Source organism: Campylobacter sp. IFREMER_LSEM_CL2256, from assembly GCF_025771645.1.
Lineage (GTDB): Bacteria > Campylobacterota > Campylobacteria > Campylobacterales > Campylobacteraceae > Campylobacter_D.
In genome coordinates this window covers 1-57671 of the sequence record NZ_JAKMQQ010000004.1, presented here as the reverse complement: position 1 = coordinate 57671, position 57671 = coordinate 1, and the positions used below count along the sequence as shown (strand labels likewise).

55 protein-coding genes and 3 pseudogenes (1 of these 58 running past the window's edge) are annotated in these 57671 nt (G+C 30.2%); 44 read left to right on the top strand and 14 right to left on the bottom strand.

Features of this window, described 5'->3' with window-relative positions; all coding sequences use genetic code 11:
* Nucleotides 1-199, top strand: partial view of a DMT family transporter gene (locus L8U00_RS02880; RefSeq protein ID WP_039619256.1) — the 3' portion only. Its footprint begins 116 nt before the window's first position; the window shows 199 of its 315 coding nt (coding positions 117-315); its start codon lies beyond the left edge, outside the window; its stop codon occupies nucleotides 197-199.
* A gap of 7 nt (nucleotides 200-206) precedes the next feature.
* Nucleotides 207-779 (top strand): dethiobiotin synthase, encoded by a 573-nt coding sequence (gene bioD, locus L8U00_RS02875; protein ID WP_263708454.1) that lies wholly within the window; start codon nucleotides 207-209, stop codon nucleotides 777-779.
* Here the strand turns inward: bioD and L8U00_RS02870 are convergent.
* Nucleotides 753-2021, bottom strand: a complete 1269-nt coding sequence (locus L8U00_RS02870) for an adenosylmethionine--8-amino-7-oxononanoate transaminase (protein WP_263682459.1) — start codon at nucleotides 2019-2021, stop codon at nucleotides 753-755. The two genes, bioD and L8U00_RS02870, sit on opposite strands and share 27 nt — an antisense overlap.
* A gap of 128 nt (nucleotides 2022-2149) precedes the next feature.
* On the opposite strand from L8U00_RS02870, the gene L8U00_RS02865 reads away from it, so the two are divergent.
* The 4 genes from L8U00_RS02865 to bioC are packed head-to-tail and all read left to right on the top strand — an operon-like array spanning nucleotide 2150 to nucleotide 5308.
* Nucleotides 2150-2878, top strand: a complete 729-nt coding sequence (locus L8U00_RS02865; protein ID WP_263679494.1) for a tetratricopeptide repeat protein — start codon at nucleotides 2150-2152, stop codon at nucleotides 2876-2878.
* Nucleotides 2878-4002 carry an aminotransferase class I/II-fold pyridoxal phosphate-dependent enzyme gene (locus L8U00_RS02860; protein WP_263682458.1) on the top strand — a complete coding sequence of 375 codons (1125 nt, stop codon included), beginning with the start codon at nucleotides 2878-2880 and terminating at the stop codon, nucleotides 4000-4002. Before L8U00_RS02865 ends, L8U00_RS02860 begins: the two co-directional genes overlap by 1 nt.
* Nucleotides 3999-4625 (top strand): pimeloyl-ACP methyl esterase BioG family protein, encoded by a 627-nt coding sequence (locus L8U00_RS02855; protein WP_263708453.1) that lies wholly within the window; start codon nucleotides 3999-4001, stop codon nucleotides 4623-4625. The genes L8U00_RS02860 and L8U00_RS02855 overlap by 4 nt, the downstream gene beginning before the upstream one ends.
* Entirely contained in the window at nucleotides 4610-5308 is a 699-nt protein-coding gene (bioC, locus tag L8U00_RS02850; RefSeq protein WP_263708452.1) for a malonyl-ACP O-methyltransferase BioC, read from the top strand. The genes L8U00_RS02855 and bioC overlap by 16 nt, the downstream gene beginning before the upstream one ends.
* Here bioC and blaOXA read toward each other — a convergent pair.
* The 4 genes from blaOXA to surE are packed head-to-tail and all read right to left on the bottom strand — an operon-like array spanning nucleotide 5282 to nucleotide 7898.
* A complete protein-coding gene (gene blaOXA, locus L8U00_RS02845) occupies nucleotides 5282-6049 on the bottom strand; it encodes an OXA-493 family class D beta-lactamase (RefSeq protein ID WP_263682455.1) in 768 nt (255 codons plus the stop codon). The two genes, bioC and blaOXA, sit on opposite strands and share 27 nt — an antisense overlap.
* Nucleotides 6046-6495, bottom strand: a complete 450-nt coding sequence (locus L8U00_RS02840) for a GNAT family N-acetyltransferase (RefSeq protein WP_263708451.1) — start codon at nucleotides 6493-6495, stop codon at nucleotides 6046-6048. Before L8U00_RS02840 ends, blaOXA begins: the two co-directional genes overlap by 4 nt.
* A complete protein-coding gene (locus L8U00_RS02835) occupies nucleotides 6479-7132 on the bottom strand; it encodes a ThiF family adenylyltransferase (RefSeq protein ID WP_263682453.1) in 654 nt (217 codons plus the stop codon). The genes L8U00_RS02840 and L8U00_RS02835 overlap by 17 nt, the downstream gene beginning before the upstream one ends.
* Complete coding sequence (surE, locus tag L8U00_RS02830) at nucleotides 7125-7898, bottom strand: 5'/3'-nucleotidase SurE (protein ID WP_263682452.1); 774 nt, start codon at nucleotides 7896-7898, stop codon at nucleotides 7125-7127. The genes L8U00_RS02835 and surE overlap by 8 nt, the downstream gene beginning before the upstream one ends.
* A 137-nt stretch (nucleotides 7899-8035) precedes the next feature.
* Between surE and L8U00_RS02825 the strand changes: the two are divergent.
* From L8U00_RS02825 to uvrA, 32 genes and pseudogenes are all read left to right on the top strand, one after another.
* Nucleotides 8036-8844, top strand: a pseudogene (locus L8U00_RS02825) (RICIN domain-containing protein).
* A 2-nt stretch (nucleotides 8845-8846) separates the two neighbouring features.
* Nucleotides 8847-9650: a cytolethal distending toxin subunit B family protein gene (locus L8U00_RS02820; protein WP_263663909.1), complete on the top strand. Its 804-nt coding sequence runs from the start codon at nucleotides 8847-8849 to the stop codon at nucleotides 9648-9650.
* Nucleotides 9651-9659: 9 nt separating this feature from the next.
* Nucleotides 9660-10232, top strand: coding sequence for a cytolethal distending toxin subunit A (locus L8U00_RS02815; RefSeq protein WP_263663910.1), 573 nt, complete (start codon nucleotides 9660-9662; stop codon nucleotides 10230-10232).
* Between the two features lie 110 nt (nucleotides 10233-10342).
* Nucleotides 10343-12804 (top strand): annotated as a pseudogene (locus L8U00_RS02810) (DNA methyltransferase).
* Entirely contained in the window at nucleotides 12804-13727 is a 924-nt protein-coding gene (locus L8U00_RS02805; protein WP_263708450.1) for a hypothetical protein, read from the top strand. The pseudogene L8U00_RS02810 and the gene L8U00_RS02805 overlap by 1 nt, the downstream one beginning before the upstream one ends.
* A 20-nt stretch (nucleotides 13728-13747) precedes the next feature.
* Nucleotides 13748-13882 carry a hypothetical protein gene (locus L8U00_RS02800; RefSeq protein WP_263708449.1) on the top strand — a complete coding sequence of 45 codons (135 nt, stop codon included), beginning with the start codon at nucleotides 13748-13750 and terminating at the stop codon, nucleotides 13880-13882.
* 113 nt (nucleotides 13883-13995) lie between these two features.
* On the top strand, nucleotides 13996-16833 hold the full coding sequence (locus tag L8U00_RS02795) for a DEAD/DEAH box helicase family protein (protein WP_263708448.1): 2838 nt from the start codon (nucleotides 13996-13998) through the stop codon (nucleotides 16831-16833).
* Nucleotides 16830-17927, top strand: coding sequence for a lipid-A-disaccharide synthase (gene lpxB / locus L8U00_RS02790; RefSeq protein WP_263708446.1), 1098 nt, complete (start codon nucleotides 16830-16832; stop codon nucleotides 17925-17927). The genes L8U00_RS02795 and lpxB overlap by 4 nt, the downstream gene beginning before the upstream one ends.
* Before the next feature lie 9 nt (nucleotides 17928-17936).
* The gene (greA, locus tag L8U00_RS02785; protein WP_039619215.1) at nucleotides 17937-18422 is read left to right on the top strand and encodes a transcription elongation factor GreA; all 486 of its coding nucleotides are present in this window, start codon (nucleotides 17937-17939) and stop codon (nucleotides 18420-18422) included.
* A 3-nt stretch (nucleotides 18423-18425) separates the two neighbouring features.
* Nucleotides 18426-19154, top strand: a complete 729-nt coding sequence (locus L8U00_RS02780) for a UDP-2,3-diacylglucosamine diphosphatase (RefSeq protein ID WP_263708445.1) — start codon at nucleotides 18426-18428, stop codon at nucleotides 19152-19154.
* A complete protein-coding gene (locus L8U00_RS02775; protein WP_263663913.1) occupies nucleotides 19154-20107 on the top strand; it encodes a chemotaxis protein in 954 nt (317 codons plus the stop codon). Before L8U00_RS02780 ends, L8U00_RS02775 begins: the two co-directional genes overlap by 1 nt.
* A gap of 2 nt (nucleotides 20108-20109) precedes the next feature.
* Nucleotides 20110-22416 (top strand): chemotaxis protein CheW, encoded by a 2307-nt coding sequence (locus tag L8U00_RS02770; RefSeq protein WP_263708444.1) that lies wholly within the window; start codon nucleotides 20110-20112, stop codon nucleotides 22414-22416.
* 4 nt (nucleotides 22417-22420) lie between these two features.
* Complete coding sequence (locus L8U00_RS02765; protein ID WP_039668837.1) at nucleotides 22421-22939, top strand: chemotaxis protein CheW; 519 nt, start codon at nucleotides 22421-22423, stop codon at nucleotides 22937-22939.
* Nucleotides 22939-23565 (top strand): phosphoserine phosphatase SerB, encoded by a 627-nt coding sequence (serB, locus tag L8U00_RS02760; protein ID WP_263706718.1) that lies wholly within the window; start codon nucleotides 22939-22941, stop codon nucleotides 23563-23565. Before L8U00_RS02765 ends, serB begins: the two co-directional genes overlap by 1 nt.
* The gene (locus L8U00_RS02755) at nucleotides 23562-24533 is read left to right on the top strand and encodes a transaldolase (protein WP_263708443.1); all 972 of its coding nucleotides are present in this window, start codon (nucleotides 23562-23564) and stop codon (nucleotides 24531-24533) included. The genes serB and L8U00_RS02755 overlap by 4 nt, the downstream gene beginning before the upstream one ends.
* A gap of 46 nt (nucleotides 24534-24579) precedes the next feature.
* On the top strand, nucleotides 24580-25116 hold the full coding sequence (locus L8U00_RS02750) for a 50S ribosomal protein L25/general stress protein Ctc (RefSeq protein WP_133319540.1): 537 nt from the start codon (nucleotides 24580-24582) through the stop codon (nucleotides 25114-25116).
* A gap of 1 nt (nucleotide 25117) precedes the next feature.
* Nucleotides 25118-25657 (top strand): aminoacyl-tRNA hydrolase, encoded by a 540-nt coding sequence (pth, locus tag L8U00_RS02745; RefSeq protein ID WP_263682443.1) that lies wholly within the window; start codon nucleotides 25118-25120, stop codon nucleotides 25655-25657.
* Nucleotides 25658-25660: 3 nt separating this feature from the next.
* Nucleotides 25661-26722, top strand: a complete 1062-nt coding sequence (locus L8U00_RS02740) for an LptF/LptG family permease (RefSeq protein ID WP_263708441.1) — start codon at nucleotides 25661-25663, stop codon at nucleotides 26720-26722.
* Nucleotides 26723-26739: 17 nt separating this feature from the next.
* Nucleotides 26740-27945 (top strand): diaminopimelate decarboxylase, encoded by a 1206-nt coding sequence (lysA, locus tag L8U00_RS02735; RefSeq protein WP_263708440.1) that lies wholly within the window; start codon nucleotides 26740-26742, stop codon nucleotides 27943-27945.
* Nucleotide 27946: 1 nt separating this feature from the next.
* The gene (locus L8U00_RS02730; protein ID WP_263708439.1) at nucleotides 27947-28708 is read left to right on the top strand and encodes an HAD-IIA family hydrolase; all 762 of its coding nucleotides are present in this window, start codon (nucleotides 27947-27949) and stop codon (nucleotides 28706-28708) included.
* Nucleotides 28705-29778 (top strand): prephenate dehydratase, encoded by a 1074-nt coding sequence (pheA, locus tag L8U00_RS02725; RefSeq protein ID WP_263708438.1) that lies wholly within the window; start codon nucleotides 28705-28707, stop codon nucleotides 29776-29778. Before L8U00_RS02730 ends, pheA begins: the two co-directional genes overlap by 4 nt.
* Nucleotides 29768-30859, top strand: a complete 1092-nt coding sequence (hisC, locus tag L8U00_RS02720) for a histidinol-phosphate transaminase (protein WP_263708437.1) — start codon at nucleotides 29768-29770, stop codon at nucleotides 30857-30859. Before pheA ends, hisC begins: the two co-directional genes overlap by 11 nt.
* 14 nt (nucleotides 30860-30873) lie before the next feature.
* Nucleotides 30874-32559 carry a flagellar basal-body MS-ring/collar protein FliF gene (gene fliF, locus L8U00_RS02715; protein WP_263708436.1) on the top strand — a complete coding sequence of 562 codons (1686 nt, stop codon included), beginning with the start codon at nucleotides 30874-30876 and terminating at the stop codon, nucleotides 32557-32559.
* Complete coding sequence (gene fliG, locus L8U00_RS02710; RefSeq protein ID WP_012662055.1) at nucleotides 32559-33587, top strand: flagellar motor switch protein FliG; 1029 nt, start codon at nucleotides 32559-32561, stop codon at nucleotides 33585-33587. The genes fliF and fliG overlap by 1 nt, the downstream gene beginning before the upstream one ends.
* Nucleotides 33588-33591: 4 nt before the next feature.
* Nucleotides 33592-34410: a flagellar assembly protein FliH gene (gene fliH, locus L8U00_RS02705; protein WP_263708435.1), complete on the top strand. Its 819-nt coding sequence runs from the start codon at nucleotides 33592-33594 to the stop codon at nucleotides 34408-34410.
* Entirely contained in the window at nucleotides 34407-36236 is a 1830-nt protein-coding gene (gene dxs / locus L8U00_RS02700) for a 1-deoxy-D-xylulose-5-phosphate synthase (RefSeq protein WP_263708434.1), read from the top strand. The genes fliH and dxs overlap by 4 nt, the downstream gene beginning before the upstream one ends.
* An 83-nt stretch (nucleotides 36237-36319) precedes the next feature.
* Nucleotides 36320-36730 carry a peroxide-responsive transcriptional repressor PerR gene (perR, locus tag L8U00_RS02695; RefSeq protein WP_263663926.1) on the top strand — a complete coding sequence of 137 codons (411 nt, stop codon included), beginning with the start codon at nucleotides 36320-36322 and terminating at the stop codon, nucleotides 36728-36730.
* Nucleotide 36731: 1 nt separating this feature from the next.
* Nucleotides 36732-37916: a hypothetical protein gene (locus L8U00_RS02690; protein ID WP_263708433.1), complete on the top strand. Its 1185-nt coding sequence runs from the start codon at nucleotides 36732-36734 to the stop codon at nucleotides 37914-37916.
* A gap of 7 nt (nucleotides 37917-37923) precedes the next feature.
* Entirely contained in the window at nucleotides 37924-38625 is a 702-nt protein-coding gene (ubiE, locus tag L8U00_RS02685) for a bifunctional demethylmenaquinone methyltransferase/2-methoxy-6-polyprenyl-1,4-benzoquinol methylase UbiE (protein WP_263708432.1), read from the top strand.
* Nucleotides 38622-39785, top strand: coding sequence for an exodeoxyribonuclease VII large subunit (xseA, locus tag L8U00_RS02680; RefSeq protein WP_263708431.1), 1164 nt, complete (start codon nucleotides 38622-38624; stop codon nucleotides 39783-39785). Before ubiE ends, xseA begins: the two co-directional genes overlap by 4 nt.
* A 12-nt stretch (nucleotides 39786-39797) precedes the next feature.
* Nucleotides 39798-40874, top strand: coding sequence for a phosphoserine transaminase (serC, locus tag L8U00_RS02675; RefSeq protein ID WP_263708430.1), 1077 nt, complete (start codon nucleotides 39798-39800; stop codon nucleotides 40872-40874).
* A gap of 21 nt (nucleotides 40875-40895) precedes the next feature.
* Nucleotides 40896-43721 (top strand): excinuclease ABC subunit UvrA, encoded by a 2826-nt coding sequence (uvrA, locus tag L8U00_RS02670; RefSeq protein WP_263708429.1) that lies wholly within the window; start codon nucleotides 40896-40898, stop codon nucleotides 43719-43721.
* Nucleotides 43722-43739: 18 nt separating this feature from the next.
* Here uvrA and trpB read toward each other — a convergent pair whose 3' ends face one another.
* Entirely contained in the window at nucleotides 43740-44915 is a 1176-nt protein-coding gene (gene trpB / locus L8U00_RS02665) for a tryptophan synthase subunit beta (protein ID WP_263706698.1), read from the bottom strand.
* A 275-nt stretch (nucleotides 44916-45190) separates the two neighbouring features.
* On the opposite strand from trpB, the gene L8U00_RS02660 reads away from it, so the two are divergent.
* On the top strand, nucleotides 45191-45634 hold the full coding sequence (locus L8U00_RS02660) for a YqaA family protein (protein WP_263708428.1): 444 nt from the start codon (nucleotides 45191-45193) through the stop codon (nucleotides 45632-45634).
* On the opposite strand, the gene L8U00_RS02655 is transcribed toward L8U00_RS02660, so the two are convergent.
* Together L8U00_RS02655 and L8U00_RS02650 are read right to left on the bottom strand one after the other, a co-directional pair.
* Nucleotides 45590-46594: a nucleoside hydrolase gene (locus L8U00_RS02655; RefSeq protein WP_263708479.1), complete on the bottom strand. Its 1005-nt coding sequence runs from the start codon at nucleotides 46592-46594 to the stop codon at nucleotides 45590-45592. The genes L8U00_RS02660 and L8U00_RS02655 overlap by 45 nt on opposite strands.
* Nucleotides 46594-47949 (bottom strand): MFS transporter, encoded by a 1356-nt coding sequence (locus L8U00_RS02650; RefSeq protein ID WP_263708478.1) that lies wholly within the window; start codon nucleotides 47947-47949, stop codon nucleotides 46594-46596. The genes L8U00_RS02655 and L8U00_RS02650 overlap by 1 nt, the downstream gene beginning before the upstream one ends.
* A 129-nt stretch (nucleotides 47950-48078) precedes the next feature.
* Between L8U00_RS02650 and polA the strand changes: the two genes are divergently transcribed.
* The 3 genes from polA to motB are packed head-to-tail and all read left to right on the top strand — an operon-like array spanning nucleotide 48079 to nucleotide 52255.
* Entirely contained in the window at nucleotides 48079-50718 is a 2640-nt protein-coding gene (gene polA, locus L8U00_RS02645) for a DNA polymerase I (protein WP_263708427.1), read from the top strand.
* Nucleotides 50719-50730: 12 nt separating this feature from the next.
* Entirely contained in the window at nucleotides 50731-51504 is a 774-nt protein-coding gene (gene motA / locus L8U00_RS02640) for a flagellar motor stator protein MotA (protein WP_039619177.1), read from the top strand.
* 10 nt (nucleotides 51505-51514) lie between these two features.
* On the top strand, nucleotides 51515-52255 hold the full coding sequence (motB, locus tag L8U00_RS02635; RefSeq protein WP_263679464.1) for a flagellar motor protein MotB: 741 nt from the start codon (nucleotides 51515-51517) through the stop codon (nucleotides 52253-52255).
* 8 nt (nucleotides 52256-52263) lie between these two features.
* On the opposite strand, the gene L8U00_RS02630 is transcribed toward motB, so the two are convergent.
* The 6 genes and pseudogenes from L8U00_RS02630 to L8U00_RS02605 form a co-directional block, all read right to left on the bottom strand.
* Nucleotides 52264-53247, bottom strand: coding sequence for a beta-ketoacyl-ACP synthase III (locus tag L8U00_RS02630; protein ID WP_263708426.1), 984 nt, complete (start codon nucleotides 53245-53247; stop codon nucleotides 52264-52266).
* Nucleotides 53234-54223, bottom strand: coding sequence for a phosphate acyltransferase PlsX (gene plsX, locus L8U00_RS02625; RefSeq protein ID WP_263663938.1), 990 nt, complete (start codon nucleotides 54221-54223; stop codon nucleotides 53234-53236). The genes L8U00_RS02630 and plsX overlap by 14 nt, the downstream gene beginning before the upstream one ends.
* A gap of 5 nt (nucleotides 54224-54228) precedes the next feature.
* Complete coding sequence (gene rpmF, locus L8U00_RS02620; RefSeq protein WP_012662034.1) at nucleotides 54229-54375, bottom strand: 50S ribosomal protein L32; 147 nt, start codon at nucleotides 54373-54375, stop codon at nucleotides 54229-54231.
* 14 nt (nucleotides 54376-54389) lie between these two features.
* A pseudogene (locus L8U00_RS02615) lies at nucleotides 54390-54742 on the bottom strand (hypothetical protein).
* Nucleotides 54742-55155, bottom strand: coding sequence for a nucleoside-diphosphate kinase (gene ndk, locus L8U00_RS02610; protein WP_173786824.1), 414 nt, complete (start codon nucleotides 55153-55155; stop codon nucleotides 54742-54744). Before ndk ends, L8U00_RS02615 begins: the two are co-directional and overlap by 1 nt.
* A gap of 140 nt (nucleotides 55156-55295) precedes the next feature.
* Complete coding sequence (locus tag L8U00_RS02605; protein ID WP_263708425.1) at nucleotides 55296-55580, bottom strand: DUF362 domain-containing protein; 285 nt, start codon at nucleotides 55578-55580, stop codon at nucleotides 55296-55298.
* A 183-nt stretch (nucleotides 55581-55763) separates the two neighbouring features.
* Between L8U00_RS02605 and L8U00_RS02600 the strand changes: the two genes are divergently transcribed.
* Nucleotides 55764-56360, top strand: coding sequence for a peroxiredoxin (locus L8U00_RS02600; protein ID WP_263708424.1), 597 nt, complete (start codon nucleotides 55764-55766; stop codon nucleotides 56358-56360).
* Nucleotides 56361-56528: 168 nt separating this feature from the next.
* The coding region (locus L8U00_RS02595) for a cache domain-containing protein (RefSeq protein WP_263708423.1) at nucleotides 56529-57671 on the top strand (1143 nt) is incomplete at its 3' end.

Sequence of the window (57671 nt, the reverse complement as noted above, 5' to 3'; positions counted from 1 at the left end):
TGGTTTTTCGTTTGGGTTTTTAAGCCTTAGTATGCAAAGCATTGCTATGAGTGTGGCTTATTCTATATGGACAGGAGCTGGAACTGCAGGTGGGGTTATCATCGGAGTGCTTTTTTACAAAGAAAGTAAAAGCTTTTTAAAGCTTTTTTTGATTGCTCTTATCATTGCTTGTACTGTGGGTTTAAAAATACTTTCATAGGTTTAAAATGAAAATATACATTAGTGGTATAGACACAGATGTTGGCAAAACTTATCTAAGTGCTAGAATTTGCAAGGAATTAGGATTTGATTATTTTAAGCTTATCCAAGCAGGCACGCCAAAAGATGGTGAGGTAGTAGCTGGGTTTAGCCCAAAAACTAAGATTTTTAAAGAAGGTGTGTTTTTACAAACCCCTGCTTCCCCGCACAAAGGCAGGATTTTAGAAAATTTAAGCTATAAAGCTTTTGATATACAAATTCCACAAAGCGATAAACTTATCATCGAACTAGCTGGTGGACTTTTTTCGCCCCTTGATGATGAAAAAACAATGATTGATTATATGAGTGTGTTTAAGTACCCTACGATTTTAGTGGCAAAAGACTATCTAGGAAGTATCAATCACACGCTTTTAAGTATAGAAGCACTAAAACAAAGAGATATTAAAATCCTTGCTTTAATCTTAAAAACCCAAGATAATTTTAGCAAGGATTTTATAAGCAATTACACTAAAATTCCTATCATAGAATTTGATGATAAAGTGTGTGAAAAACTTTCAAAAATCCTTGAAAATCTCTCTTAAAGACTCCACTACATAAGCAATCTCATCTTCATTTATAACATATGGTGGCATGAAATAAATTGTATTTCCAAGTGGTCTTAAAAGCAAGCCTTTTTCTAAGGCTCTTTGAAAGACTTCAAGTCCTGCTCTTTGGTATTTGCTTTTTTGTATATCAAATGCACTTACCATACCTAAATTTCTAAAATTTCCTAAAAAGTCAAATTCTTTTAAACTCTCCCATTGAGTTTTTATAAAAGCACTTTTGATTTTATTTTTTGCGATGATATTTTCTTTTTCAAAAATATCCAAAGTCGCATTAGCCGCTGCACAAGCTAGAGCATTACCCGTGTAAGAGTGAGAGTGTAAAAAGGCCTTTTGGCTCTCATAGCTATCATAAAATTTCTCATAAATTTCATCTTTAGTAAGCACCACTGAAAGGGGTAAATACCCACCCGTGATAGCTTTTGAAAGACATATATAATCAATGCTTTGCGAACAATAATCAAGCGCAAACATCTCCCCTGTGCGTCCAAAACCTGTGGCTATTTCATCAAATATCACTTGCACGCCATAATTTTTAGCAAGTTTAATCGCCTCATCTAAATACCCAAGCTCATACATGTGCATATTGCCCGCACATTGAAGTAAAGGCTCAAGTATAAAAGCACAAATTTCATGATGATGATTTTTTAAAATACTTTCTAAAATTTCAAGTTCTTTTGTATAGTCTTTGCTAGTTGGCACAGGTGTTGTGATACTTTTTAAAAGTAAAGGCTCATAGGTTTTTTTATAAAGTGCTACATCGCCAACGCTTAATGCACCTAGGGTTTCTCCGTGGTAAGAATTGCTAAGTGATAGGAATTTATCCTTTTTAGAGCCATTGTTTAAGTGGTATTGAAAGCTCATTTTTAAAGCCACTTCTATGGCTGAACTACCATTATCTGCAAAAAAGCATTTATTAAAAGGTAAAAGCTTGCAAAGTCTTTGCGAAAGCTTTATGATAGGCTCATGTGAAAAACCAGCAAGCAAGATATGCTCTAAATTTTGAAGTTGATCTTTGAATTTTTCATTGATGTATTCATTACAATGACCAAAGATATTTACCCACCAAGAGCTAATGCAGTCTATGTAGGATTTTTCATCAAAATCATACAAATACACTCCCTTAGCCTTTTTTATAGGTATTAAAGGTAAAAACTCATGATCGCTCATTTGCGTGCAAGGGTGCCAAATGTGTTTTAAGTCTAGTTCTTTTAAATTCATTTTTACTTCTTTGATTTTTATTACTAATGATACTACAATTTTTACTCAAATTTATGCTTTAAAATGAAAAAGGATTATTTAGAAAATATTTATATAATTAGCTTTTATCTTAAATTTAGAGGTAAAGTATGAAAAAAGTATTGATTATCTTGGCGATTTTATTTTTAAATTTTGCATACTCGCAAGAGGATTTGGTTGAAAAAGGAATTAAAGCCTATGAAAATGGTGATTATGTAAAAGCTGAAAAATATCTTAGAAAAGCTTGTGATTTAAATAATGGAACGGGTTGTTATAATCTCGGCATTATGTATAGTGTAGGCGAAGGTGTAAAAACAAATAGTTTTAAGGTGGTTGAATTATATCAAAAAGCTTGTAATTTGAACATTGGTGCTGGGTGTTATAATCTTAGCTTTATGTATGAAAATGGATTTGGTGTAAAAAAAGATGATTTCAAAGCTATAGAGCTTTATGAAAAAGCATGTGATTTAAATATTGGTTCAGCTTGTTCTAATCTTGGTGTCATGTATGAATTTGGCAAAGGAATAAAAAAAGATAATTTTAAAGCAGTGGAACTTTACCAAAAAGCTTGTAATTTAAATAATGGTGTGAGTTGTTCTAATCTTGGAACTATGTATATAAACGGAAATGGTGTCAGAAAAGATTATTATAAAGCTTTAGAATTTTATAGAAAATCTTGTGGTTTAAATGAAGGTTCAGGTTGTTCTAATCTTGGAGTTGTGTATATAAATGGATATGGTGTTAGACAAGATATTTCTAAAGCTTTAGAGTATTTTGGCAAGGCTTGTGATTTGAAATATGATAAAGGTTGTGAAAACTATGCAAGGTTTAAACAATAATGCAAATTGCACAAATTTTAGATGAGCTAAAACAACAAGATAATTTTAGAATTCTACGCTCATTAAAACATGAGGGAAAATATGTCGTTTATAATGGGCAAAAATTGCTAAATTTAGCGAGTAATGATTATTTAAATTTAAGCAATGAAAAAGCATTAAAGCAAGATTTTTTAACACATTTGAAAGAATTTGAATTTTCTAGTTCAAGTTCAAGAAGCTTGAGTGGAAATTATGCGATTTTTGATGAATTTGAAAGCTTTTTAGAAGCTAAGTTAGGCAGAAAAATCTTGCATTTTAACAATGGCTATGCCTTAAATGTTAGCTGTTTGCAAGCTTTAGCAAGCATTAAAAATACTTTGTTTTTAGCAGATAAACAAGTGCATGCAAGTATCATCGATGGTTTAAGGCTTGGCGGGGCTAAATTTATAAGATTTAAGCACAATGATATAAAGCATTTACAAAGCTTAGTGCAAAAGCATTATAAAGAATTTGAAAATATCATCATCGTAAGTGAAGCGTTATTTAGTATGGATGGAGATTTTGCACCTATAAAAGAATTCATAAATTTAAAAAAAGAGTTTAAAAATATCAAAATTTATATTGACGAAGCTCATAGCATAGGGTGTTTTAATGATGATGGTTTGGGTTATGTGAAATTTTTGGGATTAGAAAAGGAAGTGGATTTTTTAGTTTTTACCTTTGGTAAGGCTATAGCTTCTATGGGAGCTTGCATGATAAGTAATGAAAAAGATTTTTTTATCAACAAGGCAAGAGCTTTTATATACTCAACTGCCATTGCGCCTATCAATGTAGCTTGGACTTTGCATGTTTTTAAGCATTTGCACGAATTTAATGCTCAAAGAAAAGAGCTTTTAGAGCTAAGCGCTTGGTTTAAAAATGCTTTAGCAAGTAAAGGTGCAGTTTTAGGCGAGGCTTATGTGATATCTTTTATTTTAGGGCAAAATGCACTAGCTAGTGAAATTTCACAAAAGCTTTTAGAAAATGGTGTTTTTGCGCCTGCTATTAAAGAGCCAACCGTGGCTAAAAATACAGCTAGAATTCGCTTTTCTTTGCATACTGGGCTAGTGAAAAAAGACTTAGAAAAGGTTTTGGAGGTACTTTGAAAACTCATTTTTTACATGAAAATGCAAATTCGCGCGAGTTGATTTTATTTTTTTCAGGGTTTTGCTCACATTTTAGCCATTTTACGCATTTAAAAAGTGATGTAAATGTTTTAATGGTGTATGATTATGCGAATTTTGATTGGGAATTTGATCTTCATAAATTTGAAAAAATCACTCTTATTGGCTTTTCTATGGGAGTTTGCGTGGCGAGCAAAATTTTAAAAGATATAAAATTTGATAAAAAAATAGCCATAAATGGCACAAATTTACCTATAAATGATGAATTTGGGATTAAAAAAGCCATTTTTAAACTTACGATGAAAAGATTTGCTTTGGAAGATTTTAAAGCAAATTTGCTTGAAAAAAGAATGAATTTAAGTGATGAATTTTATTTTGAAAAAAACGAGCATTTAAAAGCAGAACTTTTAAGTTTATATGAGTTTTGCACTAAAGATTTAAACGAAAAATTCACTTGGGATAAAGCCATAATCAGTAAAGATGATAAGATCTTTCCACCAAAGCATGTTTTGAATTTTTTCAAAGAAAAGGCAATGTTTGTCGATGAGCCACATTTTGCATTTTTTAAATACCACACTTGGGAAGCACTTTGCAAACTTTCATAAGAGCAAAAGACACTTATAGTGCAAATACACCAGTGCAAAAAGACATGGCTAAAGAGCTTTGTAAAATGCTTAGTGAGAATGATTTGAGCGATTTTAAAGCGGTGTTTGAATTTGGCTGTGGGGTAGGGATTTTTAGTAAGGCTTTGCAAGAGTGTATTAAATTTAAGCATTATTTTTTAAATGACATTTATGCTTTTGAAAATCCTTGTAAGTTTGATGAATTTGGTATTTTTGATATGAATGATCTTAAAAATCATCATTTTTATACGAAAAAATTTGATCTTATAGCTTCCAATGCTTGCATGCAGTGGCTAAAGATAGATGAGCTTTTAGAAAATTTTGCAAGCATGCTAAATAAAAATGGGATTTTACTTTTTTCTACTTTTGGAGAAAAAAATTTCACTCAAATAAAACAAAGCACTAATTTATCACTTAAATATTTAACTTTAGAGCAAATTGCACAAAAGCTTTCTAAAAAATTTAAGATTATCAAGGCAAAAGAAGAGTTAAAAGAGCTAAAATTTGATGATACTTTAGAGCTTTTTAGACATTTGAAATTAAGCGGGGTTAATGCTTTGGGTGATAAATTTTTTATAAGCAAGGCATTTTTAAAAAACTACGAAAAAGAATTTCAAAATACCTTGACTTACCATCCTTTATTTTTTATGTGTCAAGTTTGTTAAATTTGATAGATATTTTTTTGCTAATTCTTCTCTTAGATAAAGCTTGTTAAAATCACTTATATCCATACATAAAGCAAAAGCATAAATTTGATGAGTTTTTTTATCTTTTATAAAACCTACGATTTGTCCGTATTTTTCTTTTCCCCAGCCTGTTTTTGCAAAAAACTCATAATGGCTATTTTCGCTAAGTTTTATTATATTTATAATTTCTTTTTGTATGTTTTTAGGATAATCTAATTTTAGATTTGCTAGTTCAAAAAGTAAGTTTGCTTGTTCTTTAAGACTAATTTGTAAAGAATCATCTATCCAAAATTCGTCGATTTTACTTATTTTTTGGTTGCCATAATTAAGTTTATTTAAGTTTTTTTGCATTTTTTCTAAGCCGATTTTTCTAGCTAGTTCTTTATAAGCAGGTAGTTGTGATCTTTGCATAGCTAGGGCTAAATTTGCGTCATTTTTCCAAGAGGGTAAAAATACCTTTTCACCTTTGTAGTGATAAAAAATTTCATTGGTATCTTTTACAATACCTTCATTCAGTGCGATTAGGGCATTGAAAATTTTAAAAGTAGAGGCAGGTAAAATGCGCTTGTTTGCTTTTTTAAAATCATTACTATAATAATTTTTGCCATCATAAGCTATAAAAACTCCACTTTCATTGTAATCTTTAAAAAGATCTTCTAAATTTTCATTTGCCAAAGCAAAAGAGCAAAAAAGACTAAAAAGTAAAAGTAATTTTTTCAATTTATTTCCTTTTTCATTAAAAAATTTTTCAATTCTTGCTGATCTCTTATAACAATATTTTCTTTGATGATTTTAAATCCTGCTTTTAAAAAGAAATTTTTAGCACTAAGGCTAGCAAAAGTATAAATTTCACTATAAGGATAGTTTTTAAGAGCAAATTCCAATAAAGCTTTGCCATAACCTTGATGAGCATAGTTTGTATGAGTAAAGCAAAGATCGAGTGTTTTTTCTTCTAAATTTATACTTATAAAAGATATGATTTGGCCTTTTTCTTCATAAACAAAACCTAGTTGATTTTGAAATTTTCTTTCCCAAGCTTTTTGGTCTATATTAATCCATGCATGAATTTGTTCTTTTGTGTAATCATTTTTACAAAGAGTGGATACGCTTTGCTTAAAAAGCTTGATACAAGAAGTTAAGTCTTTTATATCAAGCTTTCTTATCAAGCACTTTCCTTAAAGCCAAAGAAGCTAAAGCAAGTCCAAAAGAGGCTGTTACACCCATAAATGAGCCAAGATCTTTACAATGAGCTTCTTCATCTGAAAATACCACATCAAAATCCCCTTTAAAGCCTGATTTTCTAAGCTCATAGCGGAATTTTTTAGCTAAAGCATCGCCATGTGTTTTAAATATGCTTGTCGTTTTAATACGCGTTGGGTCAAGCTTTCTAGCTCCACCGGTTGATGAGATAAAAATTTGCTTTTTCAAATCAACCAAATTAGCCAAAGCAACCTTAGCAGGTATATCGTCAATCGCATCAATGATTAAATCAAACTCACTTAGATCAAAACTTTTCAAAAACTCATCATCGATTTTACTAACTATACCTTTGGCATTGTAAATGCGTTCAAAAACCTTAGCTTTTTCCTCGCCTATATTTTCGCTATGAAGTTGGCGGTTTTGATTAGTAGTTTCAAATTTATCCGCATCAATTAAAGTTAGATTGCTAAAGCCACTTCTAAAAAGCGCATCAACGCAAATTCCACCAACTCCACCAAGTCCGCAAACTAAAACTTTAGTGTTTTGAATTTTGATAAAATTTTCTTCATTAACAAGCCATTTTATACGCGTGTATCTATCCATTTTTTATCCATTTTTTGAGATTTTTCATTTGTTTATAAGCTGTTAGATCAAGCATTATAGGGGTTATTGTGGCATAGCCTTGTTTTAAAAGTGCTATGTCTGAATCTTTTTCATTTTCATGATCAAGATTAGCAGCAGCTAGCCAGTAGTATTCTACACCTCTTGGATTTGTATTTGAGTGTGCTTCATAACTATAAATTCTTTTACCTGCTTTGCAAATTTTTAAGCCCTGAAAGGCTGTTTTGCTAGAAGGAAAGTTGATATTTAAAAATTCTTTTTTATCTAAAGGAAAGCCCTTTTCAAAGATATTTTTGACTATTTTTTTAGTAAGTTTTAAAGCAAGTTTATAATCAAGCTCTTTTTGGCTATCTTTATAAAATTGTGATAAAGCAATGGCAGGAATTCCATGAAGTACTGCTTCCATTGCTCCTGCACAAGTTCCTGAGTAGGTTATATCCTCGCCTACATTAGCTCCTTTATTAATCCCACTTATGACAAGATCAGGCAAACGCTTTTTGTATAAAGCATGCAAAGCAAGATAAACACAATCTGCAGGCGTGCCATCATCAAGTTTATAAAATCTTTTACCAACCTTGTGAAATCTCAAAGGTTTGGTTAGTGTTATAGAGTGCGAGCATGCTGACTTTTCACTAGCAGGAGCTACTATGGTGATTTTAGCTTTAAAATGCTTTCTTAGCATTTTAATAAGTTTTTTTAAACCTTCACTTTCGTAGCCATCATCGTTTGTTATTAAAATTTCTTTCATATTTTTCCTTTTTTTAAATTTTAACATAAGTGATAAAATATTTTTTAAAATAAAGAAAAATTATTAATGGTGTTTTGTATTACAATTTATTTATAATTATGATAATATATTTAAATTTAAATATTCAAGGAGGAAAAATGCAAAAAATTAAATTCATAATGATATTTAGTGTATTTGTAGCTTTTTTTATCGGATGTTCTTCTAAAGAGCAATTTAATCCTTTGGCACGTTCTTTGGGCGGTGTAAATGATATTGATCCTTTAAAAATAGGTAAAAATCCAACACCACCTGCTAAGCAAAAAACACCAGCTTTAGTAGATGGGAAACATTTTCCTGCTATACCGCTTGTGCCACCAGTAATTACTACAAATACTTTTAAAGGAGATAATCCCATAAAAGGACCATTGCCAAGGTTAACTTCGGATAATAAATTTACTTCAAACGCTTTGTATGAAAATTCAGGTATTGCAAGTGATTTTGTAACTATTATGAATCCAAATGGTGCTGCATTAACTGTTTGGGCATTAAATCCAGGGAATTGGATATGGGGTTATAATTTATTTGATAGCAAGCCTTTTGGTGATGCAAGAGTTTGGCAGTTCATTGAATTTCCAAATAATAAAGTAATGATTAAAATGCAAAAACTTTAACTTGTTTAAATGCCTATGGAAATGGCATTGTGCATTATCCTTGTGATCAAAGCAATTTTGCTCAGTATTGGAGACTCTTTCCTATGAGTAATGGCGCTTATCAAATTCAAAATTATGCTACCCAACAATGTATACAAACAACAGTTGGAAATGTAATGGAGGAATTTTATTTTAACTATTATAGTATTTATTTGACGCCTTGTTTGAAACCAAAAGAAAAAAATTTAGATAGACAATGGAGTATAAGTGCGCCTGCTTTTCAAACAAGATCACCTTATGCTTATACAGGAGAGTAATAATGAGAAAGATAATATTTTTAATTTTTAGTTTTAATTTATTATTTGGAGCTTTAGAAAATTATAATAGTGGCACTTGGAATTTACAAGGCTCATCAGCTTCTACTGAAAGCAAATGGAATATTAGTATAAGACAGCTTGTAACGGGTGCTAATCCTATGGATATATTAGCTGTTCAAGAAGCAGGAGTTTTACCAAGTACAGCTATAATGACCCCAAGACAAGTTCAACCTGTGGGAGTTGGAATTCCTATTCATGAGTATGAGTGGAATTTGGGCTCATCAAGCCGTCCAAATTCTGTTTTTATATACTATTCAAGAGTTGATGTTGGGGCAAATCGTGTGAATATGGCTATAGTAAGTAGAGTGCAAGCTGATGAGGTTTTTGTTTTACCACCTCCAACCGTTGCTTCAAGACCTATTATAGGAATTCGCATAGGAAATGATGCGTTTTTTAGCATACATGCTTTAGCAAGTGGGGGTAATGATGGTGGAGCTATTGTGAGTGCTGTGGATAGTTTTTTTAGAAATAGACCAGAGATTAATTGGATGATTTTGGGTGATTTTAATAGAGAAGCAGGATCTTTGGTTTCTTTACTTGATCCAGATTTAAGAGCGCGTACGCGTGTGATCCCTCCAAATACTAATACTCAAACTAGCGGAAGGATTATTGACTATGCTATCACAGGAAATTCCAATACAGCTTCTTTGTATAATCCACCGCCAATCATTGCTCTTTTAGCTGTAGCAGGACTTAGAACTTTTTTAGCTTCTGATCATTTTCCTGTGAATTTTAGAAGACCTTAGGAGTAAATGATGAAAAAAATTTGTATTTTATTTTTTATGGTTTTGAGTTTTTTAAGAGCTGAGGTTAGTTTAGATGAATTAGAAGATTTTACACCTATGTTTGCCATAAGATCTTTAGAAACAGGAATTTCACTAAGTCCTTTTAGGTATAGCTCTGAAATACTAGAAGAGCAAAATTGGTTTTTAAAAGAAATAATACTTAGCGATGAGTTAAAAGAAAAAGACAGGTATGCTGTGCAACGCCCTTTTGGTTATGTGCAGTTTATAAATCCTAGAGGTGCTGATGTGTGTTTGGCTGTTTTAGATGAAAAAACTTTTGGAACAAAATCTTGTAAGCAAGATTTACAAGATGGACAAATGCAAACGGTTTTTTCTATCATGCCTACTACAAGTTCTGCTGTGCAAATCAGGTCTTTAACGCATGGTGGGGTAAAATGTATGAGCACTTTTTATGAAGCACGCGTGCCTATAGAAAATCGCTTTGGTTTAGATGATTGTACCGTAAATCCTTCTGTACCTATAGAATTAAAAGAATTATTTTTCTTTGCCCCTGCTATCGTTGAAGCAACTCCGCTTTATTAAAAATTTACTTGCTATTTTAGCAAGTAAATTTTACTTTTTTAACGCAATATTTATTCATTTTTTTAAGTCAAAAAAAGATATTATTTTAACTTTAAATTTAAAGGTAAAGCATGGATTATAAAAAAGCATTTTATTCAAAGTTAGAGGATTGTTATTTAGGTGCGAAAATCAAAAATTCGCAAAACCAAGCTAAAAATGGTTTTACAAATTTACTTGTTATAAAAGAAAAATATTTTCAAAAAATCAAAGACTATTTAGACACACAAAATCTTTATACAGATACTTATAATAAACTTTATAATTTTTTTAGCACCTATTTAAACGAAACAGGAACGCCGTTTTTTTACGATACACCTATGTATAAAAATATCTATGCAAGGGTATATTCAAATTCAAAAGACACAAGTCTTTTTTATAAAACACAAAATTTATACTATGTAAAATCAGATACTATTTATAATCCTTTAAGCTTGCAAAGTGAAGATAAAAAATACACTTTAAATTTTCTTACCGATGAGTATGAGCAAAATGCTGATAATAACAAAAATAAAATCAATTTTTATTTGCAAAATATACAAGATGATAATATAAACATAAAAGTGATAAATTCTAAAAATAATGATGGTGCAAATGTATTTAAACAAAACTCAAGTGAATTTAGTGATGTTTTTTTAAAGACTTTAAAAAATGCACAAATAAACATAAAAGAAGAAGAGCTAAAAAAGCTTTTTAAAACTTATAAAAAACAAAATGAAGTAGATTTTTTTATCCATAAAAATGCGAAAGAATTTTTAAAAGAACAATTTGATTTGTGGTTGTTTTCTTATGTGAATGATAGCATTACTGATTGGACTAAAGAAAAGATAGATGAGATCAACGATCTAAAACAAATCGCTTTTGCTATCATTGATATGATAGCTGACTTTGAAAATGAGTTAAAAGCTATATGGTTAAAGCCAAAATTTGCTAAAAATGTTCACTATGTATTTAGCTTAGATACTATTAAATCACACTCAAACAACGCTGATGAAATTTTAAAATCCATCTACAAAGATGTAAAATTTAATGAGCAAATTACAGAATGGAAAGAATTAAATTTCATAAATGATGAGTTTGATATAAAGTTTATAAACGATGAAAAATACAAATTCTTACCGCTTGATACAAAGTATTTAAGTGAGGAAAATTATTATAAACTTTTGCAAAGTTTTGAAAATTTAGATGAAATTTTAAATGGAGAGCTTATAAAAGCAGATAATTTTCAAGCACTTAACTCTCTAATGCCAAAATATCAAGGTAAAATAGATCTAATTTACATAGATCCACCATTTAACACAGGAAGTGACTTTGACTACAAAGATAAATTTCAAGATAGCACTTGGCTTTCTTTAATGCATAATCGCTTGGAATTAGCAAAAGAATTTTTAAGCGATAAAGGAAGTTTTTATTTGCATTTGGATGAAAATGCTGATTATTTTGGGAGAATTTTATTGAACGAATTTTTTGGAGAAATGGAGTGTAAAAAAATTACATTTGACACAAATGCTACCAAAGATGAAGAAGCCGATTTATTTGGATATAAAAGCTTTGGTAATAATTTTGTCTTAAAAAGCTCAACTATTCTTTTTTTAAAAAAAGCAAATAGCATTTTCAATAAACTGTGGAAGCCAAATAGAAATTCTTCTTTGTTAAATTTAGGACAGCTTGATTTAATAGGAATTTCTACAATTGAAACGCCTAAAAAATAACAGATTACGAATATTATATTCAAAAATGGAAAAATGGTAAATTATGTCATGAAAAGATTGACATTAAAGATGAAAAAATATATCCATTGGGTGATATTTGGAACGATTTGTATTCTTTTACTCAATCTGAAATGAGAGTTAGTGAAAATATATCTTTTTATAGTTCACAAAAACCGGAAAATATGCTAAGAAGAATAATACAGTCTAGTTCTGATGAAAATAGTGTTGTAATGGATTTTTTTGTAGGTAGTGGAACTACTTTGGCGGTATCTCATAAATTAAATAGAAAATACATTGGCATAGAAATGGGCGAACATTTTTATGAAAAATATTTAACATTTAACAAAGATACTAAGAAATATGAATATAGGTTGGGTTTGCTTGGAAGAATGAAGAATGTTATAGCTGGTGATATTGAATTTTGTGCTATAGATAAAAAAAGAAGATCATCTCTTTCTAAAATGATAAATTTTAAAGGTGGTGGTGCTTTTAGATACTATGAACTTGAAAGCTATGAAGAAAGTTTAGAAAATTGTGAATACAAACTTGATGAAAATTCACTTATAGATTATAGAAAATCACGCAAACTCATAAAAGCACTTAAAAAAGGCGAAAATATATGTCTTGATATGAAAGCTTATGATAAAGAATTTGATATATTTTTAACGATGTCAAATCTTTTAGGACTTCAAATCAAAAATATTTTTATAGATGAAAATGGCATAAAATCTTGCAAATTTGAAAACGATGAGATTATAAATTTAGCAAATATAGACTTAATTAAATATCCAAAACTAAAAAATCTAATTTGGTGGGAAAAGTGATGAATGAGAGTGAATTATATATTTATTTAGGACAAGATGAGCATTATATTACTCTTGATGAAATGAATTCGATTGTAAATACTATTAGTATAATTAGCAATGATTTGTGTGTAAAGTTGTTATCAAATTATCAAGATATTTCATTGGTTATATATCCATGTGAACAAGGTTCGTTTAAATTAAAAATTAAACATATGTTGTTAGGTGCAGGTGTTTGTATTTTGACTTGGCTCAATGAAAGTGAAGCTGGTAGAGCCTTTGTTGAAGGCTTAACAGGACATGAAACACCATATTATTATAAGAGGGCTGGACAAATTTTAGGAGATGTAATAAAAGGTGTATTGGAAAAAGATATATTTACACTCGAAAAAATAAATAACGAATTAGGTAATTGCGGGTATATTTTAGATAAATCTATAAAAGAAAAAAGCGTGTTGTATGAAGCAATCAATAAGAGCAAAACGATAAAATCAATAAGTTTTAACAATGAGAATAGCAATGCAATACCAAAAAAAGATTTTATTAATCATATTAAAAAAGGTGATATTATCCGTCAATTAGAACCTAATTATGAAATATTAGATTTAATAATTTCAAAATCGATCAACACTAAGCAACAAGGAAAATGGACGTTTGAATTATTAGAGACTAAAAAAAAGTTTAATGCAAAAATACTAGATAATGTATTTATGTCAAAATTTTTAGATGGTTTTTATCCGCTTAAAGAAGGTAATCAGGATGATATTATCAAGGCTTTATTACGCATAGATACAAAAATAAAAAATGGAAATAAGGAAACGGAGGAATACTTTATTCAAGAAATTTTTAATTTCAATGAAAATAAAATTAAAGTTATTCCTCAAGAATTTGAAAAATATCTGCAAGTAAAGTATGATTATAAAATACCAAGTCTTTTTAATTGAGATTAAAGGTAAAAAAGCTAATGCAAAATAACATTATTTTTTATACTATGCAAGTTAAAAAGTTCAAAGCAGGGTTTTATGAACTTGGCGATAGTGTGTATTTAAATCAAGAAAGTTTAGTAAAAACTTTTTTACATCCTAAGAGAAAATATTGATATGTATATTAAAAACATATTGTAAGATGAGTAGTTACAAGAATTTTCAGTATGTAAAAAATTCTTACATGCTGAAAATGATGAAAAACAATTAAAGCTTTAAAGGAAAAATAATGGCTAAAGCAAAACAAAACACAAGAACACATTTATTGTTAAATAAATTTATCCATGATAAATCACTAGTGCAAAAGCTTGATGAAAGTTATGATTTTAGTAATTTTTCTCAAGCTATAAATTTACAATTTTATCAGCAAGAAAGTGTTAAAAATGCTTTAGCCATACTTTCTTTTTATATGAAAGATGAGTTAAATTCGCATGAATATAATCAAGAACGCAGAAATCTTTTAGCATTTTATCAAGATGAAAGTGAGAATTTAAAACTACAAAAAGAACATATCGCAAGAGCTTCATTTTGGATGGCTACAGGAAGTGGTAAAACTATAGTTATGATCAAACTTATAGCTTTGATACATGAATTTATTAAAAATAATCAATTACCTAAAAAGCCTATCATGCTTTTAGCACCAAATGATAAGATTTTAAATCAATTCAAAGCAAATATAGCTAAATACAACAATCATCACAGCAATTTTATCAAAATAAAAGATTTAAAAGATTTTGAAAGCATAGAAAAAGAAGCTAGTTTGTTAAATGAAGCGGTGGTGTATTTTGCAAGAAGTGATTTACTTGAGAGTGAAGAAAATGTAGGCAAAGATAAAAAAGCAAAAAGATTAAACTATAAAAATTATCTTAATAAAGGTGGTTGGTATATATTGTTAGATGAAGCTCATAGAGGCGATAGTAAAACATCACTAAGAAAAAACTATTATCATGAGCTTGCTAGAGGTTTTATCAAAGAAGATGAATTTCCAAAAGGCTTTGTTTTTAATTTTTCTGCTACCTTTGAAGATGAAATAGACTTTATAACTTGTGCTTATAATTATAATCTTCAAAAATTCAATCAAGAAGGATATGGTAAAAATATAGCAGTTTTAAATGAGAATTTAGATTTTAAAAGTGAAAATAACGAAGAAGTAAAAATTAAAACGATTTTAGAAAGTTTTATAATTTTCAATGCTATTGTAAAATCAAAAGAAGAATTGTTTTTAAAAAGATCAGACTTTAAATATCATAATCCTTTAATCATAGCAGTTTCTGATAAAGTAAATACTCAAGATGCGGGTATAAAAGCGTATTTTAAAGCAGTGTATAATGTATTAAAAAATAAAGTAGATGTGAGCAATATAGCTTTAGAACTTTATGAAAAACTTCAAAATCAAAATTTGTATTTTGGTATAAATACACTAAGTGATGATTTTTTAAAATATATAAAAAATGCAAATAATGATGAACTTAGAGAAAATATTTTTTATGCAAATGCAAATGCAAAATTAGAATGTTATAGCATTAAAGGAAATGATAAAGAATTGGCTTTTAAGAGTAAAAATTCAAACAAACCTTTCATGCTTTTAAATATTTCAAATGCAAAAGAATGGGAAAAAGATTTTTTACTTGAGCTTGGGGTAGAAAGCATAAGTGATATATCACAAAGTCATTTTGAAAATATCAATAGCTCACAATCTTCTATCAATATAATGCTAGGAAGTAAGGTTTTTTCAGAAGGTTGGGATAGCAATCGTGTAAATTTAATTTCTTTTATCAATATAGGAAGCATTAATGCTAAAAAATATGTTTTGCAAACTATAGGAAGAGGTGTTAGAATAGAACCTTTCTTAAATATAAGAAAGAGATTAAATGCTTTAAAAGAGATGTTTAAAATTGATGAGCGATGTGTAAATTTAGCATGTGGTTTAGAAACTCTTTTTGTAATGGCAAGTGATAATGAAGCCATAAAAGCTATCATAGAGGGTATAGAATGTGAATTTATGGAAAGTAAGCATTTAAAAGGATTTAAAGAAACAAAATTGTCGTTTAATTTACCTGTGCCAAAATACAAAAATGAAGCAAAGCTAAAAAATATTTATAAAATTTCAGAAAAAGAAGCAAAATCTTTAAAAGAATTTATAAAATCTTACGATGAGGATGTTTTGATTTTAGAGCAGTGTTTGTATAAAAATTTTAAATATTCCACATTAGAAGAATTTTATAAATTTAGCGAAGGAAAAGAAAGTAAAATACAATCAGGAGACAATGTAGAATTTAATGAAAAAACAACATTAAAAACAATTAATAGCGTATTAAATTCTAAGGCCAAAGTTTTGGATAAATTTGTAAAGTTAGAAGAAGAAATAACGCACCATAAAAATATACAAGCAAAGTTAGATTTTGAAACTGTTCAAAAAATCAATAAGACTATAAAAGATGTTTTAAATGCAAAAAGCGAAGATGAATTAAAAGCAGATTTTGAAAATAAAAAAATAAATTTAGATGAGCTAATGCAAGGTATAAAAGAAAGTCAAAAAAGCAAGGAGGTGCAAAACTATATAATTAGTGCAAAACTTAGCAAGCATTATTATAGCCCTTTAATCATTTACAATAAAAATGATAAAGAAAATAAGATTAATTTTGCCATTTCTAATAAAAGTGAAAAAGAATTTTTAGAAGATTTAGAAAGTAATTTAAAATCATCTTTTTTTGAACAATATGAATGGTATTTTTCTAAATTGGTAGAAAATCAAGATGAAATTTATATCCCTTATTTTGATGAAGAACAACAAAAAGAAAGAAAATTTTATCCTGATTTTATATTTTGGTTAAAAAATAAACAAAGTGGAGATTTTTTTATATATTTTATAGATCCAAAAGGTTTAAAAATAGAAGATAATCCTAGATTTAAATTAAAAGGCTTTAAAGCAATATTTGAAAATAAAAATTTAAGCTATGAAGATAAAAACATAAAAGTAAATTTATTTTTTTATAATAAAAATTATACTTTTTCAGATGAATTAAAAGACTTTGTTAAATCCACAATAGAGGATATTTTCAAATGAAAACCTTTTTAGTTTGTGCTTTAGAGCCTTCAGCAAATTTGCATTTAAAAGAAGTTTTAAAAGCTTATAAAAACGAGTATAAAGAATTTGATTTAGTAGGAATTTATGATGAGAGTTTGTGTAAAGAATTTAGTCTAAGCTCCAAGCCACTTTATAGCTCACATGAGTTTAGTGCTATGGGTTTTATAGAAGTTTTGCCTCTCATTTTAAAAGCCAAAAGAGCTATAAAAGAGCTAGTAAATTTAAGCCTTACTCAAAAGATTGATGCGATTTTATGTATAGATTCTCCCGCTTTTAACATACCTTTTGCAAAGGCTTTAAAAAAAGCAAATTCTAAAGTAAAAAGAATTTATTATATCTTGCCTCAAGTTTGGGCATGGAAAAAAGGTCGCATACCTATCATAGAAAGTCATTTTGATGTGTTAGCTTCTATTTTGCCTTTTGATAGTGAGTTTTTTAGCAAAAGTACTTATATAGGACATCCACTTTTAGATGAGATAAAAGAATTTAAAAATCAAGAAGATGTAAAAAATATACTTTCAAAAAAAGATGATGAAAAAACAATCGCTTTCTTACCAGGCTCAAGAAAAAGTGAAATAAAACGTTTAATGCCTATTTTTAGAGAATTAAGCACTAAATTTAAAGGTAAAAAAATCCTTTGTGTGCCAGAGTTTAATTTAAAAAGACTAGAACTTTATGGAGATATAAATGGCTTTGAAATTCAAAACAATACCCCAAAAGTGCTTAAAAATGCTGATTTTGCTTTTATTTGTAGTGGTACAGCTACACTTGAAGCAGCTTTGGTCGGCACGCCTTTTGTGCTTGCTTATAAGGCTAAAGCTATTGATGTATTTATCGCAAGATGTTTTGTAAAACTCAAACACATAGGCCTTGCAAATATCTTTTTAGATTTTGCAGGAAAAAGCGAGCTTAATCCTGAATTTTTACAAGAGCAAGTGAATGTGGAAAATTTGTATCAAGCTTATCTTAAATACGATTATAAGGCATTTTTTGATAAAGTAGATTTTTTAAAAGAATATTTGCAATTTGCAAGTGCAAAAAATTTAGCTAAAATACTTTATGAAATCAAATAAGGATAAATCATGCAAAAAGAACCTATGAGTAAATATGGCTATGAGAAATTAGAAAAAGAATTAGAACATTTAAAAAAAGTTGAACGCCCAAAAGTAGTAGAAGAAATAGACATAGCAAGAAGCCATGGAGATTTAAAAGAAAATGCAGAATATCACGCAGCTAGAGAAAAACAAGCTTTTATAGAAGGTAAGATAGCTGAACTTGGGGATTTGATCTCAAGAGCGCAAATCATCGATCCATCTTCTTATGAGCATGATAGTGTGAAATTTGGCTCAACTGTTGTTGTAGAGGATTTAGAAAGTGAAAAACAAAGCACTTATACTTTAGTAGGGGTAAATGAGGGAAATTTAGAAAAAGGTTATATTTCCATTAGTTCGCCTATTGCTAAAGCAATGCTTGGTAAAAAAGAAGGGGATGATTTTAAAGTGCGTTTGCCAAAAGGCGAGAGTGAATTTGAAATCATTTCTATAGAATACAAAGCTTTGGAATTTTAATTTTTGCAAAAAATAATTATAAAAGAAAATGCTATTTTCATTGCTGATGTGCATGAAAATGAAAATAGGCGTGGTTTTTGGGATTTTTTACAAGCCTTAAAAGATAAAAAAATTCAAACTCCACAGCTTTTTTTAATGGGCGATATTTTTGATCTTTTAATTTATGAAGTAAAAGCCACGCATGATTTTGCAAAAGCTTATATAGACTTACTTGAAGAGCTTGCTGATGAGATTGAAATCATTTATTTAGAAGGTAATCATGATTTTAATTTGGCTAAATTTTTTAAAAAAGTGAAGGTTTTTAGCATAAAACAACAGCCTTTGCTTTGCGAATTTAAAGATAAAACCTTAGTAAAATTATCCCATGGGGATATTTTTTTAAGACCTTTTTTGCAATTTTGCTTAAAAAGTTTGAGAAATCATTATTTGCTACTTTTTTTAAATTTTTTAAATGTTACTAGTAAAGAAAAAATTACTCAAAAAATTTTAAAAAATCAAAATAAAAAACAACTTATTAGAAAAATTCCTCAATTTGCTACTTTAGTAAAAGAGCGTATAAAACACTACAATGTAAAATTTATAATAGAAGGACATTATCATCAAGATGTATTTTTAGAATTTGAGAATATAAAATATTTAAATTTACCTACTTTTGCATACAAGGAAAGTTTTTTTGTAGTAAAATATGAACCAGAAATCAGATTTCACAAAATAGAACTTAAGGAGGCATAATGTTTGATGAGAATGTCGTTAAAACAGGTTCAAATGAAATGGAGCTTGTTGATTTTCGCATCTTTAAGCAAGGCCAAGATAAAGTCTATGAGGGAATTTATGGTGTAAATGTTTCTAAGGTTAGAGAAATCATAAAAATTCCTTTTTTGACTGAAATTCCAGGAGTGCCTGAGTATGTTGAAGGTATTTTTGATCTTCGTGGTGTGGTAATTCCTGTGATTAATCTAGCTAAATGGATGCAAATTCAAGAGCCAGAAATGACAAATATAAAACCTAGAGTTATCATTACTGAATTTAGTAATGTATTAATCGGTTTTATCGTACATGAGGCAAAAAGAATTCGTAGAATTAATTGGAAAAATATCGAGCCAGCTAATTTTGCTACAAGTGCAGGTAGCTTGGATAAAAGCAAAATAACAGGTGTAACTAGAATCGAGGGTGATGAGGTTTTACTTATCCTAGATTTAGAAAGTATAGTGCAAGAGCTTGGAATTTATACTCCACAAACTGATATTGAAGATGATAAGATTCAAAAAATTGAGGGTATAGCTTTAGCACTTGATGATAGTTCTACTGCAAGAAAACTTGTTAAAGATTTACTTAATAAAATCGGCTTAAAAGTTGTAGAAGCAAAAGATGGGGTTGAAGGTTTACAAAAACTTCAAGAGCTATATGGAGCCTATGGTGATGATTTAAATAAACATCTAAAAATCATCGTAAGTGATGTTGAAATGCCTCAAATGGATGGTTTCCACTTTGCGGCTAAAGTAAGAGAAGATGAGAGATTTAAAAATATTCCTATCGTGTTTAACTCTTCTTTATCAAATGAGTTTATGAGTGATAAAGGTGTTAAAGAAGCAGGTGGTGAGGGATATTTGGTTAAATTTAACGCAAGTGATTTCTTTGCTGAAATTTCTCGTGTTATTAAAAAACATGAAAAAGGTGAGGAGTAAAAATGGAAGATATTCAAGAAATACTTGAGGATTTTTTAGTTGAAGCCTTTGAACTAGTTGAGCAAATTGACCATGATTTGGTTGAATTAGAAGCAAATCCTGAAGACTTAGAACTATTAAATAGAATTTTCCGCGTTGCACATACTGTTAAAGGTTCATCAAGCTTTTTAAATTTTGATGTTTTAACAAAACTTACTCATCACATGGAAGATGTTTTAAATAAAGCAAGACACAATGAGCTTAAAATTACTCCTGAAGTAATGGATGTGGTTTTAGAGTCTATTGATATGATGAAAACCTTATTAAATTCTATTAGAGATAATGGAAATGATACAGCAATAGGACTTGATATAGCTCCAATTTGTACAAGATTAACCGCTATTTCAGAGGGTGAAAGTTTAGAGTCTGTTGCACCGGCTAAAACTGAAGAGTCAAAAGAAGAAGTAAAAGAAGAGCCAAAGGCTGAAGAACCTGAAGTTGATGTAAATAAACTCAGCGATGATGAGGTTGAGGCTGAAATTGAAAGACTTTTAAAAGTAAGAAAAGCTGAAGACCAAGCAAGACGTGCTGAAAAGAAAAAAACACAAGAAGCTAATCCAGCTCCAAGTAAACCAGCCGCTCAAGCACAAAATGCAACTGCTGAGAAAAAAGTTCCTGCAGCAGGTGGTGGAAGCAGTGGTGCAAATATGGATCAAACCATTAGAGTTGAAGTAAAAAGACTTGATCATTTGATGAACTTAATTGGCGAGCTTGTTCTTGGTAAAAACCGCTTATTAAAAATTTATGATGATGTTGAAGAAAGATATGATGGGGAAAAATTCTTAGAAGAATTAAACCAAGTAGTATCGCAACTTAGCATTGTTACTACAGATATTCAATTAGCAGTTATGAAAACAAGAATGCAACCTATTGCAAAAGTTTTCAACAAATTCCCAAGAGTTGTACGTGATTTGGGTCGTGAACTTGGTAAGCAAATGGAGCTTGAAATTTCAGGGGAAGAAACTGAACTTGATAAGTCTATTGTGGAAGAAATTGGCGATCCTATTATGCATATGATTAGAAACTCGTGTGATCATGGTATAGAAGATCCAGCAACACGTATAGCTAATGGCAAACCAGAAAAAGGAACCGTTAATCTTAAAGCATACAATGAAGGAAATCACATTGTAGTGGAAATTGCTGATGATGGTAAAGGGCTTGATGCGGATGCTTTAAAATCAAAAGCTATAGAGAAAAACTTAATCACAGAGCGCGAAGCTGATCAAATGAGCGATAAAGAAGCGTTTGCATTGATTTTCAAACCAGGTTTTTCAACTGCTGCTAAAATCACTAATGTTTCAGGTCGTGGTGTTGGAATGGACGTTGTTAAAACTAATATTGAAAAACTAAATGGTGTGATTGAGATTGACAGTGAACTTGGTAAAGGCACTGTGATGAAACTTAAAATCCCACTTACTTTAGCAATTATTCAATCATTGCTTGTAGGTACACAAGAAGAGTTTTATGCTATTCCTCTTGCAAGTGTTCTTGAGACGGTTAGAGTGCCAATTGATGATATTTATACCATTGAAGGTAAAAACGTACTTCGCTTAAGAGATGAGGTTTTATCTTTAGTAAGACTTTCAGATGTATTTGGTGTAAAACAAGTGCTTGAAAATACTGATCAAACTTATGTAGTTGTTATAGGTGTAGCAGAAAGTAAGCTTGGTATTATAGTAGATACTTTAGTAGGTCAAGAAGAAATCGTTATTAAGTCTATGGGTGAATATTTACAAAACATCCAAGGTATAGCAGGAGCGACGATTCGTGGTGATGGTAGAGTTACTTTGATTATTGATGTTGCTGCTATGATGGATATAGCTAAAGAGATCAAAGTAGATATTAAAGCACAAATTGAAGCGCAAGCTAAAAAAGTTGTGAAAGAAAAACCAAGTGATTATACAGTACTTATAGTGGATGATTCTAAGATGGATAGAAATATCATGCAAAAATCACTAGAACCACTAGGTGTGAGTATTATAGAAGCAACTAACGGCGTTGAGGCATTAAATACAATTAAATCAGGTGAGCATGATATTGATGCAGTGCTGATTGATATTGAAATGCCAAGAATGGATGGTTATACCTTAGCAGGTGAAATTAGAAAATATTCTAAATACAAAAACCTTCCACTTGTTGCGGTAACTTCAAGAACTAGTAAATCAGACCGTCTAAGAGGTGTGGAAGTAGGAATGACTGAGTATATTACTAAGCCTTACTCTCCAGAGTACTTAGAAAATGTAGTTAGAAAAAATTTAAAACTAGGATAAGAAGATGAATGATAAATTAAGCCAGGTTTTGCAAAAACAACAAGCGCAAATTGCAGAACCAGATGTGGATAAAGAAGAGGATATTATTCAGCTTGTTGGTTTTGTGGTAGGAGATGAGGAATATGCTATTCCTATTCTTAATATTCAAGAAATTATTAAACCTATAGAATATACTAGGGTTCCAAGTGTACCTGATTATGTTTTAGGTGTGTTTAATATGAGGGGTAATGTTATGCCTTTGATAGATCTTGCAAAAAGATTTAATCAAGGTAGTTCTAAAATGACACCTCAAACTAGATATATTGTTTTAAAAGGCGTAGCAAATGGAAATCAAACTCCTGCGGGTAATGCGGGTTTTGTGATAGATAGATTAACAGAGGCTATCAAAATTCACAGAAGCAGAATTGATCCGCCACCTGAAACTTTACTAAAAGAAAAAGGTATGATTTTTGGTATAGGTAAAAGAGAAGAAAATATTTTAACTATATTAAAAGCTGAAGCTTTATTAAAGCGTGAGTTTTAATGATAAAGCTTTGTGCCTTTGACTTTGACTCTACGCTAATGGATGGAGAAACCATCGACATTTTAGCACAAGAGTATAATGTCGGTGATGCTGTTAAAAGTATCACCGATAAAGCAATGAATGGTGAGCTTGATTTTTTTGAAAGCTTAAGTGCTAGAGTAGCCTTGCTTGAGGGAATGCCAGTTGATCAAGTAAGAAAGTGCTGTGAAAATTTACCTTTGATGAATGGCGCTAAAGAATTATGCGAGTATTTAAAAAATAAAAATATAAAAATTATTGTTTTTAGCGGTGGATTTCATGAGGGAATTGACTTAATACAAAATAAACTTCATTTTGATTTTGGTTTTGCTAACTTTTTGCATAGTAAAAATGGTGTTTTAACGGGAAAAGTTGGTGGAGAAATTATGTTTAACAACTCAAAAGGTATTATACTACAAAGACTTAAGAAATTTTTAAATTTAAAAACAGAAGAAATTATGTGTGTGGGCGATGGAGCTAATGATATTTCTATGTTTAAAGAATGTGGATTAAAAATAGCTTTTTGTGCCAAAGAAATTTTAAGATCTCATGCAGATATTTGTGTAGATAAAAAAGATTTAAAAGAAATAATAAAGGTAATACAATGAAAAAATTTTCACTATGGTGTGATTTTATAGAAAATGAATTTTTAGATCATGAATTTTTGGATTTAATATACTCAAGAACAATCAATGGTGCTACTTCAAATCCTGCTATTTTTAAAAATGCGATTTTAAACTCAGCTATTTATAAAGAAAAAATCAAAAAATCAAATCTCAAAGATAAAAAAGCCTTATATGAGTATCTTGCGGTAGAAGATATTGCTAAGGCTGCAGATAAATTAGCTATTAATTATTATGAAAATAATGATGGTTTTATTAGTATTGAAATTGACCCGAGATTAAAAGATAATACTAGCTTATCTTTGGCTGAGGCAAAAAGATTATACACGCAAATTGCAAAAGAAAATGTGATGATGAAAATTCCTGCCACAGAAGCTTCTTATGAAGTAATGCAAGAATTAATGAAAAATGGTATTAGTGTAAATGCTACTTTGGTTTTTGATTTTGAGCAAACTAAAAAATGCTTTGAAGCTTTAAATTTAGGTTTAAAAGAATTTAGAAAAAATAATACCGCAGCCAAAAAAGAGCCTCGAGCAGTTATTAGTATTTTTGTAAGCCGTTTTGATAGATTATTAAATAATCAAGTTTTAGATAAAAATTATATAGGAATTCTTACTGCAACAAAGGCTTATAATTATATCATTAAACAAAATGAAGCAAATATTAGAGCTTTATTTGCAAGTACGGGTGTTAAAGGTGATGATTTAGAAAAAGATTATTATATTAAAGAATTACTCTATGATAAAGCTATTAATACTGCACCACTAGATGCTATTAAGGCTTTTAAAGGTAAGCAAATCGTATTTAAAGAGCCTTTGAAAGATGAATGTATAGAGAAAAAATTGAATGCAAATATTTCAAAAGATGCTTTAAGTAAAGCTTGTAAAGATTTGCTTGATGATGGTTTAGAGCAATTTTGCATAGCTTATGAAGATATTTTAAAATCTTTATAAACTTATTTAGCTATAATTAGCGTTTATTTTTTTAGAAAGGAAACAGATGTTAGAAGGTATCGTTAGAGAGAGTATCGGTAGAAAAGCTGCTAAAGCTTTAAAAAGAGATGGTTATCTAATTGCAAACATCTACGGAAAAGGATTAGAAAACATCAATGCTGCTTTTAAAGTAAATGAATTTATTAAAGAAGTACGCAAAAAAACTACTTTAGCTTTTGATGTAAAAGTAGCAGATAAAGTATTAAATGTTGTGGTAGTTGATTATCAAAAAGATCCTGTAACTGCAGAATTAAAACACGTAGATTTAAAAGTAGCACAAAAAGGTGTTATTTCTAAATATATGGTTCCTGTAAAAATCGTAGGAACAGCTATGGGTCTTAAAAATAAAGGTGTTTTAATCCAATCAAAAAGAAGATTGAAAGTAAAATGTGCAGCTGAAAACTTACCAAATTATTTTGAATTAGATGTAACTAAACTTGATGTTGGTGATGCACTTTTAATCCGCGATGTAGTTGTACCTGAGGGTGTAACTATGGTTGATGCTGATAGAGTAGCTGTAGTTGGCGTAGAAAAAGCAAGATAAAATGACCTTAGTCGTAGGACTTGGTAATATAGGAGAACAATACGCCCAAACCCGTCATAATGTAGGGTTTATGCTAATTGACTTAATTTTGAAAGACTTGCAAACAACAAAGCTTTCAAATGCTAAATTTAAAGGAGAGCTTTTTAAAAGCTCTTCTGCTCTTTTTTTAAAACCTTCCACTTATATGAATTTATCCGGAGAAAGCGTAAAAGCTGTTAGTGAATACTATAAATGTGATAGAATTATTGTAATCCATGATGATATAGATTTAAATTTAGGTGCTTTGAAATTTAAAATAGGTGGATCAAGTGGTGGGCATAATGGACTTAAAAGTATAGATAATCTTTGTGGTAATGCTTATGAGAGAGTACGTATAGGAGTAGGAAAAGGACAAGATGTAATTTCTCATGTTTTGGGGAAATTTAAACAAGAAGAGCAAGAAAGTTTAACTAAGGTTTTAGAACATAGTAAAAAAGCCTTATTTGAGCTTTTAAATTCTGATATAGAAAAAATCGCTTCAAAATATTCTTTAAAAAGTTAAACGATGAGTATATTTTTTCGCTATATTTCATCTTTGTATTTAAAATCATTTTTTATTTTATTTTTTTCTTTGACTTTTTTCTTTGTAGCGATTGATTTTTTGCTCAATTTCAATAGGCTACCAAAAAGTGCAAATTTAGAGCTTTTATATATTTTTTTCTTAACATGCTCAGCAGCTTCTTATATACTACCTTTAGCTATAGTCCTTGCTTTGGTTTTATGTATTTTTAATATGATACGCTCGAATGAATTTGTTAGCTTATATGCTTTGGGTTTAAGTAAAAATCAAGTGATTTTTTATCCTTTTTTATGGGCTATGTTTTTTTGTTGTGTTTATGTTGGACTTAATTTTAGCTCCTTTGCTTATGCAGATGAATATAAAAGTAATATTCTTAAGCGTGGCGTTGTAGATAGAGAGGGTGGGGAAGTTTTGATTAAATATAATGATAAATTTATTTATATACAAAAAACAAGTTCTCAAACCCTATATAATGTAAAAATCTTTGATGTAAAAAATTTAGACATTCAAAGCATAATCCATGCAAAAACTGCTAAATTTAATGGAGATTCTTGGGATTTAAATGATGCTAAAGCTACTAATGTACCACAAAATTTGATTGTTTCAAAAGAGGGTTTAAGTATAGAAGAATTTAAAAATATTAAAGGTTTAGAAGACTTTTCTCCAAAAATTTTAGAAAGAATTTCTTTAGTAGAGAGTAATCCTTCTTATTCTATTTTAGACGCACTAGAAAGTATGGCAATTTTTGCAAAACAAAATATTTCTACTAATACACTTAGAACAAGTTTGTATTCTTTGGTTCTTACACCATTTTTTGCGCCATTTTTAATGCTTATTGTGTATTATTATTTTCCTTTAACAGCAAGATTTTTTAATCTCGCACTTTTAGCTTTTGTGTTTTTTGTGTGCATACTTTTAGTTTGGGGCTTGTTGTTTTTATTAACAAGATTGAGTGAAAATGAAATTTTACTTCCAGAGCTTGGTATAATGCTACCAGTATTTATTTTAATAAGTATAGGAAGTTTTTATTATTTTAAACACAAATAACTACAAGTGAGGTTTTTATGGATTATTTAAAACTAGCAAAAGAACATAACACACCATTTTATATTTATGATTTTGATAAAATCAAAGAGCGTTTTACAATGTTAAAAGATGCTTTTAAAGCAAGAAAGTCACAAATTTTTTATGCAGTTAAAGCAAATTCTAATTTAAGTGTTTTAAAACTTTTAGCTTCTTTAGATAGCGGGTTTGATTGTGTTAGTGCGGGTGAGATTTATAGAGCTTTAAAAGCAGGAGCTAAAAATTATAAAATTATTTTTAGCGGGGTTGGTAAAAGTGCTGATGAGTTAAAATATGCTTTAGAGCAAAATATACTTTATGTAAATTTAGAAAGCTATGAAGAAATGCTTCTTTTAGAACAAATTGCTAAAGAAAGTCAAAAGATAGCTCGTATAAGCATAAGGGTAAATCCAAATGTAGATGCTAAAACACATCCTTATATTTCTACAGGTTTGCATGAAAATAAATTTGGTGTAGATATAGAAAGTGCTAAAAAAATGTATCTTTATGCTAAAAACTCACAATTTTTAGAGCCAGTTGGAGTGCATTTTCACATAGGCTCGCAAATTCTTGATATAAGCAGTATTCATGGAGCTTCTGCGATTGTTGCAAAATTAGTAAAAGAACTTTTGGCTTTAAAAATTAATATTAAATTCTTTGATATAGGCGGGGGTTTAGGAGTTTGTTATAAAGATGAACAAGAACCAAATTTATATGATTATGCTCAAGGAATTTTAGCAAGTTTACAAGGTCTTGATGTGTGTATAGGTATGGAACCTGGTAGATTTTTAGTGGCAAATGCAGGTGAGTTTGTTACTAAAGTTTTATATGAAAAATTTAATGATAAAAAGCGTTTTGTGATTGTTGATGGGGCGATGAATGATTTATTACGTCCAAGTTTATATAGTGCTTATCATGAAATTAAGCTTTTGGGTGAAAATAAAGAAGAGAGCCTTTGTGATATTGTTGGTGGGGTTTGTGAGAGTGGAGATTTTTTAGCTAAAGATAGAAAACTAGCTAAGACAAAAGCAGGAGATTTGATCATAGTTAAAAGCGCAGGTGCGTATGGTTTTAGCATGAGTAGTAATTATAATACTCGCAATAGAGTATGTGAGCTAGCTTGTGAAAACGGCACAGTAAGAATGATTAGAAAAAGAGAAAGTTATGAGGATCAAATTGCTTTAGAGCTTGATTTTTTAAAGGATTGAAATGTTGTTTTTAGATGTACAAGGGACTTTGATTTCAGATCATGATAAAAGTCCTATAGATGGTGCTTTAAAACTCATTCAATCTTTAAATAAAGAAAAAATTCCTTATGTGATTATTACCAATAATACCAAAAAATTAGATTTTTTAAATTATTTGCAAAATTTGGGTTTTGAAATTAATGAAAAAGTTTATATTGATCCTTTTTGTGTTTTAAAAGATCATTTAAAACCTTGTAAAATAGCAGCTTTTGGAGCAAAAGAATTTTTAGATTCACTTCAAGAGTTAGGTTATGAGCTTGATTATAAAAACCCAAAAGCATTTTTACTAGCAAGTTATGATAATTTTAAATTTCAAGATTTTGCTAGTATGATAGAGTATCTTAAAAATGGTGTGCAAGCTATAGCAATGCATGAAAGTAGTATTTATAAGAAAAACTCAAGGCTTTATCCAGGTGTTGGAAGTATTATGTCTATGCTTAAAAATGCATGCGAGTTTGATTATAAGGTGATAGGAAAACCTAGTAAGGCTTTTTATGCAAGTGCTTTAAATTTACTAAAACAACAAGATTGTAATGTGAGTTTTGAAAAGACTTTAATCATTAGTGACGATTTTAAAGGTGATTTGCTTGGTGCTTATGAGCTTGGCATGCAAACAGGCTTAGTTTTAAGCGGTAAAATTTCTAACACTCAAGGTCTTGATACAACTAAACTTAATTTTGTATATGATAGTATTAAGGATTACTACATATCGAGGTTTAAATGAAAGAGATAGAAAAATTACGCAATAAAATCGATACTATCGATGATAAAATTTTGGTTTTACTTAATGAAAGAATGCTTCATGTTAAAGATATAGGAGTTATTAAGCAAAATTTAGGTGGAAGTATTTATAGACCTGAGCGCGAAAGAGCTATTATAAATAGACTTAAAAATTATAATCATGGTTTATTAGATCAAAATGCAATCGAAGCAATTTATCAAGAAATTTTTGCTGTATCAAGAAATTTAGAAATGCCCCAAAGCATAGCTTATTTAGGACCTGAGGGAAGCTATACGCATCAAGTAGCAAGAACGCGTTTTGGTGCTATGAGTCGTTATACTCCACTTGCAAATATAGAAGATGTTTTTAAAGAATTAGCTCACAAAGAAGCAAAATATGGAGTAGTACCTATAGAAAATAATACAGCAGGTGCAGTGGGTGTGACGCTTGATTGTCTTGGAAAATATGAAGATGTAAAGATTTTTGCTGAAATTTATATGGACATTCATCATTCTTTTGTAAGTATGAGTGAAAATTTAAAAGATATTAAACGCATATATTCTCATCCACAAGGTTATAATCAATGTAGAAATTTTTTAGAAAGTCATGATTTAAGCGAAGTGGAATTTGTAGCAAGTAAATCCACAGCTCATGCAGCTTACTTAGCTTCGCAAGATGTTACTTCAGCTGCGATTTGCTCTAAAATTGCAGCAAAACTTTATAATGTGCCTATATTATTTGAAACGATTGAGGATAATTTGGCAAATCGCACTAGGTTTTTGATTTTAAGTGATATAAAAATACCTCAAATGCCTCATTGTAAAACTTCTATTTTAGCACTTGCTGCACATAAACCAGGTGGGCTTAGTGATTTATTATATGAGTTTAAAAAAGAGGGGATAAATTTAACAAAACTTGAATCACGCCCTATAAAAACAAGAGAATTTGTACATAGTTTTTATATAGATTTTGAAGGACATATTGATGATGAAAATGTCCAAAGAGTATTAAAAAAAGCTGAGCATATAAAATGGCTTGGATCGTATTTATCAGGAGAAAGTAATGAAATTTAATCCTTTTTTAGAAGCTATTAAAACTTATGAAAGTGGCAAGGATATGGATTTAATTGCTAAAGAATATGGTTTAAAAGAAGTTATTAAACTAGCGAGTAATGAAAATCCTTATGGTACAAGTAAAAAAGCTAAAGAAGCCATTATAAATAATGCACATTTAGCTCATTTGTATCCTGATGATACTATGAGTGATTTAAAACAAGCTTTAGCGCAAAAATATGATATTTTAAAAGAAAATCTCATCATAGGTAGCGGGAGTGATCAAATCATAGAATATATAGTACATGCAAAACTTGATCATTCTAAGGCTTATTTACAATGTGGGGTTAGCTTTGCTATGTATGAAATTTATGCAAAACAACTAGGAGTTAAGGTTTATAAAACCCCAAGCTTAACCCATGATTTAAATGAGTTGTATGAGTTATATCAAAAGCATAAAAATGAAATCAAAGTAATTTTTTTATGCTTGCCTAATAATCCTTTAGGTGAGTGTTTAGACGCAAGTGAGGTTTTTGAGTTTTTAGAAAAAATTGATGAGGATTGTTTGGTAGCCATTGATGGAGCTTATAATGAATTTGCTTCATTTAAAGATAGCAAAAAACATATCAATCCTAAGGAATTAATCCATAAATTTCAAAATACAGTATATCTAGGAACCTTTTCTAAGCTTTATGGTTTGGGTGGCATGAGAGTAGGTTATGGTATAGCTTGCAAGGAAATTATCAATGCGTTTTATAAATTAAGAGCACCTTTTAATGTGACTAATTTGAGTTTAAAAGCTGCTGTTGCTGTGTTAGATGATGATGAGTTTGTGCAAAAAACTTTGGAAAATAATTTTTCACAAATGAAACTTTATGAAGATTTTGCTAAAAATTATAAAATTCGATACATTCCAAGCTATACAAATTTTATTACTTATTTTTTTGATGAAAAAAATAGCACAGATTTATCTGAAAAATTGCTTAAAAACGGTATAATAATAAGAAATTTACAAAGTTATGGTTTAAATGCTGTGCGTATAAGTATAGGTACAGAGTATGAAAATTCAAGGTTTTTTGAAGAGTTTTCTAAAAATTTTTAGTTTGTAGGAAATAAATGGATTATAAAACTATACTGCACCAAGTAGGTCAGCTTTATCAAAATTTAAGTTTAAGACAGCGTATTATCATTGCTGCTTCTATTGTTGTTGTAGTTGGATTTTTAGTATTTTTAACCCTTTTTAGAAGTGGTTCTACAGTAGCTAGTGAGGCTGGATATTCAGTATTGTTTGAAAATGCTAATACTAGTGATTCAGCGATGATAGTAACGCAACTTGAAAAAAGCGGGGTTCCTTATATTTTGCGTGATGAGGGAACTATTTTAGTACCTAATGAACAAGTGTATAAACAGCGTTTGGCTATTGCTTCTGCAGGGTTATTGCCAAAAGATAATAAAGTAGGTTTTGAGCTTTTTGATAAACAAGAATTTGGCGCAACAGAAGCTGAGCAAAAGGTAAAATACCAAAGAGCATTAGAAGGTGAACTTGCTAGAACAATTGAAAGTTTAGAGCCTATTCATAGCGCCACAGTGCATATTGCTTTTGCTAAAGATACACTTTTTACTCAACAACAAGTCCCACCAACTGCTTCAGTAGCTTTGACGATAAAAGAAGGCTTAAAGCTTAATAAAAAGCAAATTATGGGGATTAAGAACTTAATTGCTTCTTCAGTGACAAAACTCACCCCTGAAAATGTAAAAATTATGGATCAAAAAGGTATTCCTTTAGATGATGAGGGTGCTTTTGAAAGTGATTTAATCGCTGCTCAAATTAAATATAAAAGAGATCAAGAATATGAATTAGAGCAAAAAATTGTTGCTTCTATTGCTCCATTTGCAGGTGGTCATGATAGGGTAGTAGCAAAGGTTAGTATTGATTATGATTTTTCTAAAGAAGAATCACAAAGTGAAGTATATGATCCAAATACCGTTGTGCGTAGTGAGCAAACCTTGGAAGAGCATAGAGAAGGCTATAAAGATAAAGAAATTCAAGGTGTACCAGGTGCTGTTTCAAACATCGGTCCTGTAGAAGGTTTAGATGATAAAGGTGCACGCGAGGTTTACACTAAAAACCAAACCACAACTAATAATGAAATTTCTAAAAAAATCACCAATACCACTAAGCAATTTGCGACTGTTAAAAGAATTTCTGCAGCCGTTGTAGTAGATGGAAAATACAAAGTAATTACTGATGATCAGGGGAATATTACTAATGAATATATTCCTTTGAGCGATAAAGAAATTCAAGCTATTGAAAATCTCACTAAAGGTGCTATAGGTTTTAATCTTGCTAGAGGTGATGCGGTTGAAGTAAATAATTTGGAATTTCATAGAACAGCCAAAGTTGAAAATAAGGTTCAAACTTTCTATTCAAGATTTGTTGAGCCATTTATCCCACCTGTTAAGTATGTCTTTGCTGCGATTTTACTTTTCATCTTTTATAAAAAAGTTATTGTGCCATTTTCACAAAAAATGCTTGCAGATATCAAGCTTGAAGAAGAGATGGAAGGAAAAGACGGACAAATCATTGACGAGGCTGAAGATGCTATTGAAAAATTCAACGCAGCACGTAAGAAAGTTGAAGAGCAACTTGGCTTTGGGGATAATTTTGATGAAGATGCGCTTCAATATGATGTCTTGCTCGAAAAATTAAGAGTAGTGGCTAATGAAAAAGGTGAAGAAGTAGCATTATTGTTACAAAAACTTGTTGAAAATGAAGCTGAATTTGGTGAGAAGGATATCTGATGATAAAGCTTAGTGAAGAACAAAAAATGGTCTATGATGACCTTTCTATGCCAGAAAAGGTCGCAATTTTTTTAATTCAACTTGGAGAAGATGTAACGACAGTTTTATTTTCTCATATGGATATTAATGTCATCACTGAAATTTCTCGCTATATCGCTTTAGCAAAAAATGTTGACAAACCAGTTGCTACTGCAGTTTTAGAGGAATTTTATACTTTATTACAATCAAACCAATATCTAAAAAGTGGCGGTTTGGAATATGCAAAAGAAATTTTATTTAGAACTTTTGGCCCTGAAATTGCCAATAAAATTTTGGAAAAACTTACCAAAAGTATGGAAAATAATCAAAATTTTGCTTATCTTTCTCAAATCAAACCACAACAGCTTGCTGACTTTATCATTAAAGAGCACCCGCAAACTATAGCTTTGATTTTAGCTCATATGGATACTACTCAAGCTGCTGAAACTTTGGAGTATTTTAGTGATGAATTAAGAGCTGAGGTTGTAATAAGAATGGCAAATCTTGGGGATATTTCACCTTCAATTATCAAAAGAGTATCTGCGGTGCTTGAAAGTAAACTTGAAAGTCTTACTTCTTATAAAGTTGAAGTGGGTGGTCCAAGAGCGGTTGCTGAAGTGCTTAATCGCTTGGGTCAAAAAGCATCCAAAACAACACTTTCTTATATTGAGCAAAGTGATGAAAAACTTGCTACAACCATTAAAGATTTAATGTTTACTTTTGATGATATTTCTCAGCTTAGTACTAATGCGATTAGAGAAGTTTTAAAAGCTGCTGATAAACGTGATTTGATGATAGGTTTAAAGGGTGCAAGCGAGGATTTAAAACAAAAATTTATGGCAAATATGTCAACGCGTGCTGCTGAAGCTTTTGTAGAAGAAATGGGCTTTTTGGGTGCTGTACGTGTAAAAGATGTTGAAGAGGCTCAAAGAAAAGTTGTAGAAGTGGTGCAAAAACTTGCAGAACAAGGTCTTATCCAAGTGGGTGAGGCTGATGAGATGATAGAGTAAGATTATGGCTAAATTAACTAATGTAATTTCACCTGAAAACATTTCTGCTCATGTAGTTGAGGGATATCATTTTAAAGTTATGAGTGAAATGCCCTCTAATGAAGAACAAAAACAAGAAGAAACTCAAACTATAAATCAAACTCCTCTGGCTCAAAATACTACTCAGCAAGCAGTGGAAAATCAAACAGTAGAAACTACCCCACAAGCCCCACAACCACAAATCCAACCTGATTTTGTAGAAGATTTGCTTAAAAAAACTGATGAAATGTCAGGAAATATTATTAAATTACAAATGCAAATAGAAAGCCAAGAGGCTGAATTTAACAATCGCTTAAATACAGAATTAGAACATGCAAAAGAAAAATTTACCAAAGAAGGTTATGAGCAAGCTCAAAAAAATTTTGAAAGTGAATTAGAAGCTTTAAAAGAAAAATACTTAAAAAGTGTAGAAAAACTTGAAAATACAGTGCAAAATTTAAATGAGTTTTTATCTAAAAATGAAAAAGAATTAGCCGATACAGCTGTAATCATCGCAAAAGAAGTGATTGCAAAAGAACTTGAGGAAAATTCCTCACTTATAGCATTAAATTTAGCAAAAGAACTTATGAATGAGCTTAAAAATGCTACTAAAATAGAATTAAAACTTAGCCCTGATGATTTTGAATATGTAAAATCACATTTAGAACAAGAGCAAAGTAATATCAAATTTAGCCTTGATGATGCGATTAATAAGGGGAGTATTTTAATATTAAGTGATGCAGGCAATATAGAATCAAACCTTAATAATCGTTTGCAAAAAATCAAAAATATGGTTAATGAATGATAGACTTAAATAACTTAAATATTAAAAATATGCAAATTAAAGAGCTAGAAAATTTAGCTAACAATTTGCGTGAAGTTATTATAGACACAGTGAGTAAAAATGGTGGACATTTAAGTTCAAATTTAGGTGTAGTTGAGCTTAGTATAGGAATGCATTATGTTTTTGATGTAAAAAAAGATCCTTTTATTTTTGATGTTTCACACCAATCTTATCCACACAAGCTTTTAAGTGGTAAAATAAATAATTTTCACACTCTAAGGCAATTTAATGGTTTAAGTGGTTATACAAAGCCTGATGAGGGAGATTATTTTGTAGCAGGACATTCAAGCACTTCTATATCTTTAGCAGTTGGAGCTTGCAAGGCTATAAGATTAAAAAATGAAGATCGTTTGCCTGTTGTATTAATAGGTGATGGAGCGCTAAGTGCGGGTATGGCTTATGAAGCTTTAAATGAACTTGGTGATAGAGAATACCCTTGTGTAATCATTTTAAATGATAATGAAATGAGTATATCAAGGCCAATTGGAGCTATTTCAAAATACCTTTCTCAAGCAATGGCAACGCAGTTTTATCAAAAATTTAAAAAACGCATAGAAAATCTTTTAGAATACTTTCCTCAAGGCGCTTCTTATATGGCAAAGCGTTTTGAAGAGGGATTAAGGCTTATCACACCTGGACTTTTGTTTGAGGAATTAGGGCTTGAGTATATTGGCCCCATTGATGGACATAATTTAAATGAGGTTATTAATGCGCTCAATCAAGCAAAAGCTATGAAAAAACCTTGCGTTGTGCATGCGCAAACTATCAAAGGTAAAGGTTATGTATTAGCCGAGGGAAAAAATGCTAAATGGCATGGAGTAGGTGCTTTTGATAGAAGTAGTGGGGAGAGTTTAAAGGCAAATATAAGTAAAAAAAGCGCCACAGAAATTTTTTCAAATACCCTATTGAATTTAGCTCAAAAATATGAAAATATAGTGGGTGTAACTGCTGCTATGCCAAGTGGTACTGGACTTGATAAATTAATAGAGAAATATCCTGAACGTTTTTGGGATGTCGCAATTGCAGAACAACATGCAGTTACTTCTATGGCGGCTATGGCAAAAGAAGGTTTTAAACCTTTTATAACAATTTATAGTACTTTTATGCAAAGAGCTTATGATCAAGTAATTCATGATTGTGCTATTATGAATTTAAATGTAGTTATAGCTATGGATAGAGCAGGAATTGTAGGAGAAGATGGAGAAACTCATCAGGGTGTTTTTGATATTAGCTTTTTAAGTGCTATACCAAATATTACTCTAGCAGCTCCAAGAGATGAGGCTATGATGGAAAATATTATGGAATATGCATATTTTCATCAAGGCGTTTTTGCTTTTCGCTATCCTAGGGGTAATTTTTTATTAAATGATGATTTTAATCCATGTGAGATAAAACTTGCTAAAGCTCAAATTTTATCTAAAGTACAAAGCGATAAAGTATTTTTAGGTTTTGGTCAAGGTGTGGCTAAGGCAAAATTAGCTTTAGATAAACTTGGATTAGATTATGCGAGCTTAATAGATTTGATTTTTGCAAAGCCTTTAGATGAAGAGCTTTTAAAAGAGTTGGCAAAAGATACAAAAACTTGGTTTGTTTTTTCAGATAGTGCTAAAATAGGTGGAGTGGGAAGTTTGATTGCAAATTTTTTACAAAAAGAAAATCTTTATCATATAAAACTAGCAAGTTTTGAATTTGAAGATCAATTTATAGCCCATGGCAAAACAAGTGAAGTGGAAAAATTTTTAGAGCTTGATATTGATTCATTGTGTCAAAAAATTAAAATTTATTAAAAGATAAAAAATATCTTTTAATATAATCATTTTTTTATAAAAAAAGAGTTATACTATAAGTAAAAATATTTGGAGAATAGACTATGGAACTTATTCAAATGCTTAAAAACTGTGATTTAAAAGCTACTCCACAAAGACTTTGTATTTTAAAAATTTTAAAACGCCACGAGCATCCTAATATAGAATCTTTGTATGAAAGTATTAAAGAAGAATATCCTTCTATTTCATTAGCTACGGTATATAAAAATTTAAATACCTTAAAAGAACAAGGTTTGGTAGTAGAAATTAATACTCCAAATCAAAAAACTTGTTATGACATTTATGAATATCCACATATTCATGTAATTTGTAGTAAATGCAATCACATAGAAGATGTGCGCTATGAAGATAGTGGGATTAATAAATACCAAGAAGATCTTGAGAAAAAGATTGGTAATATTATTGACTATCTTGGCGTGTTTGCTTATGTGAATGGTTGTAAATTTTGCAAGTAAAATGATTTGTGAAGTACAAAGACGCTTTTTAATTGAAAACGATGATTTTATCAAAATTTTAAAAGAAGAAAAACTTGCTTATTCTAAGGATAAAATACGTGTATTTTTTACACGTATAAATCCTTTTTGTGATATCAAATATAAAAAAATCAATCAAGATTATTATCAATTTACATTTTATAAATTACATGATATTTTAGATAAAAAAACTCATAAAATATCTAAAAAAGAATTTAAACATCAAAAAAGTAAAAATGCTATAACCAATATAATAAAAAAAACAAGAATTAGTTTTGAGATTGATAATACTCAATTTTTCCTTTATAAATTTAAAAACAATTTAAAAAATTTGGTCATTTTAAAAGTGATTTTTTCCACCGTTGAAGAAGCAAAGCGGTTTGATTTACCTCATTTTTTTAAAAATTATAAAGAAATTACAGATGATGAGAATTTTTATAGTAAAAATTTAGCATTATATGGGGATCTTTCTAAAATTTTTGATAGTGTTAGATGTATTAAAATTTTAGATAAACAAAAAGATATTAACTTGCATTTTCCAAATCAAATTCAAAGTTTTTCAGCTGGTAAAATTTTACTTTTCGTTCTTTTAAAAAACTTAAAAAATGACAGATTAAATTTTTTAAAAAATTCAAGTGAAAAAAACTTGGAACAATGTTTTATAAGCCTTAAGCAAATTTGTTTTTGTCTTGATGTTTTTGATACTCTTTTTGAAAAAAATATTCAAAATAAGCTAAAACAACAATTTTCATTTTTGATAAATCAAATTAATATGAAAAAATACCATGAGTTTGAACTAGAAAAATATATTTTTATTTTAAGCGATGAAAAAATTAATGATATTTTTCTTGATATGGATTTTATTTTAAAAAATGATTATGAATTTTACCAAGGAAAAAATCAAATTTTAAAGTCTTTAATAGCTTTTAAACTAAGAAAAGAATTAGTTTTTTTAAAGAAAAAAATTGTAAAATCTCAAACAAATCTTGAAGAAGAATTAGAAAAAATAAAATTTTTATTATGCTATTTTGCAACTATGTTTGAAGAAAAAAGCATTAAAAAGTTGAAAAATTATTTTAAATATAGGCATTTAGATCAAAATTCTTATGATGAAAATATAATAAAACAAATTGAAAAAAGCATCAAAAAATTAAAAATATATAGTTAGGAAAAACATGCAAAAACAAGAAAAAATAGTTAAAATGTTTGATGATATAGCACCAACTTATGATAAGGCTAATAGAATTTTAAGTTTTGGAAGTGATGTGAGTTGGAGAAAAAAAGCTTGTTTGGATGTTTTTAAATTTTCTAATAATGAACTTGATATTATCGATGTAGCTTGTGGTACGGGCGATATGATTATAGAATGGCAAAATCAAGCCTTAAGAGCAAATAAAAATATCATTAGTATAAAAGGGGTTGATCCAAGTGTGGGCATGCTTGAAGTGGCTAGGAAAAAAATTCCTGATGCGACTTTTGTACAAGCAAAAGCACAAGAACTCCCACTCGAAAATGAAAGTGCAGACATCATAAGCATAAGTTATGGCATACGCAATGTGGTAGATAGGAAAGAAGCTATAAAAGAATTTGCAAGAGTGTTAAAAAAGAATGGAATTTTACTTGTGCTTGAATTTACCAAAAGAGAGCAGGGTGGTTTTATAGCTGCTTGTAGAGATTTTTACTTAAAAAATATTTTGCCAAAAGTGGGTGGATTTATCAGTAAAAATTATAGTGCTTATGAGTATTTGCCAAATTCTATAGAAGATTTTTTAAGCAAAGAAGAATTTATCAAAGAATTGAGTGGGCATTTTGAAATGCTAGAGTATAAAAGCTTTAGTTTTGGTGTTTGCTCTATGTTTATTGCAAGAAAAAAATGAAAGTTTCAGAACTTAATCTAAAAGCTAAAAGCTTATTAGAATTTCATCTTGATGATATAGAGCTTAGTGGGGAAATTTCTAAAATTACCATTCATAGTTCAGGGCATTGGTATTTTGATTTAAAAGATGAAAAATCAAGCATAGCTTGCGTGATGTTTAAAGGTTTTAATCAATTTGTTCAAGCTAAACCTAAGGTTGGCGATATGCTTGATCTAAGAGGTTATGTGAGTTTATATGAAGCAAGTGGTAGGTATCAATTTATCGCTAAAAGTATGCAAAAAACAAGCCTTGGGGATTTAGAAGCTAAATTTTTAGCCCTAAAAGAAAAGCTTGAAAAAGAAGGTTTGTTTGATACAAATGCTAAAAAAAGCATTGCTAAATTTCCTAAAAAAATAGGCATAATCACTTCTTTTACTTCAGCTGCTTTGCAAGATATGTTAAAGCTAATTTCACAAAAAGAATACAATCTTTGTAAAATAACTATTTTTAATGCCCTCACTCAAGGACAAAGCGCTCCAAATTCTTTGATAAATGCTTTAAAAAAAGCTGATGAGTATAATTTAGATGCGATTGTTTTAGCAAGAGGCGGTGGAAGTAGAGAAGATTTGTTTTGTTTTAACGATGAAGAACTTGCAAGATGTATTTTTTCTTTAAAAACGCCTATTGTTTCTGCTATTGGACATGAGATTGATTATGTTATTAGTGACTTTGTAGCAGATTTAAGAGCACCAACTCCAAGTGCAGCTATTGATATGATTTTTCCAAATAAACTAAGCTTAGAGCAAGGACTTGATGAGCTTGCTATGCGTTTTAAAAATCAAATGTTAAATCATCTTAAGTTTTATCAAAATAAAATCGATCATTTGCAAAATTTAGCCAAAGCGAAATCTTTAGAAAATGCTTTTTTTCTTAGAAAGCAAAAACTTGATTTTTTACAAAGTCAACTAAAGAGCGTTTTAAATTTAAAATTATTAAATTATGAAAACAAACTTAATAATTTTGAAGAGCTTTTAACTCAGCATAAAAATTTCTTTGATAAAAGTAAAAATTTGATAAATTTACAAAAAGATGGCAAAAATATCTCTCTTGAAAAACTAAAAAAAGGAGATATTATAAAACTTTGCTCAATAAATGAGAGTAAAGAAGCTCAAATACTATAAAAAGGAGACAAAATGAGAGTAATGAATTTTAGTGCAGGTCCTTCAAATCTGCCTGATGAGGTTTTAAAAGAAGCACAGGAGCATTTGTTTGATTATCATGGTAAAGGCTTTTCTATTATGGAAGTTTCTCATCGTGGAAAGGTTTTTGAAGAAGTGCATTTTGAAGCTATTAAAATAGCAAAAGAGCTTTATGGTGTAAATGATGATTATGAAGTGCTTTTAATGCAAGGTGGAGCTAGTTTGCAATTTGCTATGATACCTATGAATTTATATATGGGTGGAGTTTGTGAATTTGCTAATACGGGAGTTTGGACTAAAAAGGCTATTAAAGAGGCTGAAATTTTAGGAGTAAATACAAAAATAGTAGCAAGTAGCCAAGAAAGTGAGTTTGATCATATCCCACAATTTGAATTTAGTGATAATGCAGATTATGCTTATATATGCTCTAATAATACCATTTATGGAACCCAATATAAAAACTATCCAAAAACTAAAAGCCCTTTGATAATTGATGCTTCTAGTGATTTTTTCTCTAAAAAGATAGATTTTTCTAATATTGCTATGCTTTTTGGTGGAGTGCAAAAAAATGCAGGAATTTCAGGGCTTGCTTGTGCATTTATCCGCAAAGATATGGTAGAGCGTAGTAAAAATAAAAATATACCTAGTATGTTAAAATATAGCGTTTATGCTGAAAATAATTCTTTATTTAATACACCTGCAACCTTTGCTATATATATGTTTAATCTTGAAATGAAATGGCTTTTAAATCAAGGTGGCTTAGATAAAATCAATGAGCAAAACATACAAAAGGCTAAAATTTTATACGATGTGATTGATGAGAGTAATGGTTTTTATAAAGGTCATGCCAAAAAAGAAGATAGATCGCTAATGAATGTTAGTTTTAACATAGCTTGTGATAAAAACTTAGAGCCAGTTTTTGTAAAAGAAGCTGAAGAAAATGGTATGATAGGTCTTAAAGGGCATAAAATTTTAGGTGGAATTCGCGCTAGTATTTATAATTCTATCAGCATTGAAAAGGTTCAAAAGTTAAGTGAATTCATGAAAGATTTTGCTAAAAAACATGCTTGATTAGACAAAAAGAGGATTTTTATGAATAATGACAAAATAAGTATCATTGGTGCTAAAGAGAATAACCTTAAAAATATCAACTTAGAAATTCCTAAAAATAAGCTTATAGTTTTTACAGGACTTAGTGGAAGTGGTAAATCCACTTTAGCCTTTGGCACGCTTTATGCAGAAGGACAACGTCGCTATATTGAAAGTTTAAGTGCTTATGCAAGGCAGTTTTTAGATAAAGTGGGTAAGCCAAATGTTGATAAAATAGAAGGTTTAACTCCTGCTATTGCTATTGATCAAAAAACAACTTCTAAAAATCCTCGATCAACTGTTGGAACTATTACTGAAATTTATGATTATCTAAGACTTTTATATGCAAGGATTGGCTCACAACATTGTCATCAATGTGGCCAAAAAATCTCATCTATGAGTGCAGCAGATATCGTAGGTGAAATTTTAAAGCTTCCAAAAGGAGCAAAAATCATCATTTATGCACCGTTGATTAAAGAAAAAAAGGGAGCTTTTGCAGATCTTTTGGAAAATTTAGTCGCAAAAGGCTATGTTAGAGCGCAAATTGATGGGGTTCTAACGCGTCTTGATGAGGATATTGAGCTTGCTAAAACCAAAAAACATACAATAAAACTTGTAATAGATAGACTCCAAGTACAAGATAATATGCTAGCAAGACTTGCAAGTGATATAGAAAAAGGGCTTAGCGAGAGCTTTGGTGAAGTGGAAATTGAAGTTTTAAATAATGAAGAATTAAATATACCTAAGCATTTTCATTATAGTGAGCACAATGCTTGTTTTGATTGTAAAATTTCTTTTCCTTTGCTTGAGCCTTTGAGTTTTTCTTTTAATTCTCCAAAAGGCGCTTGTCCAAGTTGTGATGGTCTTGGTATAAGATATACGCTAGATATGAAAAAACTTATCAATGAAGAATTAAGCTTAGAAGCAGGAGCTATAAAGCTTTTATATGGGTTTAATAAAAGTTATTATTATAAGTTTTTAATGGCCTTTTGTGAACAAAATGATATCAGGGTAAAAATTCCATATAATGAGTTAAGTGAAGAAGAAAAGCGTCTAGTGCTTTATGGTAATGCCAAGGAAATTAACTTTTTATGGAAAAGACATCGCTTAAGTCGTAAATTTGAAGGTGCTGTTAAATATGCCTATGAAATGTTAAAAGATGAAAAAGATTTAAGCGAGTATATGAGCGAAAAAACTTGCAAAGATTGCAATGGCCATCGTTTAAGAGCTGAGAGTTTAGCTGTAAAAGTAGCTGAGAAAAATTTGGGTGAAATTTTAGATATGAGTATAGAAAATACCACTGCATTTTTTTCAAAAGAAGCTAATTTTGCGTATTTAAGTGAGCAAGAAAGATTGATAGCTAAACCTATTTTTAAAGAAATTAATGAAAGATTGTTTTTTCTTTATGATGTAGGACTTGGGTATTTATCTTTAGGGCGTGATGCAAGAACCATTAGCGGGGGTGAGGCTCAAAGAATTCGTATAGCATCTCAAATTGGTAGTGGTTTAAGTGGAGTGATGTATGTTTTAGACGAGCCTAGTATTGGTTTACATGAGCGAGATACGGCAAAACTCATTAAAACTTTAAGAAATCTTCAGCAAAAGGGTAATACTTTAATCGTGGTTGAGCATGATAAAATGACTATAGAAGAGGCAGATTTTATCGTAGATATTGGTCCAAATGCTGGTAAATTTGGTGGTGAGGTTGTATTTAGTGGAACTTATAAAGAATTGTTAAAAAGCAAAAGCCAAACTGCTCTTTATATGAGTGGTAAAAAGCAAATTGCTCATCAAAAAAACAGAGAACAAAAAGATTTTATCAGTTTAAAAGATGTGAGTATTAATAATATTCAAAATTTAAGCGTAGATTTTCCACTACGCAATCTTGTAGCAATTACAGGCGTTTCAGGAAGTGGTAAAAGCTCATTGATTTTACAAACTTTGCTTCCATTTGCAAAAGAAGAGCTTAACCGTGCTAAAAAAGTTAAAAAACTAAGTGGGGCTAAAATAGAAGGTTTAGAAAAACTTGATAAGGTGATTTATCTTGATCAAAGTCCTATAGGAAGAACCCCGCGTTCAAATCCTGCTACTTACACAGGTGCTATGGATGAAATTCGTAATCTTTTTGCAGCTACCAAAGAAGCTAAAATGCGAGGCTATAAAGCAGGGCGTTTTTCTTTTAATGTTAAAGGTGGAAGATGTGAAAAGTGCAGTGGTGATGGTGAAATTAAAATAGAAATGCACTTTTTGCCTGATGTGATGGTAACTTGTGATGTTTGTAATGGTAAAAGATATAATGATGCAACTTTAGAGATTAAATATAAAGGTAAAAGCATAGCCGATGTTTTGAATATGAGTATCATTGAAGCAAGTGAATTTTTTACTTCTGTACCAAAAATAAAACAAAAACTTGATACTTTGATAAAAGTTGGGCTTGATTATCTTACCTTAGGACAAAATGCAACTACTTTAAGTGGCGGGGAGGCTCAGCGTATTAAGCTAGCTAAAGAATTAAGCAGAAGCGATACAGGAAAAACTCTTTATATTTTAGATGAGCCTACAACAGGACTTCATTTTGAAGATGTTAATAAGCTTATTTTAGTTTTGCAACATTTAGTCGATCTTGGAAATAGTGTGTTTGTGATAGAGCATAATTTAGATGTGATTAAAAATGCTGATTATATCATCGATATGGGACCTGAAGGTGGGGTTAAAGGTGGTAAGGTTATAGCTAAAGGTAGTGTGGAAGAGCTTGCTAAGAATCATGAAAAAAGTGGTTCTTATACGGGGTATTATCTAAATTTAGAGCTAAAAAGCACAAAAAAATAAATTGGTTGAAGTTATCCTTCAACCATAAATTTCACCTTTTTTATACTCATAAATACTTTGCATATCTTTATCGCCTCTTCCTGAAAGATTTACAACTATCACACTTTTTTTCTTTAAAGTCGGACAAAGTTTTTCTAAATAAGCTAATGCATGTGAGCTTTCAATGGCAGGTATAATGCCTTCTTCTTTACATAATAATTTTAAAGCATTAATACACTCATCATCGCTAATAGCATGATAACTTGCTCTTTTACTTTCTTGTAAATATGCGTGCAAAGGACCTATGCCAGGGTAATCAAGCCCAGCAGAGATGCTAAAAGTATGAGCAATATTGCCTTTATCATCTTGTAAAACCTTAGTTTTCATACCATGGATAATACCCTCTTTACCTTTAGTAAGTGTGGCTGCATGATAAGGTGTATCTTTTCCTAAACCTGCTGCTTCAACACCTATGAGTTTAACTTTTTCATCTTTTAAAAATGCATGAAAAATTCCAGCAGCATTGCTACCACCTCCAGCTGCTGCTATGATGTAATCTACTTTTTTATTTAATTTTCTAAGTTGCATTTTGCATTCTTTACCTATAATACTTTGAAAATGCGTAACAATTTGCGGATAAGGATAAGGCCCTACCACACTTCCTACTACATAAAATACTTCTTTGGTATTTTTAACCCAAAAATTTAAAGCCTCATCCACCGCATCACTTAAAGTTTTACTTCCACTTTCTACCGCATGAACTTTTGCTCCTAAAAGCTCCATTTTATAGACATTTAAGGCTTGTCTTTTTACATCAATAGCTCCCATAAATATCTCACATTCAAGTCCTAAAAGTGCTGCTGCAGTAGCGGTTGCAAGCCCGTGTTGTCCTGCTCCGGTTTCTGCAATAATTTTTTTCTTATTCATTTTCTTTGCCATTAAGGCTTGAGCTATGGCATTGTTGATCTTATGAGCTCCTGTGTGAGTTAAGTCTTCTCTTTTTAAATAAATTTCATGATTATAAAGCTTGCTTAAATTTTTAGCATGGTATAAAGGTGTAGGTCTTCCTACATAATTAACTAAGAGTTCTTTTAATTCTGTGTTAAAATCTTTATCTTTTTTGAGTTTTAAAAAAGCTTTTTCTACTTCATCTAATGCTATTTTTACTTCATTTGGTACAAATTGCCCACCAAATTTTCCATAATATTTTTTCATAGTATTTCCTTAAAATGATTAATAATATAAAATCAAAAATGATCAACTAAAACTAAAAATGTAAAATAAAAAATGATTGAAAATGTAGTAGTAGGCTTAACGCCAAGAAAAAGAAGCTTTGTTAAATGAGTATTCTAAAATTAGTTTAGAAAATTTTTTCCTTTCCATAGTTTTTCCTTTTAAAAAATTGCCAAATGACTTTACATTCTAAGATAATTATTATTAAAAATTCTTTAAAATGATAATTTGGAAAATAAATACTAAGAAAATTTGTAATGTTTGATTTTTTATATAATGACATAAGCTATATAGGACTTTTTATAGTATGTTTTCTCTCTAGCACACTTTTGCCTATGGCAAGTGAGGCTTTTGTGCTTGCTTTTGTGAAATTAGATTTTAATGCTTATATGGTTTTATTTGTCGCAAGTTTGGGAAATACTTTGGGTAGTTTAAGTACTTATGCGTTAGCTTATTTTGGAGAGAGTCAAATTTTAGAAAAATATTTTAAAAACTCTTTACATAAATTAGAAAAAATCAATGCAAACTTTAAAAAATTTGGCTCTTTGTATGCTTTTTTTACTTTTTTACCCATAGCGGGAGATCTTTTTGCGCTAGGGCTTGGATTTGCTAAGTATTCTTTTTTAAAAGCAAGTATTTTTATAGCCTTGGGTAAATTAAGCCGTTATGCTTTTGTAATTTTCATAGCAAATTCCATTTAAAAGTCTTGATTTTAAAAGATTTAAAAGTCTAGCATTATCAATATCTTTTAAAACTTTTATAGTGTTTTTTAATTCATGATTTTTCATAGGCATTTTAGCATCTTTAAAACACCTTATCGTGCTTCCTCTAGCAAAAGTACTATCACAAATGACATCTACTAAATACTCATCAAAATTTGCTAAATTAGGATCAAGCATATAAGCAATAGTTAATGCATCATGTATCCATGTGCCATTTGTACCTCTTGTTTTGCTTGCATAATCAATCCAAACTCTTAAAGTCTGTATTAAAAAATCACAAAGTGGATTTTGATTTTCTAAAGTATTTAAATCTTCATGTGTGAGCATAGTTTGCATTGTTGCATTGTAAGGAACAAGTGTGATTTTAGCTCTTGAGTTTAAAACTATACTAGCAGCTTCAGGATCAAAACCAAAATTTGTATCTTTGATATGATAAGGCATATCAAAACTTCCACCCATGATAAAAATTTCTTTTACATTTTTATCAAAGTCTTTAAAAAGTTTCATAGCTATGGCTATATTTGTTAAAGGTCCTATAGCGCAAATTGAAATTTCACCTGGGTTTTGCATAACAAGCTCACCCATTTTCATACAAGCATTTGGGCTTATGTTTTCTAAGATTTTTATAGGTTTTATATGATCCCAAAGATGAGTAAGCTTAAACTCTTCTATGCTTTTATCTAGTCTTTGTCTCCAAAAATGACTATCTTCACATAAAGCTTCATGAGCACCTAGATACAAAGGTATATCTAGATTAAGCTTATTTAATAAATCTTTAGCAACGCTATAAGCGGTTAAAGCTTGTACATTACCACTTAAAGTGCTAATCATTTCAAGTTTGATTTCTTTAGAGGCTAAAATAAGCCCAAGGGCTAAACCATCATCGGTATTAGCCCCTGCTATTCCATTGCCTATATCAGTGTCTAAAATAAGGCGTATCATATCGCATCTTCTATTAAATTTAAATCTCTGCCTCTAGTTTCTGGCGCAAAGAAAGTTGTGATAAAACCAATTCCTGCGGTGATAACAAAATACAAGGCTATTGGCCACCAAGTGCCATAATAAGCAAGCAAAGCTGAAGCTATCATAGGAGCGGTTCCTCCTGAAAGTATAGAGCCAAATTCTTTTGCTAGTGCCATTTTGGTATAGCGATTTTTTGCCCCAAAAAGCTCCACACCCCACGCAGCTTGCACACCAAAAATTCCCAAAGATGCCAAAGACATACCTACGATGATAGTTAAAATTACAATAATTTCATTTTTACTATCAAGTAGCATAAAAGCAGGGAAGGCATAAAGCATTAAAAGCAAGCAAAAGGTTCTATAGGTAATGCGTCTTCCAAATTTATCACTTAAATATCCTGCTAAAGGTATAACCAAAAATCCCACCAAAGAAGCTATAACAACAGCAGTTGTGGCTACTGATTTATCAAGAAGTAAAATTTTAGTTACATAACCTACTATAAAGCCTTGTGCAAGATAAGATGGTCCATTTTCTCCTATCCTTATGCCCACCATAGTCCAAAATGCACGACTTTTTTGCCAAAAAGTTCTTTCATCTTTTTTCATATGTGCTTCATTTTCATGACGAATTTTTAGCATTAATTCTTTTTGTTTTTCAAAAACAGGAGTTTCTTTTACATTTAAACGCATATAAACAGCAAAAAGTGCTATGAAGATACTTCCTATAAAAGGAATTCTCCATCCCCATTCTTTAAAACTAGCATCATCCATGCTTGTAACTAAAAGCCACACAAAAGCTGCAAGTAAGGTTCCACTATTTGATCCAAGAGCGATGATAGAAGAGATTAAACCTCTATGTTTACTAGGAGCATATTCTCCAAGCATGACAGTTCCACCTGAAAGCTCAGCGCCTGCGCCAAAGCCTTGCATAAAACGCAAAATAACCAAACATATAGGAGCCCAAATTCCAATTACTGCATAACTTGGTATAAAACCAATTAAGGTAGTTGAAATACCCATTAATGCAATGGTGCTCATCAATACATTTTTTCTTCCGTATTTATCTCCTAAATATCCAAAAAATAAAGCTCCAATAGGTCTAGCAATAAAATCTATACCATAAGTAACAAAACTAAGCAATAATGCTATAACAGGAGTTTGCTCAGGAAAGAAAACTTCTGAAAAAACAGTAGCTGCAGCTAAGCCATAAAGTGCAAAATCTGCATATTCCATAGCAGTTCCTAGCCAACATGAAAACACAGCCTTTTTAAAAGCCTTTTTTCCTTGTGGAGTTTGAAAATTTTCATCCGCGATTGATTTTGTTTGCAAGATTAAACCTTTATTTGAAATTTCAAAATGATAATTTTATCTAAAATGCTTAAAATGGAAATTTAATACTTTTTACCGACTTTTAAATAATTTTGGGCGATAATTATTATTATTTTTTAATATAGGAAAAAAATGAAAACTTTAACCATAATTGATACTTTTGGCTTTTTCTTTAGGCTTTTTTATGCTTTAAAGGGTTTGAAAAATTCAAAAGGCGAACCTAGTAATATGATTAGCGGTTTTGCTAATTTTATTTATAGTTTGAAAAATGATCATCCTAGTGATATGATTATTTTTGCTCTTGATAGTAAAGGAAAAACTTTTAGAAGTGAAATTGATCCAAATTATAAAATCAACCGCACTCCACCTCCACCTGATTTATTAACTCAAATTCCAATTTGCATTCAAATGATAGAAAAAATGGGTTTTTCAAGTTTTTCTTGCGAAGGATATGAGGCTGATGATATCATCGCATCTTTGGTTAAAGAGTGTGAAAATAAGGATATTTTTATAAGAATTATTACTCAAGATAAAGATTTGTATCAACTTATAAAAGATGATAAAGTTAGTATTTATAGTCCTATTTCAAAAAATGATTATAATGAAGCAGGGTGTTTGGAAAAATATGGGGTAAAACCTAGCCAAATAAGAGATTTTTTAGCTCTATGTGGAGATAGTTCAGATAATATCCCAGGGGTAAAAGGAATTGGTGCTAAGGGAGCTAAGAATTTACTTGATGAGTTTGAAAGCATTGAGGGAATCTATGAAAACTTAACACTAGTGCGTAATGAAAGAAGTCGTAATTTATTGCTTGAGGGCAAAGAAAATGCCTTTTTGAGTAAAAAACTTGCTTCTTTGTATGAAAATTTAGATGTAAAAGATATGCTTTTAAATTGTGAGTATCCAAAAGATGAGCCCTTGCTTAAGATTATGGATATTTTGGAGCATTATGAATTAAATGCTTTGTTAAAAAAACTACGCACCAATCCTACTAATAAAGATAAAAATTTAGGATTTAATGCAAGATTAATCTTAGATGAGAAAGAATTATTTGACATTTTAGAAAAAATTGATGATCAAAGCATTGTTGCTTTTGACACTGAAACTACGGGCTTAGATACTAAAGAAGCTAAGATAGTAGGGTTTAGTTTTTGTTTTCATGAAAGTGAAGCCTTTTATGTGCCACTTGCGCATGATTATTTAGGAGTTTGTAAGCAAATTTCTATGCAAGTGGCTAAAAAGGGTATAGAAAAAATCTATCAAAGCATGGTTATAGGACATAATCTTAAATATGATTTTGAGATTATAATCAACAATTTTAATTTGCTTCCTCCAAAAAATTATGCTGATACTATGATACTTGCATGGCTTAAAGAGCCAAGTTTGCGTGTAAATATGGATGATTTAGCAAAAAGATTATTTGATTATGAGACTTTGCATTTTGAAGATTTGGTAAAAAAAGGAGAAAGCTTTGCAGGAGTGGATGTAGAAAAAGCTTGTAAATATGCAGCTGAGGATGCTTATATTACTTTAAGATTTTATTTGTATTTTTTAAAAAATTTAGAAAAACCTTTATTTGAGCTTGCACAAAAAAGTGAGTTTGAATTTATCAAAGTGCTTATTATGATGGAAAATAATGGCATTAAACTTGATATTCAAAAGCTTGAAAGCTTAATGCAAAGTTTTAATCAAGATATAAAAATACTTAGTGAAAAAATATATGATTTAGCAGGTGAAAAATTTAATATTAATTCTCCTAAACAAGTAGGGGATATTTTATTTGAAAAACTAAAGCTACCAAGTGGTAAAAAAAGCAAAACAGGGTATTCTACTGATGAAAAGGTTTTAAATGCTATTTTAGATGAACATCCGATTGTGAGAGAAATTTTAGCTTATAGAGAGCTTGCAAAATTAGTTTCTACTTATTGTGAACCTTTGTTAAAATTAGCTAAAAAAGATGAAAACTCAAGAATTTATTCAAGCTTTTTACAAACAGGAACAGCCACGGGACGCCTTTCATCAAAAGATCCAAATTTGCAAAATATCCCTGCGCATGGTCAATATGCTAAAGATTATAAATCTTGTTTTGTAGCAAAAGAAGGGTTTAGTTTTATCTCGCTTGATTATTCACAAATTGAGCTTAGAATGCTAGCGCATTTTAGTGAAGATGAGAAGTTATTAGAAGCATTTTCAAACGATGAGGATATTCATGCAAAAACTGCTATTATGATTTTTAATCGTAGTGATTATGAGACAAGAAGTATTGCTAAAAGTATAAATTTTGGTCTTATTTATGGTATGGGTTATAAGACTTTGAGTCAAAATTTAAAAATAGAAGCAAAGTTAGCTAAAGAATATATTGAAAAATATTTTGAGAATTTTACTAGCATTAAAACTTATTTTGAAAAGGTAAAAAATGAAGCTAAGCAAAATGGTTTTATAAAGACTTTGCTAGGTCGTAAGCGTTATTTTGACTTTGAAAATGCAAAGCCTATGTATGTGGCAATGTATGAAAGAGAGAGTATTAACTCTACACTTCAAGGCTCTGCTGCCGATATAATAAAACTTGCAATGATAGAAATTGCAAAAGATTTAGATGAGAACAAACGCTTGATTTTACAAATTCATGATGAGCTTATTTTTGAAGTAAAAGATGAACTTTGTGAGGAATTTGCAAAAAATGCTAGTGATATTATGGAAAATATTGTAAAATTAAAAGTTAAATTAAAAACTTCATCAAGTATTGCCAAAAATTGGGGCGCATTAAAATAAGGAGAATAATTAATGGATCTTTCAACCATACTTGGGATGGTATTAGCTGTTGTTAGTATTTCTGTGGGGGATATTTTAGAGGGTGGTAACCCTTTACATGTTTTGCACTTAAGTTCATTTTTGATCGTGGTTCCAACTGCGGCTTTTTGTGCGATGACAGCAACTCATAAAAAATTTGTTAAAGCAGCTTATAAAGAATTAAAACTCGCCTTTAAAGGTGCGGGGGTAAATTTAAGTCAAAGGATAGCTGAGCTTGTAGAATACTCTATCATAGCAAGAAGAGATGGGCTTTTGGCTTTAGAGTCAAAAACTAATGAAATTGATAATGAGTTTTTAAAAGAAACCATGATGATGATGGTTGATGGTAAGAGCGTAGAAGAGATTAAAGAAAGTATGGAAATCCAAATAGAGGAAATGGAAGAATATTACAAAGAAACGGCAGAATACTGGATCCGTTTTGGTGAGACTTGCCCTACTATGGGACTTGTTGGTGCGGTTATGGGGCTTATGCTTGCTTTGCAACTTTTAGATGATCCTCAAGCTATGGCAGCAGGTATTGCAGGAGCATTTACTGCAACGGTAACTGGAATTTTTGGTGCTTATGCTTTATTTGGACCTTGGGGTCATAAAATCAAAGCTAATGCTCATGAGCTCATTAAAGAAAGGATAGTTATCTCGCATGCTATAGTAAGTATTGCAGAGGGAGCTAACCCTAGAGATTTAGAGGCTAAATTGTTTAATTACCTTGGACAAGGTGAGCCTAGAATTTCTCAATTTGATAAGTAAGAGTTAAAAAATGGGAAAAAAACATAAATGTCCAGAATGTCCAGCAGGTGAAAAATGGGCTGTGCCTTATGCAGACTTTTTAAGTTTGCTTTTGGCGCTTTTTATTGCTCTTTGGGCGATTTCTGAAAGTAACCCCGCTAAAACTGAGGCTTTAAAAACTGAATTTGTTAAAATTTTTGAATTTACTGCTTCAAATCCTTTAGAAAAAGAAAGTGAAGTGCATAATAAATACAGTGCACCATCTAATGCAAATGTTGAAGAGCTTGAAAAGCTTAAAAAATTAAGTATCACCCAACAAGAAAATATAGAAAAATTAAAAGCAGCGTTAGATCAAAGAGAAAATAATATCGTTTTAAATTTGCCTGCAAGGGTTGAATTTGCTAGGGGTAGTACACAAATTGATTCAGCTGATGTGCAAGATTTTCTAAAACGTATTAGTGAAGTTTTAAAAAGAATGCCAAAACAAGCTCAAATAGAACTCAGAGGTTATACTGATGCAAGTGATAAAGATCCTAAAAGAAATTTTGATTTAGCAAGTAAAAGAGCTCAAGTTGTGGCTGATTATTTGATTGCTAGAGGAATTAATCCAGCTCAACTTATAGTGGTTAGTTTTGGTGAAAATTATCCTTTGAGTGCAAACAAAGAAGATGAAATAAACAATAGAGTTGAATTTTATATCCGCGTAGATTCTTCAGATAATCAAACTAGAAAGTCAGTATTAGATCAAATTGGAGCTTTTAATAACAAATAAGTTTTTACTTATTTGTTATTTTCTCCACCAAAACGAAGCAATGCTGAACCCCAAGTGAAACCACCACCAAAAGCATCAAGCAATATTAATGAACCTTGTTTTAAACGACCTTGTTCGTAAGCATCATTCATTGCCATAGGAATTGAAGCGGCTGAGGTATTGCCATATTTTTGAACAGTAACTACGCATTGTTCGTCTTTGAAGTTTAATTTTTCTTGTACGGCCTTGATAATTCTTAAATTAGCTTGATGAGGTATAAAAAGATCAATTTCTTCGCTTTTTATATCATTTTTGGTAAGAATTTCAACAACATCATTACTTAGAGTATTCACAGCGATTTTAAATACTTCATTTCCTTTCATTTGCATGGAAAGTGGAGAGCAGATACTGCTTTTTTGAGCTCTTTGAGTCATTAATAAATCTCCAAATTCCCCATCACTTGCAGTGTGAGTATCTATAATAGGAAAATTATCATCTAATGACACAACTCCAGCCCCAGCTCCATCACCAAATAGCACGCAAATGCTTCTATCAGTATAATCCATAATAGAACTAATTTTTTCAGCCCCTATGATTAATACATTTTTTTTAGCACCACTTTCAACCATAGATTTTGCAAGCTCTAAAAGATAAATAAATCCTGAGCATGCGGCAGAAATATCAAAAGCGGTGATATTTTTTAAGTCCAAATTATGAGCGATTTTACATGCAGTTGATGGCATGGTAAAATAATCGGGGCTTAAAGTAGCTACGATGATCGCATCTATATCTTGAGGATTTAAATTAGCTCTTTGTATGGCTTTAATAGCTGCTTTAGTACCAAGATCGCTTGTATTCTCATCATCATTTGCTATGTGTCTTTGTTCTATACCAGTTCTTCTTAATATCCATTCATTACTAGTTTGAACCATTTTTTCTAAGTCAAAATTACTCAGAGTTTTTGTAGGGATATAAGAAGCTATACTTTTTAAGGAAGCTTTAGTTGATTTCATAATTAGAAAGTTCTTTTTCTATAGTTTGATTTATATTTGATTGTGTGAAATTTAATGCTTGAAAAATAGCATTTTTTATAGCTTTTGGACCACTTTTTCCATGACTTATAATGACACATTCTTTTACACCCAAAAGCGGAGCTCCACCGTATTCTTCATAGTCAATATGAGTTTTTAGTTCATTAAAAGCTGGTTTTGCTAAAAGATAGCCTAGTTTTGCTAAAAAAGATTTTTGAATTTCTTGTTTTAGAAGCTTTGTAATAACACTTGCTACACCTTCTCCTGTTTTAAGCAAAATATTCCCATTAAATCCATCACATACTAATACATCTATAGTGCCATTAAAGATATCTCTACCTTCGGCGTTTCCGACAAAATTTGGAAGTTGTTTTAAGAGTTGATGAGTTTCTTTGGTAAGCTCATTTCCCTTACATTCTTCTTCACCATTTGATAGTAAAGCAACTCTAGGTTTGGCAATTTTTAAAATCTCTTTAGCATAGGCTTCACCCATAATAGCAAATTGAAATAAATGCTCACTTTTACAATCAACATTTGCTCCAACATCTAGTACAAGTGTTCTTGAATGGATATTTGGCATTAAAGTAGCAATTGCAGGTCTAGCAATATTTGCTAATCTTCCAAGCCTTAATGTAGCTAAACTCATAGTAGCTCCACTATGCCCAGCAGAAACAACAGCTTTTGCTTTTTGATTTCTTACTAAATCAATGGCTTTGTAAATAGTACTATCTTTTCTTTTTAGTGCATCTGTGGAATTTTCATCCATAGCAAACACATCAAAAGCTTCTTCATATTCTATGTATGAGTTTAATTCTTGAGGAATCAAGGTTTTTAGTTTTTGAGGATCCCCTACCAAGATAGCTTTAAATTCACGCTCTTTTAGAGCTTGAATCACACCTTCTATGATAGGTTTTTCCCCAAAATCACCACCCATTGCATCAATAGCAATGCTTGTCATCGTTATTAATATTCCTTAGTTACTGGATTTACACGGTGAGGCATTTTATAGCTACCATCTTTGTCTTTTATAGGCATAGGTAAGGTAACTTTATAATGAGTTCTGCGTTTTGCTGCACGAGTTTTACTCACTCTTCTCTTAGGTACTGCCATTTTTTACTCCTTTATTAATTTAAACATTTATTACAATAAAAATAATCACTTAAATAAGATTGTAACTCACTTGTGGCAAGTTCTATTAAATCTATATGAGAGTCAAAAAACTCCATAGTATCACTTAAAGTATTATTTTCATCTTTAAAAATTCCATCGCTTGCAAAAAGCTCTATATTTTGATCGATTTCAAGTCTATTTCATCGCCACATCGATCACAGTTTCTATAAGTAAATCCTTTGAAATTAGCTTTTATTTTTGCTAATTTTGGATTAACTTTTATAATAGTTCCTTCAAAAACTATATTATCAAGATCTAGCTTAAAAGGATAAGCCACAGAGCTAAGTTTTGCAAAGGCAATTTTCATTATAAAATTTCAGTTTTTGAAAAGAAAAATTCTATTTCAATTTTTGCATTTTCTAAGCTATCACTTCCATGAACCGCATTTGCATCAATACTATCTGCAAAATCTGCTCTAATAGTACCAGGAGCTGCTTCTTTTGGATTTGTAGCACCCATTAATTCTCTGTTTTTTAACACTGCATTTTCGCCTTCTAAAACAGAAACCACAACCGGACCGCTGATCATAAATTCAACTAAATCTTTAAAAAAAGGTCTGTCTTTGTGTACAGCATAAAATTCTTGCGCTTCTTTTTCTGAAAGCTGTATTTTTTTTGTTGCTGCTATTCTTAGACCATTGTTTTCAAAGCGTGTTAAAATTTGACCAATAACACCTTTTTTTACTGCATCAGGTTTAATAATAGAAAGTGTTTTTTCCAAAATCGTCCCCTTAATTTAAATAAGTTTTATATTTATAAAAGAGCTAATTATACCAAAAAATGCTTTAAATTTATATAAAAGTTTAGAGTTATTGAAGGGTTTGTAAGTAACTTGAAATCAAGATACTTACATTAAATTTATTAAGCAAATACTGGAGTTGAACCGTCTCTTAAATCACTACCGATGTTATCACGACTTGGTTGACCACCTACTACATCACTCCATACAATACAGCCATCAGTTGGGCAAGCACTTGCACAGGCTGGTTGATCATTGTGTCCTACACATTCAACACATTTATCTGCATAAACATAATATCTGTCTTCGCCCTCAGGATTATTTGTATCATCTACGATAGCACTTACTGGGCATTCATCTATACAAGAACCACATGCTATACAAATATCAGTAATTTTAACTGCCATTTTTTACTCCTTAATATTAATGTTGAATGCAAGATTATCAAAATTGTGTTAATTTTATTCTTAAAATCTATTAATTTTGATAATAAAATTAAATTATGGATAATTTTACACAATTAATAAATTTTTAAATTTACAAATGATATTATTTTGTTACAAATAAAATTTATTAATTAGGAGATAAAAATGATAGTTACTAAAAAAGCTATTGATTTTACAGCACCAGCTGTATTAGGAAATAACCAAATAGTTGAAGATTTTAATCTTTATAAAAATATAGGATCAAAAGGCGCGGTAGTATTTTTCTATCCAAAAGACTTTACTTTTGTTTGCCCATCTGAAATCATTGCTTTTGATAAAAGATATCAAGATTTTAAAGATAGAGGTATTGAAGTAATCGGCGTATCTTGCGATAATGAATTTTCTCACTTTGCATGGAAAAATATGCCAGTAAATCAAGGTGGTATAGGTCAAGTTAAATTTCCTTTAGTAGCTGATTTAACTAAACAAATTGCTAGAAATTTTGATGTTTTATTTGAAGAGGCAGTTGCTTTAAGAGGTTCTTTCTTGCTTGATGCTGATGGAACAATTCGTCATGCAGTGATCAATGACTTACCACTTGGAAGAAACATTGATGAGATGATTAGAATGGTTGATACTATGTTATTTACTAATGAACATGGTGAAGTTTGCCCAGCTGGCTGGAACAAAGGTGATGAAGGTATGAAAGCTGACCCTAAAGGTGTTGCTGATTATCTAAGTAAAAACGAAGGTAAACTATAATTTTATAGCAGTGAAGTCTTGCTTCACTGCTATTTTTCTAAAAAATTTCTACATCTATCACTTTTTTACTTTTTTAAAAATATTTTGTTTTTATGAATTTTTAAAATTATTATTATAATTTTTTGATAAAATTATTAATATAATGATAATAAAATTCAAGGAAAATAAATGCTTTTTAAAAATAGTTTTATTAGTGTAAAGAATAAACTTTCTTATACTACAGGGATTATAGTTGCTTTAGCTTTGTTTATAGTAACGGCAATGGCTTTTTATTCAAGTAGAGAAAATCTTATTATAAATAGTAAAAATGCAAATAAAGATTATTTATTAGTAACTACTGCTCAAGTGGAAACTTATATTGAAAGTTATGTTGAAATTCTATTATCTATAAAAAAATATATAGATTCATTACCAAAACACCAGACAGAAAATTTTGATAAACTAGGGGAATATTTTGCTAAGGATTTGAAAGTATTTAAAGACGGTTCAAATACTTTAGCAGTATATCTTGGTTTTCCTGATGGAACTATGCTTGTTAGTGATGCAGAATCAGATAAGAAAGGAATACCTTTTAGAAAAAGAGGTGGTGGTATAAGTTATTATGATGATCCTCAATATAATGCAACTACCCGAGATTGGTACAAGGGAGCATTAAAAAATAAAGGTGTTTTTGTAAGTGATGTGTACGAAGATTCAGTAACAAAATTCCCTAGTTTTACTTATTCTGTACCTATTGAAAAAAATGGAAAACTTATAGCTGTTTTGGGTGTTGATTTACTTTTAACATCTCTACAAAAAACATTTGAAAAATTACCAGGAAGTGTATTTGTTTTTGACAATACTAGTTCAATACCTTTTGCATCTAACGATAAGTCTTTAATATTAAAATCATACCCAAACATCGATGAGATTAAAAATCACCATAAAATAGTAGGTGATTATAAGACTTTTGAATATACTGGGATAAATAGTGGAGAAAAAAGATTTGGAGTTTGTGCAAATATTAATAATTCAAATGCTCATGTTAACTATGTAGCGTGTGCAATTCAAAAACAAGATGATTTAGATAAATTAGTTATTGAAGATGTATTTGATCAAATTATAACATCTATTGTGATTTTAATTTTATCATGTCTTATTGTTTATTTTATTTCATCAAGATTGTTATCACCTTTACAAGCTATACAAAATGGTCTTAGTTTTTTCTTTGACTTCATCAATCATAAAACAAAAGATTCTGCTATGATAGATGTTAAAACAAATGATGAGCTTGGTGCTATGGCAAAAGCTATTAATGAAAACATCACTAAA

Bases quoted from the DNA above. Each gene is read 5' to 3' on its own strand.
- bioD (WP_263708454.1), top strand. From the start codon at position 207: ATGAAAATATACATTAGTGGTATAGACACAGATGTTGGCAAAACTTAT.
- L8U00_RS02870 (WP_263682459.1), bottom strand. From the start codon at position 2,021: ATGAATTTAAAAGAACTAGACTTAAAACACATTTGGCACCCTTGCACG.
- L8U00_RS02865 (WP_263679494.1), top strand. From the start codon at position 2,150: ATGAAAAAAGTATTGATTATCTTGGCGATTTTATTTTTAAATTTTGCA.
- L8U00_RS02860 (WP_263682458.1), top strand. From the start codon at position 2,878: ATGCAAATTGCACAAATTTTAGATGAGCTAAAACAACAAGATAATTTT.
- L8U00_RS02835 (WP_263682453.1), bottom strand. From the start codon at position 7,132: ATGGATAGATACACGCGTATAAAATGGCTTGTTAATGAAGAAAATTTT.
- surE (WP_263682452.1), bottom strand. From the start codon at position 7,898: ATGAAAGAAATTTTAATAACAAACGATGATGGCTACGAAAGTGAAGGT.
- L8U00_RS02820 (WP_263663909.1), top strand. From the start codon at position 8,847: ATGAGAAAGATAATATTTTTAATTTTTAGTTTTAATTTATTATTTGGA.
- L8U00_RS02815 (WP_263663910.1), top strand. From the start codon at position 9,660: ATGAAAAAAATTTGTATTTTATTTTTTATGGTTTTGAGTTTTTTAAGA.
- L8U00_RS02805 (WP_263708450.1), top strand. From the start codon at position 12,804: ATGAATGAGAGTGAATTATATATTTATTTAGGACAAGATGAGCATTAT.
- L8U00_RS02800 (WP_263708449.1), top strand. From the start codon at position 13,748: ATGCAAAATAACATTATTTTTTATACTATGCAAGTTAAAAAGTTCAAA.
- L8U00_RS02795 (WP_263708448.1), top strand. From the start codon at position 13,996: ATGGCTAAAGCAAAACAAAACACAAGAACACATTTATTGTTAAATAAA.
- lpxB (WP_263708446.1), top strand. From the start codon at position 16,830: ATGAAAACCTTTTTAGTTTGTGCTTTAGAGCCTTCAGCAAATTTGCAT.
- greA (WP_039619215.1), top strand. From the start codon at position 17,937: ATGCAAAAAGAACCTATGAGTAAATATGGCTATGAGAAATTAGAAAAA.
- L8U00_RS02775 (WP_263663913.1), top strand. From the start codon at position 19,154: ATGTTTGATGAGAATGTCGTTAAAACAGGTTCAAATGAAATGGAGCTT.
- L8U00_RS02770 (WP_263708444.1), top strand. From the start codon at position 20,110: ATGGAAGATATTCAAGAAATACTTGAGGATTTTTTAGTTGAAGCCTTT.
- L8U00_RS02765 (WP_039668837.1), top strand. From the start codon at position 22,421: ATGAATGATAAATTAAGCCAGGTTTTGCAAAAACAACAAGCGCAAATT.
- serB (WP_263706718.1), top strand. From the start codon at position 22,939: ATGATAAAGCTTTGTGCCTTTGACTTTGACTCTACGCTAATGGATGGA.
- L8U00_RS02755 (WP_263708443.1), top strand. From the start codon at position 23,562: ATGAAAAAATTTTCACTATGGTGTGATTTTATAGAAAATGAATTTTTA.
- L8U00_RS02750 (WP_133319540.1), top strand. From the start codon at position 24,580: ATGTTAGAAGGTATCGTTAGAGAGAGTATCGGTAGAAAAGCTGCTAAA.
- pth (WP_263682443.1), top strand. From the start codon at position 25,118: ATGACCTTAGTCGTAGGACTTGGTAATATAGGAGAACAATACGCCCAA.
- L8U00_RS02740 (WP_263708441.1), top strand. From the start codon at position 25,661: ATGAGTATATTTTTTCGCTATATTTCATCTTTGTATTTAAAATCATTT.
- lysA (WP_263708440.1), top strand. From the start codon at position 26,740: ATGGATTATTTAAAACTAGCAAAAGAACATAACACACCATTTTATATT.
- L8U00_RS02730 (WP_263708439.1), top strand. From the start codon at position 27,947: ATGTTGTTTTTAGATGTACAAGGGACTTTGATTTCAGATCATGATAAA.
- pheA (WP_263708438.1), top strand. From the start codon at position 28,705: ATGAAAGAGATAGAAAAATTACGCAATAAAATCGATACTATCGATGAT.
- hisC (WP_263708437.1), top strand. From the start codon at position 29,768: ATGAAATTTAATCCTTTTTTAGAAGCTATTAAAACTTATGAAAGTGGC.
- fliF (WP_263708436.1), top strand. From the start codon at position 30,874: ATGGATTATAAAACTATACTGCACCAAGTAGGTCAGCTTTATCAAAAT.
- fliG (WP_012662055.1), top strand. From the start codon at position 32,559: ATGATAAAGCTTAGTGAAGAACAAAAAATGGTCTATGATGACCTTTCT.
- fliH (WP_263708435.1), top strand. From the start codon at position 33,592: ATGGCTAAATTAACTAATGTAATTTCACCTGAAAACATTTCTGCTCAT.
- dxs (WP_263708434.1), top strand. From the start codon at position 34,407: ATGATAGACTTAAATAACTTAAATATTAAAAATATGCAAATTAAAGAG.
- perR (WP_263663926.1), top strand. From the start codon at position 36,320: ATGGAACTTATTCAAATGCTTAAAAACTGTGATTTAAAAGCTACTCCA.
- L8U00_RS02690 (WP_263708433.1), top strand. From the start codon at position 36,732: ATGATTTGTGAAGTACAAAGACGCTTTTTAATTGAAAACGATGATTTT.
- ubiE (WP_263708432.1), top strand. From the start codon at position 37,924: ATGCAAAAACAAGAAAAAATAGTTAAAATGTTTGATGATATAGCACCA.
- xseA (WP_263708431.1), top strand. From the start codon at position 38,622: ATGAAAGTTTCAGAACTTAATCTAAAAGCTAAAAGCTTATTAGAATTT.
- serC (WP_263708430.1), top strand. From the start codon at position 39,798: ATGAGAGTAATGAATTTTAGTGCAGGTCCTTCAAATCTGCCTGATGAG.
- uvrA (WP_263708429.1), top strand. From the start codon at position 40,896: ATGAATAATGACAAAATAAGTATCATTGGTGCTAAAGAGAATAACCTT.
- trpB (WP_263706698.1), bottom strand. From the start codon at position 44,915: ATGAAAAAATATTATGGAAAATTTGGTGGGCAATTTGTACCAAATGAA.
- L8U00_RS02660 (WP_263708428.1), top strand. From the start codon at position 45,191: ATGTTTGATTTTTTATATAATGACATAAGCTATATAGGACTTTTTATA.
- polA (WP_263708427.1), top strand. From the start codon at position 48,079: ATGAAAACTTTAACCATAATTGATACTTTTGGCTTTTTCTTTAGGCTT.
- motA (WP_039619177.1), top strand. From the start codon at position 50,731: ATGGATCTTTCAACCATACTTGGGATGGTATTAGCTGTTGTTAGTATT.
- motB (WP_263679464.1), top strand. From the start codon at position 51,515: ATGGGAAAAAAACATAAATGTCCAGAATGTCCAGCAGGTGAAAAATGG.
- L8U00_RS02630 (WP_263708426.1), bottom strand. From the start codon at position 53,247: ATGAAATCAACTAAAGCTTCCTTAAAAAGTATAGCTTCTTATATCCCT.
- plsX (WP_263663938.1), bottom strand. From the start codon at position 54,223: ATGACAAGCATTGCTATTGATGCAATGGGTGGTGATTTTGGGGAAAAA.
- rpmF (WP_012662034.1), bottom strand. From the start codon at position 54,375: ATGGCAGTACCTAAGAGAAGAGTGAGTAAAACTCGTGCAGCAAAACGC.
- L8U00_RS02605 (WP_263708425.1), bottom strand. From the start codon at position 55,580: ATGGCAGTTAAAATTACTGATATTTGTATAGCATGTGGTTCTTGTATA.
- L8U00_RS02600 (WP_263708424.1), top strand. From the start codon at position 55,764: ATGATAGTTACTAAAAAAGCTATTGATTTTACAGCACCAGCTGTATTA.